This window comes from Virgibacillus sp. DJP39, from assembly GCF_049310925.1.
GTDB lineage: Bacteria > Bacillota > Bacilli > Bacillales > Amphibacillaceae > Virgibacillus_F.
In genome coordinates this window covers 1-57671 of the sequence record NZ_JBMERP010000014.1, presented here as the reverse complement: position 1 = coordinate 57671, position 57671 = coordinate 1, and the positions used below count along the sequence as shown (strand labels likewise).

Sequence of the window (57671 nt, the reverse complement as noted above, 5' to 3'; positions counted from 1 at the left end):
ACACTTATTTACTGCTAAAGAAAATTATAAGTCTAATCCTGTCTAATGGCAATAAGAAGGCACCCCTAGAAAAATATATAGACTAACTTGTCAATACTTGACCAAGCCTTGCATATACATTAAAAAGCTCGATTATTTGATAGTGTACAGGTCTTGGTTCAATGGAATACGTTAAACAATAATAGATTGGGGGTGTTAACATTGAAAATGCCGATGGGTAAGTGGGTGTGTTATACGGTTGGTTATGTTTTTATTATTACTGGTCTTGTTAAATTACTATTCGATGACTTTCTACCTATCTTTGCCAGCTTAGATATACCGTATCCGGCTACTGTATTATTAATCGTTGCAATTACTGAAATATTATGTGGTGCTATGATAGCCAGTGGTTATTATGTCAAAGAAGCTACAGTTCCACTGATTGTGATTATGATTGCAGCCATTTTATTAACAAAATTACCATTTCTTACAGATCAAGGTTTTTTTCAATTCCTGTACAAAGCACGACTTGACATTGTTATGTTAATTTTATTACTGTTACTATTTAACCATGTCAAGGGTAGAAAATTTAACTAATAGAAGCGGAACAAAAGCGTTTAATATTCATTTTCAGGCAATAACCAGAGGGTTATCCACAGACTTATACACATATGCACATGTGTTCGCTTTAATAAATCTGCTATAAGTTGATGGCTTTTCAACCTTCAACTGTACTAAATAACCCCGTTCATGGAAGATAAAAACCTCCATCCAAGATTAAGTAGTTCACTTAATCGAAGATGGAGGTTTTTTTACCGTTGTTTTCCAAGCTTTATTGTTGTTGTTTGCTTGTCGCTGCCGCGATAGTAAGTGACTTTTAAATCGTCTCCTACTTCTTTATCCTGATATAGGATTTTGCGTAAATCAATCATGTTTAAGACTTCTTTTCCATCAACTTGAGTGATAACATCCAAGCGCTCAAGACCAGCCTGATCCGCGGGTGAGAATTTCTCTACACTCCAAACGTACACGCCACCTTTAACGCCACTTGGGAGGCTTAATGTACTGTCCCATTCTGTTTGAGGCACTTCTTCAAGTGAATAAATTTCTACTCCTAAGTATGGTCTGGTTATCTTACCTTTTTTCTCAAGTTCATTGACAATCGGTCTCACGATGTCAACAGGGATTGCAAATCCAATTCCTTCAACAGCTGCTTCGTTAATTTTCATCGAATTAATACCAATTAACTGCCCTTTAATGTTAATTAAAGCACCGCCACTATTACCTGGGTTAATTGCAGCATCGGTTTGGATTACCTCTGCCTGCCAGTCTGGTCGACCATCTTGATTAAAGTCCTGAGGAACCGTTCGTTGCTTTCCACTGATTACGCCTTGTGTGACGGAACCAGAAAACCGCATACCTAATGGATTGCCAATCGCAATTGCTGGTTCCCCTACCTTAACATCATCCGATGATCCCATCTGAATAACCTGATCAATGTTTTTACCGTCTATACGGAGAACCGCTAAATCAGAAAACAAATCACTACCAATTATTTCAGCATTTATATGAGTGTCATTGGATAGCACAACTTCAACCGTATCAGCGCCATCTACAACATGATGATTGGTGATAACAAAAGCGTTGCCACCTTCTTTTTTATAGATTACTCCAGACCCTGTGCCAGCTTTACTTTCTTGCTTTTGCCAAAAATCCATCTGCTGTTGAATATTTACTACTCCAACTACAGCTGGGGCCACCTTTTCTATAACATCAGTTATTTGGGTAGAAACATCTACTTTAACAAAATTACTACTTTCACCTTGTGGCACCACATCGTTTTTGTTTATTGAACTGTTTGCCCATTCCTGTGGCACCATGTTTGACTTCATTAATGTAGGCATTGCAACAACTACAACTACGACACCTATTATTACACCTATTAGAATGGGGAAAATCCAGCCTGTCTTTTTCCTTGATGGTGGAGAGTTATTTGTATAATCGTCCATCCTATCATCCCTTTCATACAAATGGTGCCTAGCCCAGTTTATACAACTTCATACAGCTCTGTTGCTCTTTTTGGATCTGTATCCATAATCCGTATTGTCTTGTTGATGGCGACGCCACGTTCTTCTAACACACCACTAACCGACATTCGGGCTAGATCTTTCATATTGTTATCTTGACTTAAATGTGCTAAATAAATACGTTTTGTTCGATTACCAATAATATCATATAGAGCTAGACCACAGTCTTCATTCGAAACATGACCTGAGTCACCCAATATACGTCTTTTAACATTCCATGGATATCGCCCCATCCGTAACATACCAACATCATGGTTTGCTTCAAAAATGTAAGCATCTGCATCTTCTACAGTTTTTTTAATGCGTTCGGAAACATAGCCAAGATCTGTTACCAACGCAACCTTTTTATTGTCATGATGGAAGGTATAAAACATAGGTTCTGCGGCATCATGTGATACACCAAATGATTCAATTTCCATGTCACCAAATGTTTTTATCTCTTCCATACCAAAGTGGAATTTTTGATCTAATGCAATTTTACCAATAGAGCCTTCCATTGCCTTCCAGGTTTTTTCATTAGCATATATTGGTAAATTATATTTACGAGCAATGATTCCTAGACCTTTTATATGATCACTATGCTCATGCGTAACTAATATACCCGTTAGCTTCGTAGGATCTACACTTGCTTCGCCAAGAAGCTTGTCCAATTGCTTACCACTTAATCCTGCATCCACCAATAATCTCTCTTCATCCGATTCTATATAGAAAGCATTCCCAGTACTACCCGATGCTAATACACTAAAACGTAAAGTCATTACATTCACTCCGATTTCGTTGGCTCTAATCGTTTCTTTAACATGTTTACAAGATAATTCTTTAAAACCGAATCATTTTCAATCCTATCCACTTTCTCAATAATAGCCTTAATAGAATTGGTTAAAAATTCCATATCATTGTTTAAAAATATATATCCTTCAATCGCATTAACAAAATAGCTTCGTTCGCCATCAACAGATACCTTCCATGTAGGTGCAAAAACCTGCGGCCCGTCTGGATCAGCTAATCTTGTGTAAAAACCTATATCAATAGCTGTAACTTCTTCACCTGAAATTAAGGAGTTTTTTTGATACAAGACATTAATAGCTGTTAATGGTTTTACTAATGGTACTTGTTCTTTTTTATCTACGACCTCGCCTAATAATGATTGTGTATAAAAACTTATTTCATTTTTTTCATTTAAGAATACGAGGAGCATACCATTTTGGTTGAAGTAGATTGGACGAGCTTTCTTCTCCTGGAAAAAGACCAATACATTCATCTCTTCGTTCCAATTCCAAAAAACATAACTTTCTTGTGAGATAATTTCCAATTCTTTTTTTACCAACCCGACTATTTCATCATTCGATGCATCCTGATTAATTGGAAAAGGCTCATTTAACTTCGATATTATAAAATCATTATTGATTACAGCCGTCGTTTGTTTTTTAATTCCCTTTATCATACTAATATCTTCTTCACTAAATTGTTGTTGTACAACCTTTATATAAGAACCTTCTTTAGCTTCAGGAAGCTTCTCTGGTCGTATTTTGATATTTTCTGATTTAAGGTTTTCTTCAATCGTTGCTTCTTGCTGGTCTTTTAACTCATCTAAATCTTCTTTGTTTTGCTTATTTACAAACTGAACGAGTAAAAATACATTAAGAACGAAAAAGCAAAGGATAAATAGTGTTTTAATTTGACTCCATTGCATCCAATGCTCCCCCTTTCTTCGTTTCAAAATCGATTGGTTGCCATACGCCATTTATATTAAGAAACCAGGCTGGTTCTAAAACCGCATATGATGAAATTTCATTGTAAGTATACTGAAAACCTAGTTTAATGTTTTGTATTGCCTTAAAATCCTTTTCATCTGAAACTGAACGTTCCAAATAAGCAATAACCTCTGCCCCAGATCGCAGTGTTTTCACCTCACTGTCAAGCACGCTTTTCAAGTTTATTAATGGACGATAATATTCGTATAAATCACCATTCTTTCGCCATTGTTGTTCAATAATGGATGCATTTATATTACTAAAAGTAGGGTATCCTTCATAATACATTCGGTACCGAATTAAATTATCTCGTTGGTCAATATTCACCAAGCGGTATGTGTCTGTCCAACCTTTGTGATCATTAATATTCTTCAGACTAAAGCTTAAAATTTCACTGGCTTTCATACGCTCATATTCGACAAATGCCGAATTTAAAAACGAAATAGACTGACCATTATTTAAAACATTCATACCTCGTATTCCATCATTATAATAATTATCTGACTTACTGAACAAAGCAGTTTCTGGAAACAAAACTTCAACCATCTTAATTGGTTCAATAGTAGTAACTGTAAATTGCCGTTTATTCAAAGAAACTTCATTTAACGGAATATAAATTGGCTGTTTTCCTTTATCAAAAAGCACATATTCAAACAATCTATCTTTATTTGTGAAATAAGATAATAATTTCTCGTATTTGCCTGGGTTTTTTACAATTGCCGTTGCTTGATCCGCTCCGTCCTCTGATAAAAAGTGTAACTTAAGAATTGAGTTTTGATTAAAAGAAATAACGACTCGATTGAAAGACCAGACAGGGAAGGTCAGTGATTTGACCTCCTCGAAATTAAACATATTAGATAATAGTTCCATCGGGAAAGCGGCCGGAAAAACAATTTCCACTTCCTTGCCCTCAACCAATTTCATATTTTCTTGTGTTACTTGGAAGTCATATAACGACCATGACTTTATATCCTCATATAGATTTTGTAAATCTTCTGGTTCTGATAAACCATAATGATTGTCATTCGTGTGAAAAATGATTGAACTTGGCTTTATAACTTCTGGCTTTGTGATGTTTACTTCTTGACCACCAATATCTACACTCTCTTGAAAGTTCTGACCTTGATAATCATCCTTATTTGTTTGAAAAGTCCACAAACCAAATGTCAGTAACAGGCTTATTACTACCATAACAATCAATAATATTGATTTAACTAATTCTACTTTCATGATAAATTCCTCCGCTTCTGATTCATTAGCGGAAGTGTAAAGAGAATAGTAGTCCCTTTACCTTCTTTACTTTTAGCCCATATTTTTCCATGATGTGCTTCTACTAATTCCTTCGCGATGGCAAGACCTAAACCAGTACCACCCAATTTACGGTTTCTTGCTTTATCAGCACGGTAAAATCTTTCAAAGATTTTATCAAGTTTTTCATAAGCAATCCCCGGACCAACGTCTTGAATACTGATCAACAATTGATACTTTTGTTTCTCCACTTTAAAACGAATTACTCCTCCATCTGGAGAGTATTTAATAGCATTTGATATAATATTATCTAGTACCTGTGTCATCTTATCTTTATCTAAATAAACATAGTGTTGCCCATTTGGTAAATCTCTTTTTAGTTTCAATTTTTCTGCAACATTCATGTCAAAACGGTCAATAATCCGATGGAAATATGGAATGAAATCGGTTCTCTCTTTATGCAATCCATAATCTTTATGATCCATTTTTGAAAGTTGCAGGAGATCATTTACCATTCGAATCATTCGCTCTGTTTCATTTTGTGTAACGCCCAGGAACTTAGGTGCAATTTCCTTGTCTTCCCAAGCCCCGTCAGTTAGTGCTTCAATATAACTACGCATAGTTGTTAATGGCGTTCTTAATTCATGTGACACATTTGAAACAAATTCACGCCGTTCCTGTTCTGCCTTTTCCTGCTCGGTTACGTCACTTATTACAGTAATGAATCCAATAACCTCTTCTTCTTCGTCTGATATAACAGAGAAATTTGCCCGTATAAGAAAAACTTCTTCTTCTTCACTAAAATCGATAATCATAGAACCTATGTCCTGAAGCTCAGAAATATCTCTTACCTTGTCACTTAGGTGCAGGAGATCAAGCAATAAAGCACCTCTTACATCATCTGGGTCCTTTTCAATCAAAACAGCAGCTGCGTCGTTCATCAAAGTTACGGCACCCTTATGGTCCGTGGCAATCACACCATCTGACATATTGGATAAAACCGAACTAAGTTTTCTTCGCTCTTCCTCAGTAGTTGCTTGGGAGTACCTTAATCTATCATTCAAATCATTAAATGTTTCCGCGAGATTACCTATTTCATCTGAACTATAAACATTTACTTTCTGTGAAAAGTCACCTTTTGCCATAGTCTTGGCCTGCCGTCGCATTTCTTTAATTGGTTTTGTAATGGTTCTGGCAATTAAGACACCTATTAAAGCCGAGACGGTAATTGCAAGTATTGAACCTTTAAGAAATATCGCATTGATATTTCTCAACTGAGTGTAAACACTCTCCATCGATGCCTTGACGTAGATTGCACCAACCATATCACCATTATCATCTTTAAGTGCTGAGGTCCTTGCATATACCCTATTGCCATTAGAGTCCAAGGATTCTTTAGGTTGTGAAACCCCAAATCTTAACACGTTTTGGATCATTGACTCACTGGTTTTCTTCCCTATGTTTTTCATGATTTTAATATCATTCGTCCCTAACACACGACCTTGAATGTTAACTACCTGTAAGCTAGTAACATCACGCGGATCAACATCACCTACGATCTTTTGTACCTCACTCTCAAGTGTAGGACCTTCACCTTCTACCCGCTCTTTTTGAAAAGCCTGTTCCAAATTAAGACTAAGATAGTCAATCCGATCATTAACTGAGTCCTTAAAGTTTTCCTTTAAGTTTTCCTCTAAATTTCCTACAAAATAAGACCCAATTACTTGGATCGCGACCAGAAGCAGCAATATAAAAATTATGATGAACTTTAATTGTATGGACCGAAAAAATCCTACTTTCTTCATAAATAATTAATCCTGTTCAGGATTTCGTAAATAATACCCAACACCTCGGCGTGTAACAATCCAATTTGGGTTGCTTGGCGTTTCTTCAATTTTTTCACGTAAACGACGTACTGTAACATCCACGGTTCTAACATCACCAAAATAATCATATCCCCATACAGTCTCAAGTAAATGTTCACGTGTCATAACTTGACCTATATGTCTGGAAAGGTAATGAAGCAGTTCAAATTCACGATGTGTTAGTTCCACTTGGTCTCCATCACGAGTTACAGCATAGGCATCTGGATGAATGACCAATCTACCAACAACAATATCTTTTGTGGTTTTAACTGAATCATCTGGAACTACCTGCAAACGGCGTAAATTAGCCTTAACTCTTGCAATAAGCTCACGATTACTAAAAGGCTTCGTCACATAGTCATCTGCTCCAAGCTCAAGCCCGAGCACTTTATCAATTTCAGAGTCCTTGGCGGTTAACATAATAATTGGCATTGACTGCGTCTTTCGAATTTCACGACATACTTCATTTCCATCTTTATTTGGCAACATAATATCTAATAACACTAAGTCTGGCTTTTCCTGCTCTGCAAGCTCGATAGCTTCATCTCCATCATAAGCGCAAACTACTGTATATCCTTCTTTTTCTAAGTTGAATTTTAATATATCTGCAATTGGTTGCTCATCATCTACAACTAGTATTTTCTGACTCACATTAGCCACATCCTTTTATGACATTCTTACTTCTATTTTACCATACATCGAACTAAAACTCTTCCCAAACTCAGGTAGGATGAAATTACTAAATAAAATGGGGGTAATAAGCTTTTAATATCAGGAAAAGATCTTTTTATTATTAGAAAACTTGCCTTGTCTCCCAATCCTTAATGATTAAATCTTAGTTCCACTTTATACTGCAATGAACTAAAAACTTATGTTTTATTATAGTACAAAAAAGGCTGACTCAACATACAAGTCAACCTTCTCTTTATTTAATAGTATCTGGATGGACGTTTTAACGCGCCGTTTACATGAATTTCAAAGTGCAAGTGAACGCCCGTTACGTTTCCTGTAGCTCCCATAACGCCAATCTTACTGCCACCTTCTACGACTTGACCTACACGCACCCCAATTGAAGAGAGATGGGCATAAATTGTTTTCATCCCATTGTTATGGTTAATTATAACCCTATTACCAAATCCACCTTTACGACCAGCGGCAACGACCACACCGTTATCAGCCGCTAGAATAGCCCGGTTACTTGGTCTAGCAATATCAATTCCTTTATGCATACGACCCCAACGCATTCCTACGTTGCTTGATACGTACCCACCAATAGTAGGCCAATGGAGGTTTCCTGTCCCGCGCGACGAGATGACTTTAGTTCCTTTAATAACAATCTTTTTCCTTGGCTCTAACGTAATCGTTTCCTCTATAACTTTTTTCTTTGTTTGAGTCCCATTGGTAAATTCAAAAGCATAGCGAACTGATTTTTTTCCATCTGCACCCTCTTGCTTTACTTTTGTCTCACCTTTGTAAAGTTCATCTGATTCGATAATTTCTGTTTCGTGTTTAATTGTTTCCTTACGTACATCTTCTTTTTTAACAATTACACTTACAAAAGGAGCATATTCTGTTACGTTCAATTCATCTCCAATATGTAAAATAGATTCCTTTGTTAGGGATGGATTTAATTTTAAAATATCATCAGTAGATAACTCATAATTACTGGAAATCGACTCAAGTACTTCACCTTTTACTACTTTGTGCTTCCGATCTTCCAATGTTCCTTTTTCAAGCATATTAACCCCTTGTTCAGCAGTTAATATGTCTTGAGGTATAACTCTCTCAGCCTTTGTTTTAACAGCCGCAGATAGTTTTACTTCCAAAATTGTTGTGTCATCCCCGGTGGAATCTAACTCAGTTACACTTTGTGGGCCACTTCCATTAGGTTTATCTTTTAGTTCCAATTTATTAAGTATATCCTGTCCCACAAACTTGGCTTTATATGAATTAAGGATTTGTTGAACAGTTTCTTCATCGCTAAAATAACCTACCATTTTGCCGGCGATTTCGAGCTCAACCGCCTCAGCTACGATGGATAGTTCTTCTTTTAATGCAGCTATTACATTTTCATTATTGTATGTAGGATTAAACACCTTTTCAGGTATAATTGTTACACTTTTATTTGTTTTAATTGTATATTTTGGATACTTTTCTTTACCAGAATTGATGGTTTTATTTATGTATTCCTTTACTAAAGAATCATTGTCCACTTTTCCAACGTGCTTACCATCCAAGTATACGTGGTACACGGTTTCTAGTTCATTTGATGCAGCAGTGACATTGGTTGTGAAGAGCATTAAACTAACCGCTAGACATAATATAAATGCTATTTTTTTATAAAATTTTAATTCTGAAATCGTTTGCTTTTGATCTAACACGATAATGTTCCCCCTGAACTATCTATCAGTTCTAATAAATTTAGGTAGATTCCCAATATGTCCTATCTAAATCTATCATATATTAGTAGATTAGTAACAGGATATTCTGAACTGTAATATAAATGTATAATAACTTACAATTTTTTACATTTATAGTTTATTAAATTACACTTATATGGTAAATTTACTCATTTTGTTTACTATTATCTCGCTAATATTTCATTATTATTACAATCAAACCTAGGAATTTGAGTCTGATACGCAGAAATTAACTGCTTTTCAGATGAATTATAGGAAAGTTGAACAACAATTTGGTGTTTAAGGTGGTTCTTTTCTACCAAACTTTCCTTTTTTTATGAAAGTTAAACATATTTGTCAATTTAATATTGTTGTGTTGTAGTGTTTGTTATTTTCATAGTTGATATAAAATGCGACGTAACTGCTGTATTTATTTCCTTGCAAACCTTTACTAAATTGGTGCTGATCCAGCGCTTCGGAAAAACACTCGCTTTCCATGGGGAACGCTTCAGCCTCCTTGCCCCGGGAAGGGGTATGCCGATGTTGTCCGCAAAGGACGGTCTTAGTCGGCACGCGTCATCTATCGCTCACTGCGGGGTCTTCAGACTGTTCCTTCCCACTGGAGTCTCGCATTTTCCCTCCGCTTAGATAGGTTTCTGTTCAAGGGAGAAGAATCCCGAAAAAAACACAGAATTAATGAGTAGATTTCTATCTTAGTGAAGGCAGAATACGAATACTCCTGCGGGAACAGCACGAGTCCGAAGACCCCAGAAGAAGCGTTCTTTGCTTCTGAGGAGTCTGAGGCCGTGCCCGCGGAAAGCGAAGTATTCTGCCGAAACCGCGACGAATAAGTTTTCACTACGTCGCAGTCTATAGATTTTGTGTCAAACAACAATCTTTTAAGAAGAGCTATTAGAAAACTTGGCTTATCGCCAGGCCTTAATGGCGAAAGCCTTAGTTGCACTTATGCAGTAAGAAAGGATTTATACTTTCTTACCTGCAAATAAAAAGGATAACTTAACCTCTTTTAAAAGTAGGGTCTAAGTTATCCTTTTCTATTAATAAAAATTGGTACAGTAACTATTTTTAGCTATAAACGCTTCGAACTACGTTTGTTTGTGTTCTATCTGGTCCTACTGAAAATATTGATAAAGGTATTTCTGTCAATTGTGATATACGCTCGAGATAGTGACGCGCATTCTTTGGTAGATCGTGTAAACTTTTCACACCCGTAATATCCTCTGTCCAGCCCGGCATTTCTTCATAAACAGGTTCACAGTCAGCTAAAACAGACAAGCTTGCTGGAAATTCGTTCATTACCTTCCCTTTGTAATTGTAAGACACACATATCTTCAATGTTTCAATTCCTGTTAATACATCCAGGGAATTGAGAGATAAGTCTGTAATTCCACTCACTCGTTTGGCATGTCTCACAACCACACTATCGAACCAACCTACACGGCGTGGTCTTCCAGTTGTAGTTCCGTACTCACGGCCTACCTCCCGTATCTGATTACCAATTTCATCATGAAGCTCAGTAGGAAATGGGCCGTCACCCACACGGGTTGTATATGCTTTCGATACACCAACAACATGATTTATTTTTGTTGGTCCAACACCTGATCCAATCGTGACTCCACCTGCAATAGGATTAGAAGAAGTTACATAAGGATATGTACCCTGATCTATATCAAGCATTACACCCTGTGCACCTTCAAATAGCACACGGCGCCCATCATCAAGCGCATCGTTTAAAACAACGGAAGTATCTGCAACATACTTGGCAAGTTGTTGTCCGTATTCATAATACTCTTCAACAATTTCATCTACCTTTACTGGTTCAACCTCGTAAACTTTTTCAAATAAACGATTTTTTTCTTTTACATTCTGCTCTACTTTTGCCCGGAAAGTTTCTTTGTCCAATAGATCTGCTATTCGGATACCTACCCTAGCTGCTTTATCCATGTATGCTGGACCGATTCCTTTTTTCGTAGTTCCAATTTTATTAATACCCTTCTCCTCTTCTTGAAGGATATCCAACTTTAAATGATACGGTAAAATAACATGTGCTCGGTTACTGATTCGTAAGTTATCTGTTGCAACATTTCTTTCATGAAGATATGCAAGCTCCTCAACAAATGCTTTCGGGTCTATAACCATTCCGTTTCCTAACACACAGATTTTATCTGAAAAAAATATTCCAGATGGGATTAAATGTAATTTATACGTTATCCCGTCAAACTTTATTGTATGCCCTGCATTATTACCACCCTGGTATCTTGCAACTACCTCTGCATTCTGAGAAAGAAAGTCCGTAATCTTACCTTTTCCCTCGTCGCCCCATTGTGTTCCAACTACTACTACTGAGGACATAGTGCACCTCCACTGTATAATCATTTGTATTTTAGTAATTAACATACCAATTTTATCAATTTAAAATAGTTAAGTCAATCTAAAAGCGAACAATAAATATTTTTTAATCTAATAACGTTCGGTAAAATATGTGTACTATTTATTTTTATTGCTTGGTTTTATCGGCCGCTACTTTGCTCGTTGGTACCGGGCATCGTAACTCTCCCAATCAAAAAAGTGCATCTCACTAGGAGACACACTTTTACTAAGATTATACCGGTACCGGTGGAACATCACTTTCACTGTATCGATGATCCAGATCAACGAATTTATTGTATTCTTTAACAAAGGCTAATTCAACATTTCCAACCGGGCCGTTACGTTGTTTTGAGATAATGATTTCAATAATGTTTTGTTTTTCTGATTCTGCGTCATAGTAATCATCTCGGTACAAGAATCCAACTATATCGGCATCTTGCTCAATACTTCCAGACTCACGTAAGTCGGACATCATCGGACGCTTATCCTGACGTTGCTCTACTCCACGGGATAGCTGTGATAATGCAATCAAAGGAACATTTAATTCACGGGCTAGTCCTTTTAAAGAACGAGATATTTCCGATACCTCTTGCTGTCTATTATCTTTTGAGTTTGCACTACCTTGAATTAGTTGCAGGTAGTCGATTACGATCATGCCAAGTCCATGCTCTTGCTTTAAGCGGCGACACTTCGATCTAATCTCACTTACACGAATACCTGGTGAGTCATCAATATAGATACCTGCATTTGAAAGACTACCCATTGCCATAGTGAGCTTGCTCCAGTCTTCAGCCTCCAAGTTTCCCGTACGAAGCCGTTGTGCATCAATATTACCCTCAGCACAAAGCATCCTGGAAACAAGCTGATCTGCACCCATCTCAAGACTAAAAATTGCCACGTTCTCGTCCGTATTAATTGCAACGTTTTGTGCAATATTTAGGGCAAATGCAGTTTTACCAACTGAAGGTCGTGCGGCAATAATAATTAAGTCATTTTGTTGAAAACCAGAAGTGATCCGGTCTAAGTCACGGAAACCTGAAGGCACACCAGTTAAATCTGAACTTTGATGGTGCAGATTTTCAATATTATCATACACATCAATTAGTACATCTTTAATGGCTTGAAACGCTCCAGAGTTTTTCCGATGAGAAACTTCCAGAATGTTTTTTTCTGCTTCATTTAGAACGTCCTCTATCTCGTCTTCCTTAGAAAAACTTGTAGTTACAATGTCTGTAGCGGTACGGATCAACCGACGCAACACTGATTTTTCTTCTACAATTTTACTATAATAACTAATATTTGCTGCAGTCGGTACACTCCCAGCTATATCGGTTAAATAAGAGACTCCTCCTACCTCGTCTAGAGTTTTAGCATTAGATAATGAGGTAGTAACAGTTACTAAATCAATTGGCTCCCCTTTATCGGAAAGCTTAATCATTGTTTCATAGATTCGCTGATGGCTAGCTCGATAGAAATCCTCTGGCAATAACAATTCAGATGCACTTGAAAATGCTTCAGGCTCTAGAAAAATTGCTCCAATAACAGCCTGCTCTGCCTCTATATTATGTGGTGGTGTACGGTCATTCCACGTGTCACTCATATTTATTCCCCCTCTAGGCTCACACCTTATTGATATAAAAGAAGAAAAAGCCTAGAAACTTATCTATTATTTTTGTTCAGATACATGGACCTTAATAGACCCGGATACTTCTGAAGTAAACTTAACTGGTACAGTTGTATAGCCAAGTGCGCGTATCGGCTGGTCAAGTTCAATTTTCCGCTTGTCAATTTTGTATCCATGCTCTTTTTCAAGACTTTCCGCGATTTGCTTACTAGTAATGGAACCGAACAAACGACCCGCATCACCTGATTTTGCTTTCATTTCTACCGTTAATTCTGCAATCCGGTCTTTTAGGTCAATAGCCTCTTCTTTTTCCTTTTGTTCAATTTGCTCTTCTTTCTGTTGTTTTGCTTCTAAAGCTTTTATATTACCGTGGTTTGCTTCTACGGCTAAATTATTTTTCAGTAAATAGTTGCGGGCATAGCCGTCAGAGACATTTTTAACTTCACCTTTTTTACCTTTACCTTTTACTTCTTTTAGAAAAATTACTTTCATTTGACGTCTCCTCCTTCTAAATATTCCTCAAGTATATCTTTTAATAGTTCTTCTGCATCCTCTATTGTTGTATCTTCAATTTGTGTAGCAGCATTAGTTAAATGTCCTCCACCGTTCATTTTTTCCATGATAACTTGAACGTTGACGTCACCTAAAGACCTTGCACTTATTCCAATTTGGCCATCACTTCGTTCAGAGATAACAAAAGAAGCATTTATTCCGCTCATAGTTAGAAGTGTATCGGCTGCTTGTGCAATTAAAACAGGACTGTATATTTCCCCATGCTTTCCAGCTGAAATAGCAATATTATCACGGTATACATCAGCACGTTCTATCAGCTTACTTCTTTTAATAAACAAATCTAAGTCTTCTTTCATAAACTGTTGCACCAAAATAGTATCTGCACCTTTTGAACGTAAATAGGAGGCTGCATCAAATGTTCGTGAACCTGTACGCAATGTGAAACTCTTTGTATCGACGATAATTCCAGCCAAAAGAGCTGTTGCTTCAAGCATCCTCAGTTTTAAAGTTTTAGGTTGATACTCAAGTAACTCAGTAACTAACTCCGCTGTTGAAGACGCATATGGTTCCATATAAACCAATGTAGGATTTTCAATAAACTCTTCTGCACGACGGTGGTGATCTATAACCACTTTGTATTCTGTTTTATTTAACAGCTTTTCACTTGCTACCAGAGATGGCTTATGCGTGTCTACTACTACAATGAGACTACGGTTTGAAATGATGTCTTCTGCTTCTTCAGGGTCAATGAAGTGCTGCCAAAGGCTCTCTTCTTCCTTAATTGCATCAATTAAGCGATATAAACCGGTACTAACATCTTCTGGATCAAATACGATATAGCCGTTAACGCCATTTGCCTTGGCGATGTTTAGAATACCAATTGCAGCCCCAACAGAATCCATATCAGGTGCTTTATGACCCATAATAATGACATTATCACTTTCCTTAACAAGTTGTTTTAAGGCGTGTGATATAACCCTTGCTCTAACACGGGTACGTTTTTCCATTGGGTTTGTTTTCCCACCGTAAAATCGTACCTTACCTGCATCATCTTTTATTGCTACTTGATCTCCACCACGACCTAAAGCTAAATCAAGACTTGATTGCGCTAATTCCCCAAGCGCGGGAAGGTCAACATTTCCAAGTCCAATTCCAATACTAAGTGTGACAGGAATATTCTGATCGGCATTTAGCTCTCGAACTTCATCAAGAATATCGAACTTTGACTTTTCCAGTTGATGCAGTATTTCTTTCGTTCCAACGGCAACAAAACGTTCCTGTGAAGTGCGTTTTAGGTACATTCCGTTTTCATGCGCCCAATTATTTAATAAGGACGTTACTTTTGAATTCAACTGGCTTTTAATTGTATCGTCCATATTTTGAGTGATTTCTTCATAGTTATCTAAAAAAATTATAGACAATGTCGTTTGTTCATTATGATACAGCTGCTGAATTTCTGTTTGTGTTGTTCGGTCAAAAAGATACAATAATCGTTCCTCTTTTTTAATCGAGGTTTGAAATTCATAGCCTTCAAGCTGAAACCAAATTTCATTTTTATTCTCTTTGATCATTGGGATAAATTGTTCTGACAATAAATTTAATGACTTCCCGACCAGTGTATCATCTTCTGCAAATCGGTTCATATAAGGATTTGCCCATTCAATATAGTACTCTTCATTGAATAATACGATCCCTATTGGCATTTCCAACAATGCCTCTTCCCCAACTTTACGCACTCGATGAGAAAGTGTTGATATATATTCTTCCGTCTCATTAATTAACATTTTTTCTGTTTGAATACTGTAATAAAAAGAACCAAACAAAACAACAGTCATTACAAGACCTATAATCCAGTGAAAGTACCAAATAAAACCGAGCAATATAACGGATATAATATAGATAATCCACAAATGTCTACTCAGTGTTGGCTTGTTTTGTATATCCTGCATGGAATTCAACTCCTACACCTTATTCCTGTTCTATTTATTATCTTTTGTAATGCGATCACGTAGTCGAAATCCTATGTCTATTATACCTAAGATTCTTACAAGATAAAGTAAAAGAAATGGAAAGAGTAATGTTACGATTACACAAATCACCGGCAAAGCTTTCGACTTATTTTTTTGAAATGCATAGAAAAAGATAAATGAAAACCCTTGAACAGTCATTAACAATCCGGCCAGAACCAATGCATTATTTACTGCATGATAAAATATGCTCGATGGGTCAAATCCGATTAAGGTTAAAATTAATGCAAAAAAGTAAACCCAAACAAGTGATACCGGCATCCTTAATTCCCGAAAAGGTGGAAAAGAGAGTTGTTTCTTATCTAACCGATTAATTATTTTATAACCAAACCATTGACTAATAAAAGCCAGAATTATTGCTAAGGATACCACCCCTACAGGGATCAAGTCCATTAACATATTTGCTTGTTGCTGCAGCAATTCAAATTGATCTTCCTGCCCACCTAAACCAAGCTGTTCCATAAAGCTTTTACTCATTTGAAGTGATTGCTCAGTCATTTGATCTATTTCTTCCACCAGATTGACATCGAAAGCAAACTGACTAATAGAAAATAAGCACAATAAGCCGACTATAAAACCCAATGTCCCTCTTGCCATTGTCTCATATGGAGATAGCTTTTTACGCATGGCACTCCCGAGCATTATTCCACCTAAGCCCATTAGTATAGTCACTGGTATAGAGAAAATAGTTGCAAAAAGTGATGACAATATAACAGATGCTATAAACATTGTTATCGATTGCTTCCACCCAAACCTATACGAGAAAACAATAAAAGGTATCGGTAATAAAAATACTGCAACAAGTGAAATTATTGGTACGAATGAGGCTATTAGCAATAGTACAATGTATATTGCTGTAAGTAGTGCCCCGTTTGTAAGTGATTTTGATTTATCCATCTATTTATTGCACCTCATTACATCTTAAAAAGCATAATTCATTTGAACTCATTATAATATGATAACACGATTTAGGCTCAAATTGTTAGATGAGGTAGTGTTTTATCTGTTATTTCCCAGGAAATAATTGTTGATTATTGTTAAATTTTTCTTAATGCCATCATTTGTTCATTCGCAACCAGCGACTTTATTGTTCATTTTTACTATAATGGGTAAGTAGCAAATATAATTTATAGGATGATGTCCATGATATTTCTAAAAGCGTTTTTAAACAGCATAAAATTACCAAACAAGAAAGCTGTGTTTCAATTAAACCGAATTGGAATGGATGTAACAGTTGTTTATATGTTCATTATCATGGCAATCGTTGCAGTACCAGCACTCTTAGATCGAATCACAGCATCAAATGACCCAGGCTCAGAAATAGGGGTTTTCTTTCTACTTATTTACTTCTTTATGTTTTACTATCTCCCTCTGACAATAATTGTATTTGTTGTTCTTTCTGGGGTAGCTTACTTTTTTTCTTGGGTAGCAAAGGGCTTAAACAGAAAAATGCTTTTCCCTTTATTGTGGAAAATGAGCGCGTATACGACAACAATCCCATTTCTTATTTACGCTGCCATTGCACTGTTATTTTCTATCGATGATAGCATGTTATGGTTATTCTTTATCTACTCTTTATTTATTTTATTAAAAATAGTTTTCGTTTATCCGAAACGAAAAAAGCGAATTATTTAAAGGAGGATAATGGTCGTGAATCGATTGATAACACTATGTCTCCTGCTAGCGCTGTTAGTAGCTTGTTCTGATTCCGAGTCAACAAACGATGGCAATAAAAAGGAAATATTTATTGCTGCTGCCGCAAGCCTTTCGGGTGCACTTGAAAAAATAAGTACCAATTACGAGGAAGAACACCCAAACGTTGATATAGTGCTTAATTTTAGTGGGTCCGGAAAGTTGGCTCAACAAATACAACAGGGCGCTCCTGTTGATATTTTCTTGTCGGCTGATCAACATTGGATGAATGTCTTAGAGGATGATAACTTAGTAATTCCTGAGACTCGGTCAAATTTTGCACAAAACAAGCTAGTTTTAATTACTCAGCAGGAAAATACTATAAAAGTGAATAAGTTGATGAACCTAGAACCAACTACTATCGGTCAAATTGCAATCGGAAACCCTAAAAGTGTCCCTGCTGGCAATTATGCTAAAAAGGCTCTTACTAATGTAAAAATGTGGGACAAGCTCACACCTGAATTTGTCTATGCGAAAGATGTCCGGCAGGTGCTGACATACGTGGAGTCAGGTAACGCCGAGATTGGATTTGTATATGGAAGTGATCTTTATCGTGCGAAAAATGTAAGGGTGTTAGAGGGTATTGATTCTACTCTCTATCCACCAATTGTTTATCCTGGAGCAGTACTATCTACAAGTAAACATTTAGATTCAGCAAAAAATCTCTTAGCATTTCTTCAGTCTGATTCAAGCCAGGATATTCTTAGAAATTATGGATTTAGCAATTAATTAAACTTAAGGGGGCAATGTCTTATGAACTATACACCATTAATTCTTTCATTAAAAATAGCAGGCATTGCCACATGTATTGTTCTGATATTCGGGATACTTTTTGCCAGGATGTTAGCAAGAAACCATTTTCCTGGAAAGAGAATAATTGAATCAATCCTACTACTGCCACTGGTATTACCACCTACTGTCGTTGGATTTGGGCTCTTATATTTATTTGGAAAGAACGGACCCGTTGGCAGCATATTACTTCAACTTTTTGATTTTCAGGTGGTCTTTACTTGGGTGGGTGCAGTTATCGCTGCAACGGTAGTTTCTTTTCCGCTAATGTATCAGAGTGCGTCTGCAGCATTTCAAACCTATGATCCAAATATTGAAAACGCTGCATACACAATGGGGGCTTCTAAGTGGCGGGTATTCTGGACCATCTCCTTTCCGCTAGCATGGCCTGGCCTATTAGCTGGACTTGTGCTTACTTTTGCGAGAGCTTTAGGGGAGTTTGGTGCAACTTTGATGATCGCCGGGTATATTCCAAACAAGACCGATACCATTCCGCTTGCAATATATTTTGCTGTTGAATCTGGAGAGACGGATAAAGCTGTTTTTTGGGTGATCAGTATGCTCGTCATTGGTTTCAGTGCTATTCTTTGGCTTAACTGGTGGAGCGCGCGTAATATTTTAAAATTTACTAGTATTAAATAATGGAGGAGTTCTATGTTTACTGTATCTATTATAAAAAGGTTAAAAGAATTTGCAGTGGATATTGAAATCAATATGGGTAACGAAATCGTAGTATTATTTGGCCCTTCTGGCTCAGGTAAAACAACACTGTTAAATTGTATTGCGGGATTAAGTAACCCGGATTCGGGAGTAATAAAACTGAATGATAGAACCCTTTTTCAAGAAAATTTAAAGCCTGTACCAGTCCAAAAGCGTAATATTGGATACGTATTTCAAGACTATGCTTTATTTCCCCATATGACTGTTAAAAAAAACGTTCTTTATGGAATGACTGATACCGAATTAGTTGAGCAACTAATTGATGTTGTGCAAATTAGATCTCTACTGGATAGCTATCCAAGACAAATATCTGGAGGGGAAAAACAACGTGTAGCACTTGTAAGGGCTTTGGCTATGAAACCTAGCGCATTGTTACTTGATGAGCCTTTCTCATCATTAGATGAAAAAACACGCATGGATTGCCAAGAGGAATTGGTCCGTTTACATAAGACGTGGAATATACCCGTTATAATGGTGACACATGATCTCGAAGAAGCAAACAAGGTTGGAGATCGGATTGTGAAAATAGATAAAGGAAGAACAATATAATTATCGATGATCCGTAATCTTTTCCTTTCGTTCGTACCTGCAGAATTAATAATTTTTACAAAAACTCGGCTTATCGACAAGCCCTTAGCGATAGCCTTAGTTGCACTTATGCAGTAAGAAAGGATTTATACTTTCTTACCTGCTAAAAAACAAAAAAACCTTATTTCCATAAATTATGGAAGTAAGGTTTTTAATTTACTCTGTTACGAACGGCAATAAAGCCATTGTACGAGCACGTTTAATAGATCTCGTAAGTTTACGCTGATACTTTGCAGAAGTTCCAGTTACACGGCGAGGAAGAATTTTTCCACGCTCAGAAATAAAACGTCTTAGAAGATCAACATCTTTGTAATCGATGTGTGTAATTCCGTTTGCTGTGAAATAGCACACCTTACGACGCTTTGCGCGTCCACGACGAGCTGCCATCTAAAGCCCTCCTTTTTATTCTAAAATGGTAAATCATCATCTGATATATCGATAGGTTGACCGTTATTTTTAAACGGATCCTCTTCACTTTGGTTTTGATCTTGATTACTTTGGTTTTGATTTTGGCCTTGATTCTGATTACGATTCTGTTGATTGCCTGATGAACCTTGACCACTACCTTGTGTAGCGCCCTTAGTTTCCAAAAATTGTACACTATCTGCTACAATCTCTGTCATGTAAACCATTTTTCCATCCTGACCTTCAAAGTTACGTGTTTGAACTCGTCCATCAACACCAACTAAACTACCTTTTTTCATATAGTTAGCTAGGTTTTCTGCAGGCCTGCGCCATACAACACAATTAATAAAGTCCGCTTCACGGTTTCCTTGTTGATTGGAAAAAGGTCGGTTAACAGCTAAAGTAAAATTGGCTACAGCCACTCCGCTTGGTGTATAACGTAAATCAGGATCCTTCGTTAATCTGCCAACAAGTACGACACGATTTAACATCAGAACCACCCCTTATTATTGATCTTCTTCTCGAATTGCCATATGGCGAATAATATCATCTGAGAACTTTGCTAAACGATCAAACTCATTAACTGCAGCTACATCACTAGCAAATTTCACAACAACGTAATATCCGTCACGGTAATCATTGATTTCATATGCAAGGCGTTTTTTGCCTTTTTCATCAACTTTTTCAATCTCCGCCCCATTATCGGTTAGAATTTTGTGGAAACGCTCCTTAAGTGCGGTTAGCGCATCCTCTTCCATGTCTGGGCGAATGATATACATGATCTCGTATTTTGTCATTCGTTACACCTCCTTTTGGTCTTAGCGGCCTCTGTTTGGAACAGAAGCAAGGAGTAATTTAAAGTTAATTACTCACAATAGTGTATTATACCAAAACACTATTCAAAATACAAGTTTTCGAGGGATCCTTTGTTATACGTTAAAACGGAAGTGGATGACATCGCCATCTTTTACCAAATACTCTTTACCTTCTAATCGAACATTTCCTTTTTCTTTTGCCTGTGCCATAGCACCTGCTTCAACTAAATCATTATAGGAAACTGTCTCTGCACGAATAAATCCACGCTCAAAGTCGGTATGAATTATACCTGCTGCCTGTGGTGCTTTAATTCCCTTTTGGAATGTCCATGCCCGAACCTCTTGTTCTCCTGCGGTGAAATATGTTGCCAGGCCAAGCATCTGATACGCAGCTTTAATTAATTGGTCCAAACCAGATTCCTTTATTCCAAGATCTTCTAAGAACATCTCTTTTTCATCCTGGTCAAGCTCTGCAATTTCAGATTCAATTTTGGCACAAATCACAATAACTTCTGCATTCTCATTTGCAGCAAATTCTTTTACTCGCTGAACATATTCATTTGCATCTGGATCTGTTATTTCCTCTTCTGATACATTTGCGACATAAAGAAACGGCTTACTAGTTAATAAATGAAGCTGTTTTACAATTTTCCATTGATCTTCATCAAAATCCAATGCACGTGCTGGTTGATCGTTCTCAAATCCATCCTTAAGCTTTTCTAAAACATCGTATTCTGCTACCGCTGCTTTATCTTTTTGACGGACCAGTTTTTCAACACGCTGGATTCGTTTTGTTACTGATTCTAAATCAGCCAGAATAAGTTCCAGATTGATGATCTCGATGTCATCAATTGGGTCAATTGTTCCAGACACATGTGTAATGTTTTCATCTACAAAACAACGAACTACATGACAAATAGCATCTACTTGGCGAATATGAGAAAGAAATTGGTTGCCAAGACCTTCCCCTTTACTCGCACCTTTTACAATACCTGCAATATCGGTAAATTCAAATGCTGTTGGTATTGTTTTTTTCGGTTTTACTAATTCAGTTAATTTATTCAAACGATCATCCGGAACTTCTACTATACCAACATTCGGATCAATCGTGCAAAACGGGTAATTTGCGGATTCTGCCCCTGCCTGAGTAATCGCATTAAATAAAGTTGATTTACCCACGTTAGGAAGTCCAACAATTCCTGCTGTTAAAGCCATGAAACTTTCACTCCTTAAGGATATCATTCATATGAACGTGCTAGTCTTCCCAATTATAATACAAGGAGAGAATTTAACAAGCAAAGAAAAAGCAAAAACACGTATTTTAACTCGCGTATTTTTGCAGTTCTGTTCATAATAATATGATTTTTAGATTTTGTTTCTATATAAAACGCCGGTATTGCCGAGTAATAAAGAAATTTACTAGTTTTTCTCTTCACCTTTTTCAAGTACTTTTTTCATTTTTTTACTAAATTCTCTACGTGGAATTAGTACACTATGTTCACAACCCTGGCATTTAATTCGTACGTCCATACCCATACGGATTATCTTCCACCTGTTTTCTCCACACGGATGGGGTTTCTTCATTTGAACAATATCATTTAAAGCAAATTCTTTATCTACCATAACATGATACCTTCTTTCTTATCTTAGTCTTCATTTCTCTCCTGAAGTTTTTTCTTTTCACCATCTACTTCCAATGCCGTTGGGCTTTCATTCCTTGTATACATGACAAGACGTGGAGAAGGAATTTGAATGCCTTCTCTATAAAGCCGCTCTTTTACCTCTCTTCGGACAATTCTAGCACCTGCCCACTGATCAGCAGGTAGTGTCTCTGTTATTACGCGCATTACAAAATGCGATAGTTCCAATGTTTGTACTCCGATTACCTCTGGCGTTCCGATAATTTCGTTATATTTATCAGGTAATTCTATTGCCATTTTTTCAATAATCTTTTCAGCCGATTCAAAATCGCTTTCATACGGTATATTAATATCTACGACAGCTAATCCATTATGAATAGAGTAATTCGTTACCTGTGTTACATTTCCGTTTGGCAGGATATGCTGTTCACCAGTCCAACTTTTAATTTTAGTTGTCCGTATCCCAATTTCTTCTACTGTTCCTTCAACATTAGAAGTGAATATATAGTCACCAACTGAAAATTGGTCTTCAAAGATAATAAAAAAACCAGATATGATGTCACGAACAAGATTCTGTGCTCCAAAACCGATCGCAAGCCCTGCAACACCAGCGCCAGCTAATAATGGACCGATTGCCAGACCCAGGCCTTCATCTAAAATCATTATAAATGCAGTAAAATACACCGTGTATGTCAAGACATTATGAAGTAATTTTTTCAGTGTATTCTCTCTGCGCTCTGTAATGCGAAATGGACCCCGTTGTCTGCTCATAAATACTTTATCAATTACTTTCTTTCCAACTTTAATTGCTACAGCTGCTATTATGATAATTAGTATTATTTTTAAAAAGCCTTTACCGATTAAAGTCCAAATTTCTGGCCCTGATAATTGATCCCAAAAATTATTAATGTCTTTATTAAATTGGTCCACTATTACGCTCCTCCAAAACTAGTACTATACTCATTCTATCAGATTGTTTCTATTATGTTGATATTACACCATTTGTCCCCACAGTTAAAGGATCAAGCAATGTTCTTATTATTCCATAGTGGATAAAGTATTAATCTCATTAATACATACAAATTCAACACGCCATATATCGGATATATGTAACTGATTAGAGTCGAAAAACCGAATATTGTGAACGGAACCATAACTGTGACACAACACAACGCTATTACCCATAAAGGTGACTTCCAATAACTCTGTATCCGTGTAGTTAATCCTAAAATCCCTGATGCTGCTGTAGTAAATATTGCAAACCACAACATGATTGACATAAACACTAATACTCCAAAATTATAATGTTTAAGTATTGCAAAAAGAGGAATTTCGTAAACCAATATCTCTTCGGCTATTTGGATCAAACTATTATTATAAATATATGAAACAATACCCAACGTTAACCCGCTCCCGATACCAGCAACTAATATTTCCTTTTGTGATTGAATTTTGTTACCAATCGCACCTAGAACAGCTATTAGTGGCAATATATTTAATGCCGTAAATGGAAATGCAGCTTTCCAGTTTTCTTGGTGTTTCAAATTGGAAAAAAGCGCTAGCTTATGATCAAATGTAAACAACACAAGTACGGAAAGAAGTCCTACTAATAATATCGGCAAAATAAATTGATTTATTGTTAAAAGACTATTTACACCTCTTACAAATAAAAGCACTAGTAAGACAGCTATAAATCCAACTCCCCACCAATAGGAAAAGTAAAAGGCCTGCCCTGTTGCTCCACTTCCAGCAAGCATTACAACTGTGGTGGTAAACAGGTAGACAAAAACCATTACATCATATAACTTTGTAAGTTTCTTACCCACAATTACCTCCAGCACTGGTAAATAGTCGGTAGACTTTTTTTGGTAACCCACCTTCATAATTACAACACATGACACCGAAAATAATATGGAAAATATTGCTATAGCCAGTCCACTTTCAAGCCCAAAAAATTGCCATAATTCCCTACCAGATGCATACCCTGCCCCTATTGTTGTTCCAATTATTAAAAACATCCATTTAAAGCCTGAACTCAACATTAGCTTTCCTCCAATTAATATCAAAATAGACGTATAGTTATCCTTTTTAAGTCGTATACTACTATTAATATGTTTGTGGAGGATAAGCTATGAATCTAAAAAAACAATACGTGATAGAAAAGGATCCGGAAAACATGCGCTTTTGCTATACAGATTCACGCTTGACGAAACTTATGAGCAAGCAAATTATTTCCTGGCTACCAAATTTGCCAAAAGAATATGTGGTAATTTGTATCGGAACTGATCGATCAACCGGTGATTCCCTCGGTCCATTAACTGGTGCATATTTACAAGATTATCATCCAAAACATATAACTGTTTATGGGTCACTTCATGAACCAGTACACGCAACCAACCTTGAATCATATATTCAGTTAATTCATAACAAACACCGAAATCCGTTTATTATTGGGGTTGATGCATGTTTAGGAAAATCTACTTCTGTTGGAAATATCATATTAGGGAAAGGCGCATTAAAACCTGGAGCCGCTTTAAATAAATCACTCCCTCCAATTGGTGATATTCATCTAACCGGAGTCGTTAATATTAGTGGATTTATGGAGTTTTCTATTTTACAGAATACTAGACTATCTCTTGTAGTAGACATGGCAAAACAATTAGCTAGCCTATTAATGATGATAGACGAACGCCTCCAGCATTGTATCACTCCCCCTTCTGTTGTCGCTCATGCTATTGATGGTGAAAAGAAAATACATTAGGAAAGAATACTTTTATTAATTCTTTTAATAGATGGCTTTTCTAATACATTGTTGTTATTAATAGAAAGTTTATAGAGTGCGACGTTGTTTACCGTTAAATTTACGACCATTATGTAAAAAAAATATATACGATTGATTGAAGCGTTGGGCAGTCGACTCAAGCGGGAACAGCATGGAGGCCGCTGAAAAAGCGGTAGATTTTAAAAATTTAACTTTTCACTTCAATTAGCATCTTGAATATACGTAGACTCCTGCGGGAAGTAAGAGATCGACGAGACCCCGCAGGACGGTAGTCCGAGGAGGCTCGGCACTCTCCCGCGGAAAGCGAAGTATATTCGAAGATGCGATGGTAGATCGACACATTTTGTACCATATTTAAGTTTTTCAGCAGCCTCGAACAGCATGAGTCTGAAGACCCCGCAGCTGAAATCAACACAACATTTATGTCGCAGTTTTCATCAAGCTGCGAAGATAAAAAGCAATAAAACTTACGAAAAAAAACTAATAGAAAAAGGCTTCTACTATTTTATCTAGTAGAAGCCTTTGTGATATCTTTTTGCGAATCTATAACAATTGGTAGACATAGTAGATGAAAATAACGGTAGCGAGTGATGGTAGTAAATTACCAATTCGTATTTGTGTTATTTTTAATAAATTCAACCCAATCGCCACGATCAGTAACCCACCGACTGCTGTTAATTCTACTATAAATCCATCCAAAAAGGATTCCGGTAGCCATTTGGTGATTTGTGTAGCTAAAAGGGCAATGGAGCCTTGATACAATATAACTGGCACCACAGAAAATATTACGCCAAATCCTAGTGTTGTGGTTAATACAAGCGCAACAAAACCATCAATAATCCCTTTTGTTACTAGTATTTCATGATCCCCTCGTATGCCACTATCCAAAGCACCTATTACAGACATTGCACCTATTACAAATATTAACGAGGCAGTAACGAATCCCTGTGCAACACTAAAGCTTTCATTTTTCGTTGTGAATTTACTTCCAATCCAGGCACCCAGTCGGTTTAAACCTTCTTCTAAATGAATGAATTCCCCAACAATCGCACCAGTTAATAAGCTTAACAATACAACAACTATTGTTTCGGTAGAAAAAGCCATTTGTAAGCCTATTAATACTACCGCTAACCCTATTCCATGCATGACTGTCTCTTTATAACGTTCTGGAATTTTAGTGAAAAATAAACCAAGTAAACTACCGGCAATTATACATGCCCCATTGAACAACGTCCCGTACAACACCATACCCTTCACTCCAATATTAACTAATTATATTTCTTTGTATGACTCTGCAATTTCTTGTATAGCTGAAATAAATTCATTTACTTCATCCTCGGTATTATAAATTCCTAAACTCGCTCTTACCATCCCTTGATCAGTTGTTTTTAATGCCTCATGCGTTAGCGGACTACAATGCACACCTGCACGAACTGCTATATTATAGTGAGAATCAAGAATCATACTTACCTCTTGTGAATTGATGTTTTCAATGTTGAAGGCTACTATTGGTATGCGATATGTTACGGAACTTGTTCCGTAACATGTAACCCCTTCTATCGCAGAAAGCCCTTTAAATAGAGCGTTTGATAAAATTGTTTCACGTGGAACAATTTCCTTTTTTCTTTTTTCATATTCAACTAGAGCTGCATGAAGTCCTGCTATTCCAGGGGTATTTAATGTTCCACTTTCTAAGTATTCCGGCCACTTTTCAGGTTGTTTAGGTGAGTTAGAAAAAGTGCCAGTACCCCCATGATGGATAGGTAACAAGTTTACATTTCCCTCGACTAATAACGCCCCGATCCCTTGCGGTCCTAATATCCCTTTATGTCCTGGAAAAACTAACATATCTATTCTTTGTTTTTTCATATCTATTGGAATATGTCCAGCTGTTTGGGACGCATCTATAAGTGTAAGGATATCATTTTTTTGTGCAACTTTTGTTACTTCGTTAATTGGAAATATGCGTCCTGTTACATTAGACGCATGCGTCATTGCTATAAGCCGAGTGTTCGGTTCTATAGCATTCTGCACGGCATCTATGAACAAATCACTGCCTGCCTCTTCAGGAGTATCAATATACGTAACAGATACGCCCAATTGTTCTTTAATATATTCTAAGGGCCTTCGTATGGAGTTATGTTCGTACGCTGTAGTAATAACGTGATCACCATCTTTCCAGGTTAACCCTTTAATTGCTTGATTCAGTCCAATCGTAGCATTCTGGTAAAATAAGACTTTGTTCGGATCGGAACAACCAAAGATTTCAGCGGTTTTCTCACGTGTGTTATTAATAATATCAGATGCCTGTCTTGCAAGAGCGTGACCTCCCCTTCCCGGATTAGCCCCAACAAAATTAACTGCATGTATCATTGCTTCTGCGACACTTGGCGGCTTAGGAAAAGAAGAAGCTGCCTGGTCAAAATAGATCACTTAATCACCAACCTCTTGACTAATATATTATATAACCCAAAAAGAGACCAACGTAGCTTTGATACGCTAATGTTAGTCTCTCACATCTACTTACTATGATTCTAAAGCTTCAATTATTCTATCTAAATCTTCATTTGAGAAAAATTCAATTTCAATCTTACCTTTTCTTTTACCTCGTTGAATAGAAACTGATGTTCCAAGCCGGTCTCTTAGAATAGATTCCCTCTCTTGCAGGAAAATATCTGCTTTCGGTTTTGCTTTCTTTTTTATTGGCTGTTTGTTCATTTCAATTATCATTTGTTCAACCTGGCGAACGTTCAGCTTCTCTTTTCGCACTCTATTTACAAAAGGAAGAAGCTTTTCATTATCTTTAATACCTAATAATGCACGTCCATGACCCATGGAAAGTTCACCATTATTAATATATGCGATAATTTGATCAGGTAGTGATAATAGACGAACTAAGTTAGCAATATGTGATCTGCTTTTACCCAACCTTTTGGATAGTTCATCCTGTGTTATCTTAAGTTCCCGAATAAGGTTAGCATAAGCTTGAGCTTCTTCTATTGGTGTTAAGTCTTCTCTTTGAAGGTTTTCCAGCAGAGCTATTTCCATCATTTTTTCATCCGTTAACTCTTTTATAACTACTGGAATTGTTTCTAATCCCGCCTCTTTCGCAGCACGATAGCGGCGTTCTCCCACTACAATTTCAAATCCTTTAATACTCTTACGTGCGATTAGAGGTTGTATAATTCCGTATTCGAGGATAGAATCTTTTAATTCCTCAATAGCGTCTGCATGAAATGTCTTTCTAGGCTGATATGGATTTGGTCTACACTCATTTATCGGTATTTCTTTGACAGTTTCTTCTTTTTCATCAACTTCTGGAAAAAGTGCATTAATGCCTTTACCTAACCCTCTCACCACTATTCATCACTTCCTTCGCTAATTCAAGATAAACTTCAGCACCTCGTGACTTTGGATCATACGTAATTATGGGCTGTCCGTGACTCGGCGCCTCGCTTAAACGGATGTTTCTCGGGATAATAGAGTTGTATACTTTATCCTGAAAATACTTTTTAACTTCTTCAATCACCTGTAAACCAAGGTTTGTTCGAGCATCAAGCATGGTTAGTAACACGCCTTCAATCATTAAATCTTTGTTTAAATGCTTTTGAACTAATCTGATTGTATTTAATAATTGACTTAACCCTTCTAATGCATAATACTCACATTGAACTGGAATTAACACTGTGTCAGAAGAGGTCAAGGCATTGATTGTCAATAAACCCAATGAAGGTGGACAGTCAATTATAATGTAATCATATTCTTCTCTAACCTCTTCCAAAGACTTTTTCAAACGGATTTCTCTTGAAATAGTTGGTACTAATTCTATTTCCGCACCAGCTAACTGAATAGTTGCTGGAATTATATCTAAATTTGGAACTCCCGATTGTGTTATCACTTCTTTTGCTGGTACGTCTTCTACCAACACATTATAAATGCACTGGTTTACATCAGCTTTATTAACCCCAGACCCACTTGTTGCATTGCCTTGGGGATCTATATCTACCAATAATACTTTTTTGTCTAAGTATGCAAGGCATGCACTTAGATTGACGGCTGAAGTGGTTTTTCCTACGCCACCTTTTTGATTTGCCATGGCGATTATTTTACCCATACTGTCACCTACCTATCATTCTATACTATTTATTCTATCATTTATTAACAATAAAAGTGGGAAAAGTTATCTAAACTATATAAACCATCGTTTAACCATATTGCAGAAAAAACCCATCTGCAAAAGATGGGTAAATATAGATGTATAATATCAATAATATTTATTGCTTCTTTTTTGGAATCTTAATAGTGAATTGATAATAATCCTCTAAGTCTTCCTCATTGGTTTCTACGTCAATTCCCGTATCAGTTACCATCGTTAACGATTGTCTAATGGTGTTAACCGCAATTCTCATGTCTTTATTTACACCTTTAAGTTTAGGCTTTTTCTTTTTTACTTCTTCATTTTTGTTCTCTATCTTATCTATTCGTTCTTCAGTTTGTTTCACATTAAGATCATGTTCAATGATCTCATTTAATAGTTTTAACTGTTTCTCATTGTCTTTAACTTTTATTAATGCTCTAGCATGTCTCTCAGTTATATCTTTATTTAGTAAGGCCTGTTGGACAGAGTCATCTAATTTCAACAATCTAAGCTTATTGGCAATAGTTGATTGATTCTTCCCTAACCTCTGCGCTAAAGCTTCTTGTGTTATTCCGTGCAATTCCAAGAGTCTTGCATACGCACGCGCTTCTTCTATAACCGTAAGTTCTTCCCTTTGAAGATTCTCAATTAACGCTACTGAGGCGGTTTGAGTATCAGTCATTTCCTGTACAATTACAGGAGTGCTATCCCATCCTAACATTTGGACCGCTCGCCATCTTCGTTCCCCAGCAATTAATTCATATTGATCCTCTTCTATTTTACGGACTACAATGGGTTGAATCATACCATGAGTTTTAATTGTCTGTGCAAGTTCGGAAATTTTTTCTTCATTGAATATGGACCTCGGTTGAAAACGATTCGGTTTTATTTTCATGATATCAAGCTGTATTACTTCATTAGGTTGATAGACTTCTTCTTCTGGCTCAGAATCCGGTTTATCACCTATCCCGAAAATTCGATTGAAAGAACGTACCATATTATCAGACACCACCTTTTTTACAAAACTAGTTCGTTAATTACTACCTACCAAATAGTAAATTGTTTCACGTGGAACAATTTACTATTTTCATAGATTCTGTTTTGTAGCTGACCATAGTTACTAGCGTTATTCTTTATGTAAAACACTCAAACAAAACTATATCAAAACCGCCACGAACAACATATCTGTTCTTATTTTACCATATTTAAGCTAAAAATATATCTATTAGGAAAAATATATTTATCCATATACTATGTTATAGGTGTTTTGTTTGGAACCCCTGCTTTTCTAGGGAAATTATTAGGAGTTTTTCTTTTCTTTTCAATCATGATAATTGATCGCTCGCTTTCTTCCTTGGGTAAAGTGAAAGTGTGAACATTCATTAACTCTCCTCCAAGAATTCCAATAGCAGCTTCCGCATCTTTTAATTCCTCTGCAGTTTGTGCAGCTTTCATCGCAATAAATACTCCATTTTTCTTCGCAAGAGGTAAACACAATTCAGATAAAACACTCATACGGGCAACAGCACGAGCTGTAACAATATCAAATTTTTCCCTGAACTTGCTGTTTTTTCCAAAATCTTCTGCTCTACTATGATAGAATGCAACATTTTCAATGTCTAAATTTGTCGCTAATTGATTTAAGAAGGAAATTCTTTTCTGTAATGAATCGACAATTGTTACATTAATATGGGGAAAACATATTTTAAGTGGGATGCTTGGGAACCCAGCACCAGCTCCCACATCACAAATATGAACTTCGCTTGAAAAGTCGTAATGAAAAGCAGCAGTTATTGAATCATAAAAATGTTTTAAATAGACATCGGTTTGTTCTGTTAAAGCAGTTAGGTTCATTTTTTCGTTCCACTCAACTAGTGTATGGAAATAAATGTCAAACTGTTTTATTTGTCTATCATCTAACTTTATTCCTTTTAGTTCAAGTTCCTTAACAAATAATTCTGGGTTCATGGTTTGATCTCCTCAACAATTAATTAGCTATACGCGCAATTTTTCCCTGTTCAATATAAACCAGTAAAATGGATACATCTGATGGATTGACGCCTGATATTCTTGATGCTTGACCAACCGAAAGTGGTCTTATATTCTTTAATTTCTCTCTAGCTTCGGTTGCAATACCATTAATATCACTGTAATCAATGTTATCAGGAATCTTTTTGTCTTCCATTTTAAGCATTCGATCAACCTGGTCAATAGCTTTCTTGATATAGCCTTCATACTGAATCTGTATCTCCACTTGTTCTTTCACTTCACTTGGTAATTCTTTTTCAAAAGGTACCATTTGTTCAATCAGATGATAGGAAACTTCTGGTCGCTTCAGTAAATCCAATGCTTTTAAAGGTTCTTTTAAAGGCGTTGCATTAACTGTTTCCAGAAGTGCTTGCACATTTGCTTCTGGCTTAATTGTAATTTTAGACAAACGGCTTTTTTCTTCCTCAACCAATGCTTTTTTCTCTAGGAATTTATTGTATCTCTCTTCGGTAATTAGCCCAAGACCATAAGCTACTTCCGTTAAACGAAAATCAGCATTGTCATGACGTAACAATAGGCGGTATTCTGCTCTTGATGTCAACAACCTATACGGCTCATTTGTACCTTTTGTAACTAAGTCATCAATTAATACACCAATATATGCCTGAGACCGATCTAGAATCAATGGATCACGACCTAATACCTTGGCAGCTGCATTAATTCCAGCCATAATACCTTGAGCTGCAGCCTCTTCATAACCTGATGTTCCATTAATCTGTCCTGCAGTAAAAAGACCAGGAATATTCTTTGTTTCAAGAGTTGGCCATAACTGAGTCGGAACTACCGCATCATACTCAATGGCATAACCTGCACGCATGATTTCAGCCTTTTCTAACCCTGGAACAGTTTTAAGCAATTCGTGTTGTACGGATTCAGGTAATGAAGTAGATAATCCCTGCACATATACCTCTTCTGTATTACGACCTTCAGGCTCTAAAAAGACCTGATGACGTGGTTTATCATTAAACCGAACGATTTTGTCTTCTATTGAAGGACAGTAACGTGGTCCAGTTCCTCGTTTCATACCGGAGTACATTGCAGATAAATTTAAGTTATCGCTAATTATTTGATGTGTAAATTCATTTGTATATGTCAACCAGCATGGTATTTGATCAGTAATATACTCAGTTGTTTCATATGAGAAAGCTTGTGGCTTATCGTCTCCAGGTTGAATCTCAGTTTTTGAGTAATCAATTGTATGGCTATTAACCCGTGGTGGTGTACCCGTTTTAAAACGAGTTAATTCAAAACCAAGTTCTTCGAGATGCTCAGACAACTTAACTGAGACGCGTTGATTATTTGGACCACTTTCATATTCTAAATCTCCTATTAATACTTTTCCGCGCATAAAAGTTCCTGTAGTAATAATAACTGTTTCTGCGTGATAAGCTGCCTTTGTCTCGGTTAGGACACCTTTACAAATACCATCTTCAACAATAAGCTTTTCAACCATACCTTGTCTTAAAGTAAGGTTTTCTTGATTCTCAATCATACTTTTCATTTCTCTAATATATAAAGGTTTGTCTGCCTGAGCCCTAAGAGCCTGAACTGCAGGACCTTTTCCAGTGTTCAGCATACGCATTTGGATATGCGTTTTATCTATTACCTTTGCCATTGCTCCACCTAGTGCATCTATTTCACGAACAACAATTCCTTTAGCCGGTCCACCTAGTGATGGATTACAAGGCATAAAAGCAACCATATCTAAATTAAGTGTGAGCATTAACGTTTTCGCTCCCATTTTAGCTGCAGAAATACCTGCTTCTACACCAGCATGACCTGCTCCTATTACAATCACATCATAACGGCCTGCATCGTATACCATATTCTTTCACCCTTTCTTATTTATACCGATTTACTATTTATTTATTTTTGTCCATAACGTATTTTCATGGCTGTCGCTACCTATTGCTTATACGTTTCACCCCTTACAGGAGCCTACGCTTTTCTTATTGTCTAGCTTTGGCTCCCAGGGGTTCGCGTCATAAGCAATTGACACTTCGAGCACGTAACCCTTGTGCTCTTCGGTCTCTTGCTTATGCGTTTCAGCCCTAACGGGAGCCTACGCTTTTCTTATTTCCCTAGGCAGAATTGTGAGAATAACTGGTCGATTAAGCTGTCACTTGCTGTATCTCCAATTATTTCACCTAGCAACTCCCAGGTTCGAGTAACATCAATTTGTATTATATCAAGTGGCATAGCTATTTCTAAGCTTGCTACTGCATCTTCTAAAGCCTGTTTTGCCTGTTTTAAAAGCTGAATGTGTCTAACGTTAGACACATAAGTTAAATCCCCGCTATCAATTTCACCCGTAAAGAAGGTTTGAGCAATTGCCTTTTCTAATTCATCAATTCCTTTTTCTTCTACTAAGGATGTAGTAAGAATAGGCTTTCCCTCAGAGAGTGTTCTAACACTATCGATATCCAATTTCGCAGGCAAATCTGTTTTATTAATAATTACTATATATTCTAAGCCCGATACTGCTTCAAATAGTTTTTCATCTTCTGTGGTTAGTTCTTCATTGTTATTTAAAACAAATAAGATAAGATCTGATTCTTTCAATACTTTCCTTGAGCGTTCGACACCTATCTTCTCGACGATATCTTCTGTCTCTCTGATTCCAGCAGTATCTACAAGACGTAGAGGTACGCCACGAACATTTACATATTCCTCAATAATGTCGCGTGTAGTTCCAGGAACCTCTGTAACAATTGCTTTGTTTTCCTGAACAAGAGTATTCATTAAAGAAGATTTACCTACATTTGGCCGTCCGATTATAGCTGTCGCAAGTCCTTCACGTAAAATTTTACCTTGTTTAGCTACTTCTAACAATTTTTCAATTTCATCGTGAACTTCTTTTGTCTTAACCCGCATCATTTCATGAGACATTTCTTCAACATCGTCATACTCTGGGTAATCGATGTTAACTTCGACATGTGCCACCGTTTGAAGCAGTTCTTGTCTAAGGCGTTGGATTAAAGCCGACAACCTACCATCCATTTGTTTCAGAGCAACCGACATAGCTTTATCAGTTTTTGCTCTGATTAAATCCATAACACCCTCGGCCTGTGATAAATCTATTCGACCATTAAGAAATGCGCGTTTTGTAAATTCACCTGGCTCTGCTAAACGTGCACCTCTGCTCAGCAAAATTTCCAAAATGCGATTAATGGAAACTAATCCACCATGGCAATTGATTTCCACTACATCTTCTCTTGTGAAGGTTTTTGGAGCTCGCATAACTGTAACCATCACTTCTTCTGCAACCTCATTTGTTTCAGGATCAATTATTTTACCATAATGAATCGTATGCGAATCAACCTGCTCCAAATTTTTCCCTTGAAACAAGTTATTGGCAATAACTATTGCAGATGGTCCACTTAACCTAACAATCGCAATCGCACCTTCACCAATTGGTGTTGAAATTGCTGTAATTGTTTCTGTCTCCACGTCTTTCACCTACTTTTACTACATCTATTTATATCTATTACTAGCGTAATTTTGTTTATCGTCACTAACTAAATAGAATATCACATTTTAACCCAAAAATAAACTTATCCACAAAGATAAAAGTTTACCATAAAAAAAGATGTTTATCCACATGTGAATAAACATCTTTTTCTTTTACATTTAATTATCAACAGTCTTAAAGATTCGGTTCCTCATAATAATAATCCACAGGAACTGGTGCCACAGTCGACTTTTCAAGTGCTGGCGTATCTTTTCTAGCTACTTGGAATATTGCTGCCCCAACAATATTTGCTACATCTTTTAATTTTTCTTTACTAACTATGTTCAATTATATCATTTTCTGTATGATACCAGGGTTTCAAAGGTGTATGGTTGAACCCTCTCGCCACTTAACGACCTTGCGGTCTGTTTGAAGTGGGAGATTCCTAAGAACACCAACCTAACAGTCGGTTTTAATTAGGCTAACCCCGTAGGACCTACGGTTAGCAGTCTTATTGCTTCATTCTTAATATTTATACTTGCGTTAAAATCCCTGTCGTGATGTGTACCACAAGATGGGCAATCCCACTCACGTAGTGCGAGATTCTTAACGGCTTTGTTTTGATAGCCACAACAGGAACAGAGTTGGCTAGAAGGGAAATTTTTAGCGACAACTACAACTTGTTTCCCACAACCCTTTGCTTTGTATTCTAGCATTGTTCGAAATTGTGACCAACTTACCTCGCTAATCGCCTTTGCTAACTTATAATTTTTCAATAGATTGGATACTTGCAAATCCTCGATACCAATTATGTCGTGGTTTTTAACAATATTGTATGAGATTTTATGCAAGTAATCTTTTCTTCTATTGGTTATATTTTCGTGAAGTCGTGCAATTTTAATTCGTTGTTTATTCCAGTTGGAAGAACCTTTCTTTCGTCTTGCAAGTGACGCCTGTGCTTTACCCAATTTCTTTTCTACGGCTCGAAAAAATTTTGGATTTGCGTATTTTGTTCCGTTGGAAAGAACGGCAAATTCTTTCAGTCCAACATCGATGCCAACAGACATGTTTGTTTTAGGTAATTCGTGTATTACTGTTTCAACAAGAATGGATACAAAGTATTTACCACTTGGATTACGTCTAATAGTAGCGTTTAAAATGCGACCTTCGACTTCTCGACTTTTAGCAAATTTAACAAGTCCGAGTTTAGGCAGTTTCATTTTGTTACCTACAATTGCAATATTATCGTTCGTGTATTTAGTTGTGTAGGATTGCACCTTGTTGTTTTTAGACTTAAAACGTGGAGTATTCGTTTGTCTTTTGAAGAACCTGGAATAAGAATCGGCAAGGTTTTTAACTGAGGACTGAATAGCGATGCTATCCACTTCTTTTAGCCAATCCAATTCTTTCTTTAGTTGTGGTAATTGAGAAGAACAAATGGTGTAGGTCAAACCTTTTCCCGTTTCCCTATACGTTGCATTCCATTTTGTCAAAAAATGATTGAACACAAAACGAGAACATCCTATGGTTTTATTTATCAAGATAGCTTGATTCTGGTTAGGATAGATTCTGAATTTATAAGCCCTATGGCCAAGCAAAACGGTCACCTCCCTTTCTCTTTTATTATATATGATAACTTAAAAAACGCAAACATTTGTTCGGTAACAATGATAAGTTGAGCTATGAAAAACGCTTTAGACTTTTGGGCTAGTGCTTAATTAGCCGGACAATTGAGATAGCTAAAGCTATCCCTTGTCCGAAGGCGATTCATCTTGCTAACGCCCTTCTCATTCCTTGAGGATGGAGTCTTCTCGCCTGGAATGATAAACACCTTTGTTATTAGAAAAAATGAGAAGATAGATATAGTTAAATCTCTTATCTCCATACATTTGTACTACCTACATCTACCTACAAATCCTTCATAAGTTGTTTTGCCTTTTCCCTCACAGTTGATATAAACTGCTGCGACATAGTGAATACTTTTTTGACGCCCTGCGCTGCGGAAAAATCACTACGCGCACCTTAGGGCTTGCGCTAAGCCTCCTCGATTGCAAAGATCGCTCACTGCGGGGTCTCAACACTTCGCTTTCGAGGCTGCTGAAAAAGCCTCCTATTTTAAGAACTCCAAAAAAAGAAGAAAAAAAGGGGCATTTTTCCAAATACTGAGGGAAAATACTCTACTTTTTATAAATAGGAGGCTATTTTCCTCCTATTTTTCATTTATTAGTTTGATAATTCTTTTCATATTGGTCACGAATATGGTGGCTGCACCTTTGATTTTCATGCCGAATAGACCCGAGGTAATTTATGCTCCTTCACTATTACGATAGTTGATAGGAGCGGAGGACCGTTGACTCCTGCGGGAACAGCACGAGTCTGAAGACCCCGCAGAGTGGTTTTCTCGAGGAGGCTGAGGCCGTGCCCGCGGAAAGCAACGGTCCGTAGCGGAAAACAACTCAGCGCTTACGTCGCAGTTTATAGATTTTGTGTTTGAATACGACAATTTTTTAGAAAACAGAAAAATAAAAAAACCCTGATTCAACAGGGTTTTAAAAAATATAACTATGGCTTTATTACAATATGCCGATGTGGTTCGACACCATCAGAATACGTAGAGATGTTCTTTTCACCTTGTAAAGCGCTATGAATGATTTTGCGTTCATATGCTGGCATAGGTTCAAGGGCAACTTTTTTATTTAATCGTTTAGCTTTATCAGCCATTTTTAATGCTAATGACTCAAGTGTTTGCTTACGGCGACCTCGATAACCTTCAGCATCAACGGTCACTGTGTAAAATTGCTTACCATCCTTATTCAACACCAAATGCACCAGATATTGCAGTGCATTTAATGTCTGACCACGTTTACCAATCAATAAAGCAATTCTTTCTCCACTTAACTCAAATGTTACATGGTTTCCGACAACAGTAGTGGTAGTTTCAACCTCTACACCCATGTTTTGCGTTAAATCCCTAATATACTTTTCTGTTTGTTGAACTTGGTCTTTACCAAAACTTACCTTGACAATTGACCTCTTTGAGCCAAATAAGCCAAAAATCCCTTTTTTCCCTTCGTCGATAACCGTAATATCGACTTGGTCCTTCGTTGTGTTTAACTGCTCTAACGCTGATTGGACCGCTTCTTCGACAGTTTGACCAGTAGCAGTTATTTCTCTCACTTTTTGTCTCCTCCAGTACTAGCATCTTCCTTATCTTTCATCATTGGCTTACGAATAAAAACAGTTTGTGCAACCATGAAGATATTACCTACAACCCAATATAGGGCAAGTGCTGCTGGGAAGAACATTGCAAAGACAGTGATCATAATCGGCATTACATACAACATCACCATCATTTGCGGATTCTGACCTGCTGGACTACCGGCCATCATTAACTTCTGTTGTAAAAATGTAGCTGCACCTGCAACGATAGGAAGAATAAAATAAGGATCTGATTCCCCTAGTTCGAACCATAAAAAACTATGTGTTTGTATTTCAGCATTTCGCATAATTGCATGATAAATCGCAATCAACACAGGCATTTGTACAAAAATTGGTAAACAACCTGCAAGTGGATTTACGCCATGTTTCTGGAATAACGCCATTGTTTCTTTTTGCAGTTTCTGTTGAGTATTAGCATCCTTGGAGCTATATTTCTTTTGAAGTTCCTTTAGCTCTGGTTGCACATCCTGCATTGCCCTTGAGCTTTTCAATTGCTTTACGTTTAACGGTAAAAGCACGAATCGAACAATAATTGTTACAATAACGATTCCTAAACCATAACTTCCACCAAAAAGTTCAGCAAAGTATTCAATTAACCACGACATTGGGAAAACAAAATATTGATCCCAAATTCCTTCACTTTCTGATGTAATAGGTTTATCAATATTCATACATCCGGAAAGTAATACGACTAACCCTAGCATGCTTACTAGTAAAAAAAACTTTTTTGACACTAGATTTCCTCCTTACGTAACGACAACTATGTATTACTTGTTATTAACGATTTTATCATAAACCAACAAATTGGGAATATTATTTTTTCAAGATTTTTTCTCTCGATAGCAGATGAGTTAAACTCTTTTTAAATTGATCATAAGTCATTTCTTTTGTAGGCTGTCTAGCAATTATCACAATATCAGTTGATTTTGAGATATATTCATCCAAATCCTGAAATGCGTGACGTAAATGACGCTTAATTCGATTTCGTGTAACAGCGTTTCCAATTTTTTTTCCTACAGATATACCAACTCGAAAGTGGGTTTGTCCAACCTTATCCATATAATAGAGAACCAATTGGCGGTTGGCAAAAGACTTTCCCTTTTTAAAAACATCCTGAAATTCTTCATTATCCTTTATACGATATGCCTTTTTCATTTAATCACCTTTACTGATCCAATTAACCTCTATCTATATATAATAAGCAGTGACCCCTATAGCTCCTCCATTACAAGAAGGAACAGGAATCACTGCTTCTCTTCTATTAGAAAAACTGCCAAATGATTAAGCACCTGTTTTTCTTATACTTTCTTAATAAGTGGAAAAAAGACCACTGACATTCAGCGGTCTATGCAGATAATACCTTTCTTCCTTTTAGACGACGGCGTGCTAGAACTTTACGTCCGTTCTTAGTGCTCATACGCGCGCGAAATCCGTGTACCTTTTTATGCTTACGGTTATTTGGCTGATACGTTCTTTTCATTTATCTTACACCTCCCTGAGGAATTAAAAATTAAAACTTAACATATCCAGTAGACAGTCTAAATAATTATACGTAAAACATGTACCATCTGTCAACATCCCTATAAAAAATAGTTACCCACAGGCAATTGTTTATCTTTTTTTTATCACTTTTTTTATCCACACCACATATCGACAGGATAATCACAAAATATAGTGGTGTGGATAAATCTTGTCTACAAGGGGTGGTTTTTGTGGATAACTGTCGAAAAACCGTTGCATTAACCTCTTTTTTTTGGTATTATATTTGTGCTTTACGATGTGGAAAATTGTAAGTCATAAAAAAGATATCCACATTGTGTTAATAACCTGTGGATACTTGTTCACACGTCTGTTTATCAACTTATCAACAACTATGTGGAAAAGGTACATAACGTTACTAAAACACTTATGTAAAAGAATTTATTATCCACATGCTTAAAAAATTTGTTATACTAGCTTTCACTGATTACTAAAGCTAGTTTTTATTAGAAAACTTGGCTTATCGCCAAGCACTAATGGCGAAAGCCTTAGTTACACTTATGCAGTAAGAAAGGATTTATACTTTCTTACCTGCTAAAGAAATTGCCTTTCCATCTTTCTGGACCGTTTATTCATCGAAAGATTGAGAGAGGCTTTTTCTATCATATTTTTTACCGAAAGGAGTGAACCCAACTTGGAAAACATTGAAGAATTATGGGCTGCTGCGCTTGAAAAAGTTGAAGAAAAAGTTAGCAAGCCTAGTTTTGATACATGGTTGAAAAATACAAAGGCAGAAAAACTTCAGGATGATACATTAATCGTTTCTGCTCCAAATGAATTTGCACGAGATTGGTTGGAAGGTCGATATACTACATTAATCTCAGAAATATTAGTTGAAATTACAGGCGCTTCATTAAAAACCAAATTTATCATTCCGGAAACAAATATCGAACCAGACTCTGTTAATTCCACGCCCAGGTCTATTCCAACTATTTCAAATAACCAGGATCCAGATGCGCCAAAAACCGCATTAAACGCTAACTATACATTTGATACTTTTGTAATCGGATCCGGAAATCGTTTCGCACATGCTGCTTCACTCGCGGTAGCCGAGGCACCAGCAAAAGCTTATAATCCTCTATTTATTTATGGAGGTGTAGGACTTGGTAAAACGCATCTGATGCATGCAATTGGACATTACGTTCGAGATCATAACCCTGATGCACGAGTAGTCTATCTTTCATCTGAAAAATTTACGAATGAATTTATTAATGCCATCATGGATAATAAAACAATAAATTTCCGTAATAAATATCGTAATGTAGATGTCCTACTAATAGATGATATTCAATTCATTGCTGGAAAAGAATCAACACAGGAAGAATTTTTTCATACGTTTAATACATTACATGAAGAAAATAAACAAATTATCATCTCAAGCGACCGACCACCAAAGGAAATTCCAACACTGGAAGACCGACTTCGTTCTCGGTTTGAATGGGGCTTGATTACAGATATAACACCCCCTGATTTAGAAACACGTAGTGCAATTTTAAGTAAAAAGGCAAAGGCTGAGGGCTTGGACATTCCTAACGAAGTAATGATGTATATAGCTAATCAGGTTGATACAAATGTTCGTGAACTCGAAGGTGCTCTGATACGAGTTGTAGCTTATTCATCATTGGTTAATCGAGATATAGATGCTTCACTTGCAGCTGATGCATTAAAGGATATTATTCCAAATCGGAAGCCAAAGGTTGTTACCATTAAGAAAATTCAGCAGGTTGTTGGGGAGAAATACAATATAAAACAAGACGACTTTATTGCGAAGAAACGAACTAAATCTATTGCATTTCCTAGACAAATAGCGATGTATCTATCAAGAGAGATGACAGATTTTTCATTACCTAAAATAGGTGAAGAATTTGGTGGCCGTGACCATACTACTGTTATCCATGCTCACGACAAAATATCTCGCATGCTTGAAAATGATACTGTTATTAATCAGGATATAGAAGAAATCAAAGAACAATTGAAAAATTTATAAGTTACTAACATGTGAATAGTGTGCATAAAGGGACCATGTTTATCAACATATTGTCCACAGGGGTCCAATCTTAGTAATTACCGGGAAAATCCAGTTATCCACATAATCACAGGCCCTATTACTATTACTACTATTTTTTTAATACAAAATATATATATAAAGAACTTCCATTAGGAGGATTTAAATGAAATTTACTATTCAACGTGAAAAACTAATCGCAAGTGTTCAGGATGTAATGAAAGCTATATCTTCTCGTACGGCAATTCCAATCTTAACCGGTATGAAAATCGAGGCAACAACAAGTGGAATAACTCTTACTGGTAGTGACTCAGACATTTCCATCCAATCCTTTATTCCTGCTGAAGAGGAAGGAATCGTTAATGTTGAAGCAATTGAAACTGGTAGTATTGTTTTGCAGGCACGTTATTTTCCAGATATCGTTCGTAAACTTCCAGAAAAAACAGTAGAAATTACAGCGGATGAAAACCTAAAGGTTACAATCAGATCTGGTAAAGCAGAGTTTAATTTAAATGGACAGGATGCTGAGGAATATCCACAACTTCCAAAACTCCAAACAGATGAAAGCTTTGAAATACCAACTGATTTATTGAAAAGCCTAATAAAACAAACAGTATTTGCTGTTTCTACAATGGAAACACGACCAATACTAACCGGTGTTAAACTGAATTTTACAGATGAACAACTAAGTTTTACCGCAACTGACAGCCATCGACTTGCTTCACGTGAAATACCTATTAAGCAATCACCATTTAAATTCCCTAGTGTTGTAGTACCGGGAAAAAGTTTGAATGAACTTAATAAAATTTTATCTGACACGGAAGATCCAGTAGAAATTAGCGTAACCAATAATCAAATACTGTTCCGAACCAAACATGTTTACTTTCTTTCAAGATTACTAGATGGAAATTACCCAGAAACATCAAGGTTAATACCAGAAGAAAGTAAAACAGTAATTCATGCAAAAACAAAGGACTTATTAAATACAATTGATCGTGCATCACTGTTGGCTAAGGAAGATCGTAACAACGTTGTTAGGTTAGCAACAAAAGATAGTAAATTAATTGAGATTACCAGCAATTCTCCAGAAGTAGGAAGAGTCGTAGAGGAAATGACTGTTCAATCAATTGAGGGAGAAGATTTAAAAATATCTTTTAGTTCAAAATATATGATGGATGCTTTAAAAGCGATTGAGAATGATGAAGTAAAGATTGAATTTACAGGTGCAATGCGACCTTTTATTATTCGTCCAGAAAATAACGATCCAATTTTACAATTGATTTTGCCAGTCCGCACATACTAAAAAAATGACAAATCGGTGATAAACAGCCTCCTTTATTGAAAAACGAGGCTGTTTATTTTCGTTATTTTACAAAATTTAATAGTTTTTAAGCGTTTTTAAACAATTTTAGCCTAGTTCCTTCCCTTAACACCAAAACTTTAGTAAAATAGATTGAAGGCATATGTATTTGATTATTTGAAGGTATATAAAGTTGATTAATGCTTATGATTGTTAGAAAAACAAAGCATCATCAAAATTTATATATCCAGCCTTAAGGATAATCATTATGTGAATTCTAAAAAAAAGAGACTGGTGAAAAAAATGCATGAAAAAATAGAAATCACGACGGAGTATATTACCTTGGGACAGTTTTTAAAGCTCGCAAACATTCTGGAATCAGGTGGAATAATAAAAGCTTTTCTACAGGATAAAGGAGTCATTGTTAACGGTGAAGTAGAAAAACGCAGAGGCAGAAAGCTTTATGTAAATGATGTGGTAGAGGTTGAACAAGCAGGTTCGTTTGAGGTAGTAAAAAACGATTAATATTGGTAAAAAAATGAGGAATTGTCATGCATATTGAAAAACTACAATTAAGGAATTACCGTAACTATGATGTGTTAGATCTTTCATTTGATGACAAAGTAAATGTGATAATTGGTGAAAATGCTCAGGGAAAGACAAATCTGATGGAGGCTATTTACGTTTTAGCTTTTACAAAATCACACCGCACTCCGCGAGAGAAAGAGCTTATTCAATGGGATAAAGAATATGCTAAAATTGAAGGTACCATAACGAAAAGAAACCGATCTTTCCCTCTCGAAATAATTATGTCCACAAAAGGAAAAAAAGCGAAATTAAATCATCTGGAACAAAAGCGGTTAAGTGACTATATAGGAGCCTTAAATGTGGTAATGTTTGCCCCGGAAGATTTAACTTTAGTAAAGGGTCCTCCACAAATTAGGAGGAGATTTATTGATATGGAGCTAGGCCAAATCCAGCCTCGCTATATTTATCATCTTGGACAATATCAAAAAGTGCTTAAACAACGTAACCATTTACTAAAACAGATGCAGCGGAATCAAAAAAAAGATCCAGCTTTACTTCATGTCTTGACTGAACAACTAGTTGAACATGCGACAACGCTACTGGAAAGAAGGTTTGCCTTCCTCGAATTATTACGCAAGTGGGCTAGCCCAATTCATCATGAAATCAGTCGTAAACTTGAGAATCTCGAAATTCATTATCAAGCTACAATTGAAGTATCAGAAGGTGCAAATAAGGCGACAATAGAAACTAACTACTTAACTAAATTTGAAGAAATAGAAGCAAAAGAAATTGAAAGAGGAACAACGTTAATTGGTCCACATCGTGATGATTTACTTTTTAAGGTGAATGAAAAGGATGTACAGACTTATGGTTCACAAGGACAGCAGCGTACAACTGCTCTTTCTATGAAGCTTGCTGAGATAGAGTTAATCTATAACGAGGTTGGCGAGTACCCAATACTATTACTAGATGATGTATTAAGTGAATTAGATGATTATAGACAGTCACATCTCCTTAATACGATTCAGGGTAAAGTTCAAACATTTGTTTCTACTACGAGTGTAAATGGGATCAATCATGAGACACTGAGAAAAGCAGAGCTATTTAGAGTGACAAATGGACAGATTGATACATAAAGGTGGTTCAGTTAATGTTTATTCATATTGGAAATGATAATGTGATTCGATCAAAGGATGTAATTTCTATTATTGATCGTAATATTATTTCTTCTTCCTCGATCATGGAAGAGATGATTGAGCGGGCAACGAAAGAGAAGTCCATAGTTGCACCGACTGAAGAGGCTAAATCTGTAGTAATCACCAATGATTTAATTTATTTCAGCTCTCTTTCCGTAGCAACACTTAAAAAAAGAGCAAGTATGATTTCTACAATAAGTAAACTGGATAACTTTTCAGATGAAATAGAATAGAAAAGCGGAGGCGACTGTCCTCTAGAAATGTAGGTGAAAAGATGTCAACAGAAAATAATATTAAAAATGAAGATGCATATGGTGCTGATCAAATTCAGGTGCTTGAAGGACTAGAAGCTGTACGGAAAAGGCCAGGTATGTATATAGGTTCTACCAGTGAAAAAGGTTTACATCACCTTGTTTGGGAGATTGTGGACAATAGTATTGATGAAGCACTGGCAGGTCACTGTGATCAAATTCAAATCATTATAGAAAAAGATAATAGTATTACAGTTAAGGATAATGGGCGTGGTATTCCGGTTGGAATTCAAAAGAAAACTGGTCGCCCAGCAGTAGAAGTTATTATGACTGTTCTCCATGCAGGCGGTAAATTTGGTGGTGGTGGTTATAAGGTTTCGGGTGGATTGCACGGAGTAGGGGCATCTGTTGTAAATGCTCTATCAAGTAATCTTGAAGTTTATGTTCACTTAGATGGCAATGTTCACTTTTTAGGTTTTGAAAGAGGCGTTCCACAAGAAGAAATAAAAATTATTGGTGATACAGATATAACCGGAACAATTGTCCATTTTAAACCAGACACTCAAATATTCACAGAAACTATTGAGTATGATTTCGAAACGCTTGCTCTACGCGTACGTGAATTAGCCTTTTTAAATAAAGGCCTTAGTATTTCACTTGAAGACAAAAGAAACGATAGTGAACCAGTTAATTATTATTACGAAGGCGGGATTAGCTCGTATGTTGAGTATATTAACCGTACACGCGAGGTTCTTCACGAGCCGTTCTATATAGAGGCTGAAGATCAAGGTATAACAATTGAAGTCGCAATTCAATATAATGATGGCTTTGCTAGTAACATTTACTCGTTTGCAAACAATATCCATACACATGAGGGTGGAACACATGAGTCAGGGTTTAAAACAGGGTTAACACGTGTTATCAATGATTATGCTAGAAAAAATGGCTTGTTCAAAGAAAATGACCCTAACCTTACTGGAGACGATGTACGAGAAGGAATGGCAGCAATTATCTCTATCAAACATCCTGATCCGCAGTTTGAAGGCCAGACGAAAACAAAACTTGGAAGCAGTGAAGTTCGTACTGTTACAGACTCAATGTTTAGTGAATCATTTTCAAAGTTTTTGTTTGAAAACCCATCAGTTGCAAAAATTGTAGTTGAAAAGGGACTAATGGCCTCTAGAGCTCGTGCAGCTGCAAAGAAGGCACGTGAATTAACAAGACGCAAAAGCGCACTTGAGATATCAAATCTGCCTGGTAAACTTGCAGATTGTTCATCAAAAGATGCCAAAATAAGTGAGCTATATATCGTAGAGGGTGACTCTGCGGGTGGATCAGCTAAACAGGGAAGAGACCGGCATTTCCAGGCAATTCTTCCGTTACGTGGTAAAATTTTAAATGTAGAAAAGGCAAGGCTTGATAAAATACTATCAAATAATGAAGTTAGAGCAATGATTACAGCACTTGGGACAAGTATTGCTGAAGATTTTGATATAACAAAAGCGCGTTACCATAAGGTAATTATTATGACTGATGCGGATGTTGATGGTGCTCACATTCGTACACTATTATTAACGTTTCTCTACCGTTACATGCGTCCTCTTTTAGAAAAAGGTTATATTTATATTGCCCAGCCGCCACTGTATAAAATACAGCAAGGTAAGGCCGCTTACTATGCATACAATGACAAAGAAAAAGAGCGCATTCTTTCAGAGATATCAAATAGTCCGAAACCAGGTATTCAACGCTATAAAGGACTTGGAGAAATGGATGCTACCCAGCTTTGGGAAACAACTATGGATCCGGAAACACGAACTTTATTGCAGGTTGATTTATCCGATGCAATTGAAGCTGATCAAGTCTTTGATATGTTAATGGGAGATAAAGTAGAACCAAGACGAAATTTTATTGAAGACAATGCGCAATACGTACAAAACTTAGATGTGTAAACATATTGGATAATGATTTTATTGTTAGTCACAGTTTTTAGTGTGATGAGGAGGTAGCAGGATGGCAGATCAAGAGCGATCAAATGTTCAAGAAATAAATATTAGTCAGGAAATGCGTACATCATTTCTTGACTATGCAATGAGTGTAATTGTCTCCCGGGCATTACCCGACGTACGGGATGGCTTAAAGCCTGTACATCGTAGAATATTATATGCGATGAACGATTTGGGAATGCATTCAGACAAAGCACACAAAAAATCGGCACGTATTGTTGGTGAAGTAATTGGTAAGTATCATCCACATGGTGATTCGGCAGTTTATGAAACAATGGTGCGTATGGCTCAAGACTTTAGCTACCGCTATATGTTAGTGGATGGACATGGTAACTTCGGTTCTGTCGATGGTGATTCTGCAGCAGCTATGCGTTATACAGAGGCACGTATGTCAAAAATTTCGATGGAGCTTGTACGTGATATAAACAAAGATACGATTGATTATCGAGACAACTATGATGGTTCAGAACGCGAACCTGTTGTGTTTCCGTCGCGTTTTCCTAACTTAATTGTGAACGGAACGTCAGGAATAGCAGTGGGAATGGCTACTAATATCCCGCCACATAATTTAGGGGAAACCATCGACGCTGTCCTTGCAATCAGTCGTGATCCAGAAATAACCATTGATGATTTAATGGAAAATCATATATATGGACCAGACTTTCCTACTCATGGTCAAATTCTTGGACGTAGTGGGATAAGAAAAGCGTTTGAGACAGGTAAAGGCTCTGTTACCATTCGTGCAAAAGTACATATTGAGGAACAGAAAAACGGCAAGACTACAATCATTGTTAATGAACTTCCCTACCAGGTAAATAAGGCAAAACTGATTGAGAAAATTGCTGATTTAGTTAGAGACAAGCGAATTGATGGCATTACGGATTTACGTGATGAATCAGATCGTAATGGTCTTCGAGTTGTGATGGAATTACGTCGAGATGTAAACGCAAATGTATTATTAAATAATTTATACAAGCAAACATCATTACAAACGACTTTTGGTATTAATATGCTGGCACTGGTAAATGGTCATCCTAAGGTATTAAATATCAAACAATGTCTGGTACATTACCTCGATCATCAAAAGGTAATTATCAAAAGACGTACTGCTTTTGAATTGAGAAAAGCAGAAGCGCGTGCACACATTCTTGAAGGATTGAGAATTGCTTTAGATCACCTTGATGAGGTCATAGCTTTAATTCGTAAATCAAACAATGGTGATATTGCACGAGATGCTTTAATGGAGCGCTTTGGCCTTTCAGAAAAACAGGCTCAAGCTATACTCGATATGCGTTTGCAACGATTAACTGGTTTAGAAAGAGAAAAAATTGAAAATGAATACAATGAGCTTGTTAAATTAATAGATGAGTTGAAAGCAATATTGGCTAATGAAGAAAAAGTATTAGAAATTATTCGCGAAGAATTAACGGAAATCAGAGAACGTTTTAGTGACCCACGAAGAACGGAAATAATGGTTGGTGGAATGGATTTCATAGAAGATGAAGATCTAATTCCAGAAGAGAATATTGTAATTACACTTACCCATCAAGGCTATATCAAGCGTCTTCCTGCATCGACTTACCGTACACAAAAACGTAACGGTCGAGGCATACAGGGAATGGGTACGAATGATGAAGACTTTGTTGAAGAACTGGTTTCTACATCTACACACGATACCGTATTGTTTTTCACTAATAAAGGAAAAGTCTATCGTGCAAAAGGATATGAAATCCCAGAATTCAGTAGAACTGCAAAAGGTATTCCTGTAATTAATTTACTGCAAATTGAGAAAGGTGAATCGATTAATGCAGTTATAACAGTTAGTGAGTTTACTGAGGATTCTTACCTGTTCTTTACTACACAAAAAGGTGTTTCCAAGCGAACCACCCTGTCACAGTTTGCAAACATTAGAAAAGGTGGCTTAATTGCAGTCAATATACGCGAAGATGATGAACTTATCTCCGTTCGATTAACGGATGGAACGAAGGACATTATGATTGCGACACAAAATGGCTATTTGATTCGATTCCCTGAGGAACAAATTCGTTCAATGGGCCGTACTGCAGCAGGTGTACGTGGTATATCCCTAAGGGGTGATGATAAGGTCGTATCGATGGAAATTTTAGAAGAAGGCCTTCAAATCTTACATGTTACCAACAAAGGTGTTGGAAAACGGACACCTGAAGACCAGTATCGAATTACTAAACGTGGTGGTAAAGGTATATTCACCTGTAAGTTAAACGAGGATACTGGGCATGTTGTAGCAGTTAAAGCTGTTACAGGGGAAGAAGACATTATGTTAATTACGGTTGCAGGTATCTTAATCCGAATCCCAGTCACTGGCATTTCACAAACAGGACGTAATACACGTGGTGTTGGCTTGATTCGTTTGCAGGAAGAGGAAGAGGTTGCAACAGTAGCAAAGGTTGATCCAGTAGAAGAGGAAGATATTATCGAAGTAGATGGTGATGATGTTTCATCTGAAGTTGTAGAGGAATTGCCAACGACTGAAGAAGTTAATAATCAAGAAGAAGATACACCAAACCATGATCAAGAAGATGACAATACTAACGAAGAGTAACTAATAAATCATGAAGAAGACGACTCAAACAGGGATTTATAAAGAAATTTATCTCTCTTTGAGTTGTCTTTTTTCACTATAAAAAGGCACTAGTTTTGGTATCATTTATGGTGCAATTAAAATTTTCTAATAAACAACTGCTTACCTGGAGAATGGGCTGGACTTACTAGAATATGTAGGATAATAAAAGTACTTACGATTTCCATTAGTTTTCTTTTAGAAGTAAAGAAAATATAAATACTTTCATTCTGCAAAATTGTACCTAAGGCTTTACGATAAGCCGAGTTTTCTAAAGGGGGGAATAGCATGCGAGTGGAACCATCGCAATTAGTTCCAGGCTGTATGTTGTTAAAAGATGTAAAAGGAAAGTCAAATCGAGCTATCATTCCTAAAAACACCATTCTTACAGATGAGCACATTATGGTGTTAGAAAAGTTTTTAGTTAGCTATGTGGATGTAGGTTCTAAGCTTTCAGACGGAAATGAGTTCAAACCCAAAGTGATCCAAAAGGAGAAAGAGCCTGAAAAACAAATAGAGCTATCAGGTAATGTGAAAAAACTTCCATTTCATGAACACTATCAGTATGTCGTACAAAACTATAAGAAGTTATTTAAATCCTGGCAAAATAGTATACAGATTGATATGCCAGAAGTTCGTAAGTTGGTAATCCCTTTGTTTGAACGGATTGACCAGGGTGAAGTTGATGTTTTTAATTTACATTTATATAATATAAAAAAAGACTATATGTATCATCATAGTGTTGCTGTAAGTATACTGTCTGCATTTTTAGGAAAGAAGATGGGTTATTCAAGTGGTGACTTTGTACAAATAGGTTTAGCTGGTTTTTTGAGTGATTGTGGTATGGCAAAGGTTTCACCTATCATTTTGAACAAAACAGTGGATTTGTCTGAGAATGAATTAATTGAAATGAAAAATCACCCTACATACTCTTATCGTATGGTTCAGCATATCCCAACAATTACCCAAGTCGTTAAATTAGCTATCCTGCAACATCATGAACGATTGGATGGAAGCGGATATCCATTAGGTGTTCAAAAAGATAAAATACACGCTTATGCTAAGATTGTAGCAGTAAGTGATATGTATCATGCTATGACATGTGAAAGATTGTACCAAGCAAAGAAATCACCGTTTCAGGCAATTGAAGAACTATCACGTTTTAAATACACTCATTATGACTATGAAGTAGTGGAATTGTTCATGAAGAACATAGCGAATTTTACTGTAGGGACGAAAGTGAGACTATCAAACGGAAAGACGGGACAAATTGTATTTATTGAAAATAATTTTCCGACCCGCCCGATGGTACAGGTTAATAATTCAAATGAAATAGTAACTCTAAAAAACAATAGCGCAATTTCTATTGATGAAATAGTATAAAGTGGAATAAAGACCTTCTGGATTACCAGAAGGTCTTTATTTTTCTTTTAAATAAGTTTAGTTGCTCAGTAGACGTTGCAGTTGATGAAAAAATCGACTTCACTAAAGATCATGTTCGATGCCCTACAATCGCTGTGGAAAAATCACTTCGCTTTCCGCGAGCTTGCGCTGAGCCTCCTCAATCGCAAAGACCGCTCACTGCGGGGTCTCAACACTTCGCTTTCCCGCAGGAGTCTTCGTGTTTTCCCTCCGCTAACACGATGTTTCAACAGTACTGTATGGCTCACTGACTATTACGATAGTGACTTACGCTGCGGACCGTTGACTCCTGCGGGAACAGCACGAGTCTGAAGACCCCAGAGAGTGGTTAAATAATGAGGGCCGACTAAGACCGTCCTTTGCGGACAACATCGGCATACCCCTTGTCGGGGCAAGGGGGCTGAGGCCGTGCCCGCGGAAAGCAACGGTCCGCAGTGGAAAACAACTCAGCGCATACTTCGCAGCGTATAGCTTTTGTATCAAAAACAACAATTTTTAAAACAGCCTTTTCCAAATCAATTGATTAATTCGTTCTATTTTTTAACCATTCACCGAGCAGTATTTCTATTTTATCAGCTGCAATTGTTAAGTAATGAACAATTATTGAATAATCTATTCCATACTTTGTCGCATTGAGTTCACCCCAATACTCTGTCTCGTATCGACTTATCATACTTAAATTATAAAGCAATAAGTAATGTATTAAAATCTCCGGTAGAGTAATAAAGTACTGTCTATCGAAAGGAAAATAAATTTCCTGTTTTTCCTGATGAAAGTAAAAAGGGCCATTTAAAGTTTTAATTGGCTTTTCTAGCTTCACGAGTAGTTGTTTTTTTGTGCTTTCCACCTTTTTGATTTCAGGCAAACACGGGCGAATACGTTGTATAAATGCACGCTCCGTTAAGTTATAATTATCAATTATTGAAATTGGAAAACATAGTGAGGTTGAATTGATCCTACCTACAGAAATACTTTTATCTTCATTCCGATAAGCCAAAAAGTCGTTCATTTCAGGTACTAGTTTTAGTAAATAATCCATTTTAAATTTGTTCAGTGAAGTCGTTTTTGTTGAAAATAGATGCGTACATGCATATGTGAATAATCCATTTTGTTGTATTTTTACTTCATCCTGTATAAAAGTATAATCCTTCTTCTTCCTTTTTCTTGCTGAGACACCATGTGCGAGAATAGAGGTAGACTCTGGATAGTTAGGACGATTTGTCAGTATACAAGCTTTTAAAATATGTACCATACCGTAGAAATATAAAAGTGGTTTGAGTCGAGTGTCGCCTTTGCGGCCTTCCGTTAGAAACAATTGTCCCTGATCAAGGTAATACATGAATGTTCCACTGTTTTCGTAGCTTTTTGCTTCGACATCTAATCCATCAATAGTTCGATAACAATTCGCTAAAAAATATTGACTAGATTGGAGGTTTTGCAGGGAGGTATAAAAGCTTGGTATATCCTGTCTTCTCATACAATTCCTCCTGTTTAAATTAATTATTTGTTTAGTGTTTCCCAAAGTTTAGAAAGTAAGCGTAAAAATGAAGGCACTGGCTATCAAACTGAAATACATGAAATTAAAATATTTTGAATGCATTATCTTTTTTAACTTTTTACTATCTAGTTGAAAAAGCTTTCCTAATACAGTATTGTTAGAAACAATATAATTTTCTATCTATATTGACTGAAGGAAATTCATGGTAAGCCAAATAACAATAGTAGGAGGATTAAAATGCGCGAGGATAAATTTGTTAAAGAAGGATTAACCTTTGATGATGTATTACTTTTACCTGCAAAGTCGGACATACTTCCAAAGGACGTTGAAGTTAAGACAATACTGTCGGATAATTTAAAGCTCAACGCACCGTTCATTAGTGCAGGAATGGACACGGTAACTGAAGCGGAAATGGCAATTGCTATGGCTCGCCAAGGTGGGTTTGGTGTTATTCACAAGAACATGTCGATTGAAGATCAAGCAGAACAGGTTGATCGTGTAAAACGTTCTGAGAGTGGCGTAATTACTAATCCCTTCTTTCTAACACCTGAACATCAAGTTTTTGATGCTGAGCATTTGATGGGTAAATTTCGAATTTCTGGTGTTCCAATTGTTAATAACCCAGAGGATCAAAAGTTAGTGGGTATTTTAACGAATCGTGATTTGCGCTTTATTCAGGATTATTCTATTTTAATTCATGAGGTTATGACAAGTGAGAACCTTGTTACAGCTCCGGTTGGTACAACGCTGGGCGAAGCTGAGAAAATTCTTCAGCAATATAAGATTGAAAAATTACCGCTCGTTGATAAAGCAGGTGTCTTAAAAGGTTTAATTACAATTAAAGACATTGAAAAGGTAATTGAGTTTCCAAACGCTGCTAAGGATAATCAAGGCCGATTAGTTGTGGGGGCAGCCGTTGGTGTGACAATTGATGCAATGAAGAGGATTGAACACCTTGTTGCAAGTGGCGTTGATGTAGTCGTAATTGATACAGCACACGGTCATTCCAAAGGTGTTTTGGAACAAGTGAAGCGTGTGAGACAAGCATATCCAAAGTTGGACATTATTGCAGGGAATGTCGCAACTGCTACAGCGACTAAAGAATTAATTGAAGCTGGTGTAACCATTATAAAAGTAGGAATTGGTCCAGGATCTATCTGTACGACTAGGGTAGTAGCGGGTGTGGGTGTTCCACAAATAACCGCTGTAAATGATTGTGCCCTGGCCGCCTCAGAATATGGTGTTCCGGTTATTGCAGATGGCGGGATAAAGTATTCCGGAGACGTTGTAAAAGCATTAGCAGCGGGGGCACATGCAGTGATGCTTGGTAGCATGTTTGCTGGTGTGTTAGAAAGTCCGGGAGAAACTGAAATTTTCCAAGGCAGACAATATAAAGTCTACCGTGGAATGGGATCTGTTGGAGCAATGAAAGCTGGATCTAAGGACCGTTATTTTCAGGAATCTTCAGAAGCAAAAAAACTCGTTCCAGAAGGTATAGAAGGTCGAGTTGCCTACAAAGGACCGCTTGCAGATACTGTTCACCAATTAATCGGGGGACTGCGCGCAGGAATGGGTTATTGTGGGACAGCCACTATCACCTCTTTACGTAATGATTCTCAGTTTATTAAAATAACTAATGCTGGATTACGTGAAAGTCACCCACATGATGTACAGATTACAAAGGAAGCACCGAATTATTCGGTATAATAGTAAAATACATTAGGTTTACAAGTTACTATAAAAAGTAGATAGGGATTATTACCTGTCTATTTTTTTGTAGTTTTCTATGGTAAACTATCAAAGATGTATATTAAAAATATGCAAAAAAATATAGATTTTAACATAGATAATAGCCTTGCAATAAACTCGGTGTTAAAGTCTGATTTTACTATGGTGGAGGTAGAGAAAGTGAAACACAATCTAAAGAGAAATTTGTCACTATTGCTACTAGCATTTCTAATGGTGACAACGGTATTCATACAACCTTTGGCAACACAGGCAGCAGAAACACTTGAACTTGAGGCACAATCAGCAATATTAGTAGATGCAGAAACAGGTAAGGTATTATTTGCTAAAGAAGCTGATACGGCACTACCACCAGCTAGTATGACAAAAATGATGACTGAATACTTAGTATGGGAAGCAATCGAAAGTGGTCAAATCAGCTGGGATACAACCACAAAGATTAGTGACTATGCATTTGATGTATCTGCAAATCCATTACTATCAGGTATTGGGCTACGTCAGAATAAGGAATACACAGTAAAAGAATTATATGATGCAATGGCCATTATTTCTGATAATGGAACTACAATTGCACTAGCAGAACTTATTTCGGGTTCTGAAGGTGAATTTGTTAAACTAATGAACAAAACAGCGAAGGAAATGGGATTGCCAGACTATAAATTTGTAAATTCTACAGGGCTGCCTAATTCATTATTAGGTGAAAACGTTCCAGAGGGTACAAAGGCTGATGAAAATAATTTATTGTCTGCTAGGTCCGCAGCATTACTTGCATATAACCTTGTTAAGGACCATCCACAGGTTTTAGAGGTATCCAGTCAAACAGAGTTAGAATTTGAAGGGTACACAGTCGAGAATCTAAACTGGATGCTGCCACATACAGCAACTTTTTTAAAGCAATTTAATTATAAAGGTGTTGATGGCCTCAAGACCGGTCATACGGAATTAGCTGGGTATTGTTTTACTGCGACCGGAGAACGCAATGGTCGACGTTTCATCACAGTTGTGATGAAAGCAGACAGTAAAGCTGAACGCTTTAACCAAACAGCTAAACTTTTAGACTATGGATTTTCAAATTTTGAAACTAAAAAACTATTTGAAAAAGGCTATCAAATAAAAGATAAGAAAAAATTAGCTGTAGCTAAAGGTAAGGAAGAAACGGTCCAAATTGCAACCGACAAAGCGATTAAGTTGCCAGTGCAGAATGGGCAAGAAGAAAAGTATACGATTAAGTATGAACTTGATAAGGATAAGCTAAACAAAAATGGTGAACTAACTGCTCCAATTAAAAAGGGTGAAAAAATTGGTGTTGCAAAGTTAATTTTTGAAGGCGAAAACGACTATGGGTATATTCATAATGCAGAAAAGAATCAAACAGTTAACGTTGTTGCACTAGATTCAGTTGAGAAAGATAACTTGTTCATGTTAATTCTAGGATCAATTGGCGATTTTTTTGGCAATTTATTTTCTTCAATCGTTGATACTGTAAAAGGCTGGTTTTAAGTAGTATAATTATCTTGGCTAAAAGATTTAAGATTACAGGAGGAATAACGAATGACAAATACAGGTACAGATCGTGTAAAACGTGGAATGGCAGAAATGCAAAAAGGCGGCGTAATCATGGATGTTGTGAACGCTGAGCAAGCAAAAATCGCAGAAGAGGCTGGGGCAGTTGCTGTAATGGCATTAGAACGTGTTCCTTCAGATATCCGTGCAGCAGGAGGAGTAGCTCGTATGGCTGGGCCTGAAATTACAGAAGATGTAATGAATGCAGTATCGATTCCTGTTATGGCAAAAGCACGTATTGGTCATATCGTTGAAGCACGTGTATTAGAAGCAATGGGTGTCGATTATATTGACGAAAGTGAAGTATTGACGCCAGCTGATGATGTTTTTCATTTAAATAAATCAGAATACACTGTTCCTTTTGTTTGTGGATGTCGTAACCTTGGAGAAGCTGCACGTCGCATTGGTGAAGGTGCTTCCATGCTACGTACAAAAGGTGAACCTGGAACAGGAAATATTGTAGAGGCAGTTCGTCATATGCGCCAAATACAATCAGAGATCCGCCAGCTTTCTGCAATGTCTAAGGATGAAGTAATGACATTTGCTAAAAACATTGGTGCTCCATATGAGCTATTATTACAAATTCGTGAAGAAGGTCGCTTGCCGGTCGTGAACTTTGCTGCAGGTGGAATTGCAACACCAGCTGATGCTGCATTAATGATGCAGCTGGGAGCTGATGGCGTGTTTGTTGGTTCTGGTATTTTTAAATCGGATAACCCAGCTAAATTTGCAAAAGCTATTGTTGAAGCTACAACACACTATACTGATTACAAGCTGATTGCTGAGCTTTCAAAAGGTCTAGGTACTGCTATGAAAGGTATCGAAATGAGCACAATCTCTGGATCTGACCGTATGCAAGATCGCAGCGAATAGAAAGAAGGATAAGGCATGACAACAATAGGTGTACTTGCACTTCAAGGTGCAGTTCGCGAACATATTCGTTCGATTGAAGAATCTGGTGCAAAAGCGGTAGAGATAAAACGTACAGAGCAACTTAATGACATAGATGGATTAATATTCCCTGGTGGCGAGAGTACAACGATGCGTCGCTTAATTAACAGCTATGGTTTTTTCGAGGCTCTTAAAGAATTTGGTGGAAAAGGCAAGCCTATTTTCGGTACTTGTGCAGGACTGATTCTAATGGCCACTGAAATAGAGGGCCAGGAAACTGGTCATTTAGGTTTGATGAATATGAAGGTTGCACGTAATGCCTTTGGTCGTCAGGTTGCAAGCTTTGAACAAGAACTTGTGATTAAGCATGTGGCTGAAGATTTTAATGCAGTGTTTATTCGTGCACCATACATCTTAGAAGCTGGACCGGAAGTTGAAGTTCTGGCAACCTATCAGGATCGAATGGTTGCTGCAAAACAAGGTCATTATTTGTGTACTGCTTTTCATCCGGAGTTAACCGACGATAATCGTTTTGTTGAGTATTTTGTCAAGATGGTTGAAGAATCATTAAAAACACTTGCTTCTTAACAAAAAATTATGTATGCTATATCATAATAATTTAAACAGTATTGCAAGGAAATAGTAACAGGTAAGCTTTCTAAAGAGAGTCGATGGTTGGTGTGAATCGATGCTGGTTGCCTACGAATCCATCCTGAAACTGGTTTACTGAAATCTTTAAGTAGGTAAACCCGGTTTAACACCGTTAACATTTATGAGCCGGAAGAATTTTTATTTCTTCAATCAGGGTGGTATCGCGGGTAAAAACTCTCGTCCCTATTTTTATTAGGGACGGGAGTTTTTTGTATTATTTTACTTATCTAAATGATTGTTTGTTTTTGACACAAAATCTATAAACTGCGACGTATGCGCTATTCTCGGATAACGGAAGATTCCC

At 36.8% G+C, this 57671-nt stretch carries 52 protein-coding genes and 1 other annotated feature; of the genes, 18 read left to right on the top strand and 34 right to left on the bottom strand.

Annotated features, from left to right (window positions below; genetic code table 11):
* Positions 1-207: 207 nt before the first annotated feature.
* Complete coding sequence (locus ACOI1D_RS07075; RefSeq protein ID WP_422500398.1) at positions 208-576, top strand: DoxX family protein; 369 nt, start codon at positions 208-210, stop codon at positions 574-576.
* Positions 577-791: 215 nt separating this feature from the next.
* Here the strand turns inward: ACOI1D_RS07075 and ACOI1D_RS07070 are convergent, their stop codons facing one another.
* The 12 genes from ACOI1D_RS07070 to ACOI1D_RS07015 form a co-directional block, all read right to left on the bottom strand.
* A complete protein-coding gene (locus ACOI1D_RS07070) occupies positions 792-1988 on the bottom strand; it encodes a S1C family serine protease (RefSeq protein WP_422500386.1) in 1197 nt (398 codons plus the stop codon).
* A 38-nt stretch (positions 1989-2026) separates the two neighbouring features.
* On the bottom strand, positions 2027-2824 hold the full coding sequence (locus tag ACOI1D_RS07065) for an MBL fold metallo-hydrolase (protein ID WP_422500384.1): 798 nt from the start codon (positions 2822-2824) through the stop codon (positions 2027-2029).
* A gap of 5 nt (positions 2825-2829) precedes the next feature.
* Positions 2830-3759 (bottom strand): two-component system regulatory protein YycI, encoded by a 930-nt coding sequence (locus ACOI1D_RS07060; protein ID WP_422500382.1) that lies wholly within the window; start codon positions 3757-3759, stop codon positions 2830-2832.
* Positions 3740-5050, bottom strand: a complete 1311-nt coding sequence (locus tag ACOI1D_RS07055) for a YycH family regulatory protein (RefSeq protein WP_422500380.1) — start codon at positions 5048-5050, stop codon at positions 3740-3742. Before ACOI1D_RS07055 ends, ACOI1D_RS07060 begins: the two co-directional genes overlap by 20 nt.
* Positions 5047-6873 carry a cell wall metabolism sensor histidine kinase WalK gene (gene walK, locus ACOI1D_RS07050; protein WP_422500378.1) on the bottom strand — a complete coding sequence of 609 codons (1827 nt, stop codon included), beginning with the start codon at positions 6871-6873 and terminating at the stop codon, positions 5047-5049. Before walK ends, ACOI1D_RS07055 begins: the two co-directional genes overlap by 4 nt.
* A 6-nt stretch (positions 6874-6879) precedes the next feature.
* Positions 6880-7584: a response regulator YycF gene (gene yycF, locus ACOI1D_RS07045; RefSeq protein ID WP_422500377.1), complete on the bottom strand. Its 705-nt coding sequence runs from the start codon at positions 7582-7584 to the stop codon at positions 6880-6882.
* A gap of 278 nt (positions 7585-7862) precedes the next feature.
* Positions 7863-9314 carry a peptidoglycan DD-metalloendopeptidase family protein gene (locus ACOI1D_RS07040; protein WP_422500376.1) on the bottom strand — a complete coding sequence of 484 codons (1452 nt, stop codon included), beginning with the start codon at positions 9312-9314 and terminating at the stop codon, positions 7863-7865.
* A gap of 1104 nt (positions 9315-10418) precedes the next feature.
* Entirely contained in the window at positions 10419-11705 is a 1287-nt protein-coding gene (locus ACOI1D_RS07035) for an adenylosuccinate synthase (protein WP_422500374.1), read from the bottom strand.
* A 250-nt stretch (positions 11706-11955) separates the two neighbouring features.
* Complete coding sequence (gene dnaB, locus ACOI1D_RS07030; RefSeq protein WP_422500372.1) at positions 11956-13323, bottom strand: replicative DNA helicase; 1368 nt, start codon at positions 13321-13323, stop codon at positions 11956-11958.
* Between the two features lie 66 nt (positions 13324-13389).
* Positions 13390-13839, bottom strand: coding sequence for a 50S ribosomal protein L9 (gene rplI, locus ACOI1D_RS07025; RefSeq protein WP_422500370.1), 450 nt, complete (start codon positions 13837-13839; stop codon positions 13390-13392).
* Positions 13836-15809 (bottom strand): DHH family phosphoesterase, encoded by a 1974-nt coding sequence (locus ACOI1D_RS07020; protein WP_422500368.1) that lies wholly within the window; start codon positions 15807-15809, stop codon positions 13836-13838. The genes rplI and ACOI1D_RS07020 overlap by 4 nt, the downstream gene beginning before the upstream one ends.
* A 30-nt stretch (positions 15810-15839) precedes the next feature.
* Positions 15840-16784 carry a YybS family protein gene (locus tag ACOI1D_RS07015; RefSeq protein ID WP_422500366.1) on the bottom strand — a complete coding sequence of 315 codons (945 nt, stop codon included), beginning with the start codon at positions 16782-16784 and terminating at the stop codon, positions 15840-15842.
* 246 nt (positions 16785-17030) lie between these two features.
* On the opposite strand from ACOI1D_RS07015, the gene ACOI1D_RS07010 reads away from it, so the two are divergent.
* The 4 genes from ACOI1D_RS07010 to ACOI1D_RS06995 are packed head-to-tail and all read left to right on the top strand — an operon-like array spanning position 17031 to position 19637.
* Entirely contained in the window at positions 17031-17522 is a 492-nt protein-coding gene (locus ACOI1D_RS07010) for a hypothetical protein (RefSeq protein WP_422500364.1), read from the top strand.
* Positions 17523-17537: 15 nt separating this feature from the next.
* On the top strand, positions 17538-18308 hold the full coding sequence (modA, locus tag ACOI1D_RS07005; protein ID WP_422500362.1) for a molybdate ABC transporter substrate-binding protein: 771 nt from the start codon (positions 17538-17540) through the stop codon (positions 18306-18308).
* A gap of 24 nt (positions 18309-18332) precedes the next feature.
* Entirely contained in the window at positions 18333-19010 is a 678-nt protein-coding gene (modB, locus tag ACOI1D_RS07000; protein ID WP_422500360.1) for a molybdate ABC transporter permease subunit, read from the top strand.
* 12 nt (positions 19011-19022) lie between these two features.
* Positions 19023-19637: a sulfate/molybdate ABC transporter ATP-binding protein gene (locus ACOI1D_RS06995; protein ID WP_422500358.1), complete on the top strand. Its 615-nt coding sequence runs from the start codon at positions 19023-19025 to the stop codon at positions 19635-19637.
* Positions 19638-19832: 195 nt separating this feature from the next.
* On the opposite strand, the gene rpsR is transcribed toward ACOI1D_RS06995, so the two are convergent.
* The 7 genes from rpsR to ACOI1D_RS06960 all read right to left on the bottom strand — a co-directional run bounded on the left by rpsR (position 19833) and on the right by ACOI1D_RS06960 (position 24578).
* Positions 19833-20063: a 30S ribosomal protein S18 gene (gene rpsR, locus ACOI1D_RS06990; protein ID WP_422500356.1), complete on the bottom strand. Its 231-nt coding sequence runs from the start codon at positions 20061-20063 to the stop codon at positions 19833-19835.
* Positions 20064-20083: 20 nt separating this feature from the next.
* Positions 20084-20572, bottom strand: coding sequence for a single-stranded DNA-binding protein (ssb, locus tag ACOI1D_RS06985; protein WP_422500354.1), 489 nt, complete (start codon positions 20570-20572; stop codon positions 20084-20086).
* A 15-nt stretch (positions 20573-20587) separates the two neighbouring features.
* Positions 20588-20878 carry a 30S ribosomal protein S6 gene (gene rpsF, locus ACOI1D_RS06980; RefSeq protein ID WP_422500352.1) on the bottom strand — a complete coding sequence of 97 codons (291 nt, stop codon included), beginning with the start codon at positions 20876-20878 and terminating at the stop codon, positions 20588-20590.
* Positions 20879-21010: 132 nt separating this feature from the next.
* The gene (ychF, locus tag ACOI1D_RS06975) at positions 21011-22111 is read right to left on the bottom strand and encodes a redox-regulated ATPase YchF (protein ID WP_422500350.1); all 1101 of its coding nucleotides are present in this window, start codon (positions 22109-22111) and stop codon (positions 21011-21013) included.
* A 204-nt stretch (positions 22112-22315) separates the two neighbouring features.
* Positions 22316-22519: a DUF951 domain-containing protein gene (locus ACOI1D_RS06970; protein WP_422500348.1), complete on the bottom strand. Its 204-nt coding sequence runs from the start codon at positions 22517-22519 to the stop codon at positions 22316-22318.
* Between the two features lie 23 nt (positions 22520-22542).
* Complete coding sequence (locus ACOI1D_RS06965) at positions 22543-23466, bottom strand: mechanosensitive ion channel family protein (RefSeq protein ID WP_422500346.1); 924 nt, start codon at positions 23464-23466, stop codon at positions 22543-22545.
* A gap of 92 nt (positions 23467-23558) precedes the next feature.
* Positions 23559-24578 (bottom strand): hypothetical protein, encoded by a 1020-nt coding sequence (locus ACOI1D_RS06960; protein WP_422500344.1) that lies wholly within the window; start codon positions 24576-24578, stop codon positions 23559-23561.
* Positions 24579-24667: 89 nt separating this feature from the next.
* On the opposite strand from ACOI1D_RS06960, the gene yyaC reads away from it, so the two are divergent.
* Entirely contained in the window at positions 24668-25297 is a 630-nt protein-coding gene (gene yyaC / locus ACOI1D_RS06955; protein WP_422500342.1) for a spore protease YyaC, read from the top strand.
* A 564-nt stretch (positions 25298-25861) separates the two neighbouring features.
* Here the strand turns inward: yyaC and ACOI1D_RS06950 are convergent.
* The 14 genes from ACOI1D_RS06950 to rpmH all read right to left on the bottom strand — a co-directional run bounded on the left by ACOI1D_RS06950 (position 25862) and on the right by rpmH (position 39655).
* Positions 25862-26566, bottom strand: coding sequence for a DUF554 domain-containing protein (locus ACOI1D_RS06950; protein WP_422500340.1), 705 nt, complete (start codon positions 26564-26566; stop codon positions 25862-25864).
* Positions 26567-26590: 24 nt separating this feature from the next.
* Complete coding sequence (locus ACOI1D_RS06945; protein ID WP_422500338.1) at positions 26591-27751, bottom strand: aminotransferase class V-fold PLP-dependent enzyme; 1161 nt, start codon at positions 27749-27751, stop codon at positions 26591-26593.
* A gap of 93 nt (positions 27752-27844) precedes the next feature.
* Positions 27845-28678, bottom strand: a complete 834-nt coding sequence (locus tag ACOI1D_RS06940) for a ParB/RepB/Spo0J family partition protein (RefSeq protein ID WP_422500336.1) — start codon at positions 28676-28678, stop codon at positions 27845-27847.
* On the bottom strand, positions 28659-29432 hold the full coding sequence (locus ACOI1D_RS06935; RefSeq protein WP_422500334.1) for a ParA family protein: 774 nt from the start codon (positions 29430-29432) through the stop codon (positions 28659-28661). The genes ACOI1D_RS06940 and ACOI1D_RS06935 overlap by 20 nt, the downstream gene beginning before the upstream one ends.
* 160 nt (positions 29433-29592) lie before the next feature.
* The gene (gene noc, locus ACOI1D_RS06930; RefSeq protein ID WP_422500332.1) at positions 29593-30453 is read right to left on the bottom strand and encodes a nucleoid occlusion protein; all 861 of its coding nucleotides are present in this window, start codon (positions 30451-30453) and stop codon (positions 29593-29595) included.
* Positions 30454-30707: 254 nt separating this feature from the next.
* Positions 30708-31424, bottom strand: coding sequence for a 16S rRNA (guanine(527)-N(7))-methyltransferase RsmG (gene rsmG / locus ACOI1D_RS06925; protein WP_422500330.1), 717 nt, complete (start codon positions 31422-31424; stop codon positions 30708-30710).
* A 19-nt stretch (positions 31425-31443) separates the two neighbouring features.
* The gene (gene mnmG, locus ACOI1D_RS06920; protein ID WP_422500329.1) at positions 31444-33330 is read right to left on the bottom strand and encodes a tRNA uridine-5-carboxymethylaminomethyl(34) synthesis enzyme MnmG; all 1887 of its coding nucleotides are present in this window, start codon (positions 33328-33330) and stop codon (positions 31444-31446) included.
* Positions 33331-33578: 248 nt separating this feature from the next.
* Complete coding sequence (gene mnmE / locus ACOI1D_RS06915; RefSeq protein WP_422500328.1) at positions 33579-34955, bottom strand: tRNA uridine-5-carboxymethylaminomethyl(34) synthesis GTPase MnmE; 1377 nt, start codon at positions 34953-34955, stop codon at positions 33579-33581.
* Between the two features lie 196 nt (positions 34956-35151).
* Positions 35152-35304, bottom strand: a complete 153-nt coding sequence (locus ACOI1D_RS06910) for a hypothetical protein (RefSeq protein WP_422500326.1) — start codon at positions 35302-35304, stop codon at positions 35152-35154.
* A 128-nt stretch (positions 35305-35432) separates the two neighbouring features.
* On the bottom strand, positions 35433-36554 hold the full coding sequence (gene tnpB, locus ACOI1D_RS06905) for an IS200/IS605 family element RNA-guided endonuclease TnpB (RefSeq protein WP_422500325.1): 1122 nt from the start codon (positions 36552-36554) through the stop codon (positions 35433-35435).
* A 964-nt stretch (positions 36555-37518) separates the two neighbouring features.
* Positions 37519-38133: an RNA-binding cell elongation regulator Jag/EloR gene (jag, locus tag ACOI1D_RS06900; RefSeq protein ID WP_422500324.1), complete on the bottom strand. Its 615-nt coding sequence runs from the start codon at positions 38131-38133 to the stop codon at positions 37519-37521.
* Entirely contained in the window at positions 38130-38909 is a 780-nt protein-coding gene (spoIIIJ, locus tag ACOI1D_RS06895) for a YidC family membrane integrase SpoIIIJ (RefSeq protein ID WP_422500323.1), read from the bottom strand. Before spoIIIJ ends, jag begins: the two co-directional genes overlap by 4 nt.
* 79 nt (positions 38910-38988) lie before the next feature.
* Positions 38989-39330: a ribonuclease P protein component gene (rnpA, locus tag ACOI1D_RS06890; RefSeq protein ID WP_422500322.1), complete on the bottom strand. Its 342-nt coding sequence runs from the start codon at positions 39328-39330 to the stop codon at positions 38989-38991.
* 190 nt (positions 39331-39520) lie between these two features.
* Positions 39521-39655: a 50S ribosomal protein L34 gene (gene rpmH / locus ACOI1D_RS06885; RefSeq protein ID WP_089061024.1), complete on the bottom strand. Its 135-nt coding sequence runs from the start codon at positions 39653-39655 to the stop codon at positions 39521-39523.
* A 693-nt stretch (positions 39656-40348) separates the two neighbouring features.
* Here rpmH and dnaA point away from each other — a divergent pair.
* The 8 genes from dnaA to ACOI1D_RS06845 all read left to right on the top strand — a co-directional run bounded on the left by dnaA (position 40349) and on the right by ACOI1D_RS06845 (position 50979).
* On the top strand, positions 40349-41701 hold the full coding sequence (gene dnaA / locus ACOI1D_RS06880; protein WP_422500320.1) for a chromosomal replication initiator protein DnaA: 1353 nt from the start codon (positions 40349-40351) through the stop codon (positions 41699-41701).
* A 184-nt stretch (positions 41702-41885) separates the two neighbouring features.
* Positions 41886-43022, top strand: a complete 1137-nt coding sequence (gene dnaN, locus ACOI1D_RS06875; RefSeq protein WP_422500319.1) for a DNA polymerase III subunit beta — start codon at positions 41886-41888, stop codon at positions 43020-43022.
* A 300-nt stretch (positions 43023-43322) separates the two neighbouring features.
* Complete coding sequence (gene yaaA, locus ACOI1D_RS06870) at positions 43323-43544, top strand: S4 domain-containing protein YaaA (RefSeq protein WP_422500396.1); 222 nt, start codon at positions 43323-43325, stop codon at positions 43542-43544.
* Between the two features lie 26 nt (positions 43545-43570).
* Positions 43571-44683, top strand: coding sequence for a DNA replication/repair protein RecF (gene recF, locus ACOI1D_RS06865; protein ID WP_422500318.1), 1113 nt, complete (start codon positions 43571-43573; stop codon positions 44681-44683).
* A gap of 14 nt (positions 44684-44697) precedes the next feature.
* Complete coding sequence (gene remB, locus ACOI1D_RS06860) at positions 44698-44976, top strand: extracellular matrix regulator RemB (protein ID WP_422500317.1); 279 nt, start codon at positions 44698-44700, stop codon at positions 44974-44976.
* Between the two features lie 41 nt (positions 44977-45017).
* Positions 45018-46943, top strand: coding sequence for a DNA topoisomerase (ATP-hydrolyzing) subunit B (gyrB, locus tag ACOI1D_RS06855; protein ID WP_422500315.1), 1926 nt, complete (start codon positions 45018-45020; stop codon positions 46941-46943).
* Between the two features lie 61 nt (positions 46944-47004).
* Positions 47005-49578: a DNA gyrase subunit A gene (gene gyrA / locus ACOI1D_RS06850; protein ID WP_422500314.1), complete on the top strand. Its 2574-nt coding sequence runs from the start codon at positions 47005-47007 to the stop codon at positions 49576-49578.
* Positions 49579-49884: 306 nt separating this feature from the next.
* Positions 49885-50979 carry an HD domain-containing phosphohydrolase gene (locus ACOI1D_RS06845; RefSeq protein WP_422500312.1) on the top strand — a complete coding sequence of 365 codons (1095 nt, stop codon included), beginning with the start codon at positions 49885-49887 and terminating at the stop codon, positions 50977-50979.
* Positions 50980-51541: 562 nt separating this feature from the next.
* On the opposite strand, the gene ACOI1D_RS06840 is transcribed toward ACOI1D_RS06845, so the two are convergent.
* Positions 51542-52495 carry a YaaC family protein gene (locus ACOI1D_RS06840; RefSeq protein WP_422500311.1) on the bottom strand — a complete coding sequence of 318 codons (954 nt, stop codon included), beginning with the start codon at positions 52493-52495 and terminating at the stop codon, positions 51542-51544.
* Positions 52496-52753: 258 nt separating this feature from the next.
* Here ACOI1D_RS06840 and guaB point away from each other — a divergent pair, with 258 nt between their 5' ends.
* The 4 genes from guaB to pdxT all read left to right on the top strand — a co-directional run bounded on the left by guaB (position 52754) and on the right by pdxT (position 57304).
* Positions 52754-54223, top strand: coding sequence for an IMP dehydrogenase (gene guaB / locus ACOI1D_RS06835; RefSeq protein WP_422500309.1), 1470 nt, complete (start codon positions 52754-52756; stop codon positions 54221-54223).
* A 201-nt stretch (positions 54224-54424) separates the two neighbouring features.
* Positions 54425-55762 carry a serine hydrolase gene (locus tag ACOI1D_RS06830; RefSeq protein ID WP_422500307.1) on the top strand — a complete coding sequence of 446 codons (1338 nt, stop codon included), beginning with the start codon at positions 54425-54427 and terminating at the stop codon, positions 55760-55762.
* 51 nt (positions 55763-55813) lie between these two features.
* The gene (gene pdxS / locus ACOI1D_RS06825) at positions 55814-56698 is read left to right on the top strand and encodes a pyridoxal 5'-phosphate synthase lyase subunit PdxS (RefSeq protein WP_422500306.1); all 885 of its coding nucleotides are present in this window, start codon (positions 55814-55816) and stop codon (positions 56696-56698) included.
* 15 nt (positions 56699-56713) lie between these two features.
* Positions 56714-57304, top strand: coding sequence for a pyridoxal 5'-phosphate synthase glutaminase subunit PdxT (gene pdxT / locus ACOI1D_RS06820; protein WP_422500304.1), 591 nt, complete (start codon positions 56714-56716; stop codon positions 57302-57304).
* Positions 57305-57336: 32 nt separating this feature from the next.
* Positions 57337-57555, top strand: a binding site (T-box leader).
* The last annotated feature ends 116 nt before the right edge of the window (positions 57556-57671 follow it).

Excerpts from the sequence above, each read along its gene's own strand:
- ACOI1D_RS06995 (WP_422500358.1), top strand. The coding sequence starts at position 19,023 with ATGTTTACTGTATCTATTATAAAAAGGTTAAAAGAATTTGCAGTGGAT.
- guaB (WP_422500309.1), top strand. The coding sequence starts at position 52,754 with ATGCGCGAGGATAAATTTGTTAAAGAAGGATTAACCTTTGATGATGTA.
- rpsR (WP_422500356.1), bottom strand. The coding sequence starts at position 20,063 with ATGGCAGCTCGTCGTGGACGCGCAAAGCGTCGTAAGGTGTGCTATTTC.
- mnmG (WP_422500329.1), bottom strand. The coding sequence starts at position 33,330 with ATGGTATACGATGCAGGCCGTTATGATGTGATTGTAATAGGAGCAGGT.
- ACOI1D_RS07065 (WP_422500384.1), bottom strand. The coding sequence starts at position 2,824 with ATGACTTTACGTTTTAGTGTATTAGCATCGGGTAGTACTGGGAATGCT.
- ACOI1D_RS06950 (WP_422500340.1), bottom strand. The coding sequence starts at position 26,566 with ATGGTGTTGTACGGGACGTTGTTCAATGGGGCATGTATAATTGCCGGT.
- ACOI1D_RS07035 (WP_422500374.1), bottom strand. The coding sequence starts at position 11,705 with ATGTCCTCAGTAGTAGTAGTTGGAACACAATGGGGCGACGAGGGAAAA.
- ychF (WP_422500350.1), bottom strand. The coding sequence starts at position 22,111 with ATGGCTTTAACAGCAGGAATTGTTGGACTTCCTAACGTGGGTAAATCA.
- dnaB (WP_422500372.1), bottom strand. The coding sequence starts at position 13,323 with ATGAGTGACACGTGGAATGACCGTACACCACCACATAATATAGAGGCA.
- pdxS (WP_422500306.1), top strand. The coding sequence starts at position 55,814 with ATGACAAATACAGGTACAGATCGTGTAAAACGTGGAATGGCAGAAATG.
- ACOI1D_RS07015 (WP_422500366.1), bottom strand. The coding sequence starts at position 16,784 with ATGGATAAATCAAAATCACTTACAAACGGGGCACTACTTACAGCAATA.
- noc (WP_422500332.1), bottom strand. The coding sequence starts at position 30,453 with ATGGTACGTTCTTTCAATCGAATTTTCGGGATAGGTGATAAACCGGAT.
- ACOI1D_RS06960 (WP_422500344.1), bottom strand. The coding sequence starts at position 24,578 with ATGTTGAGTTCAGGCTTTAAATGGATGTTTTTAATAATTGGAACAACA.
- ACOI1D_RS06845 (WP_422500312.1), top strand. The coding sequence starts at position 49,885 with ATGCGAGTGGAACCATCGCAATTAGTTCCAGGCTGTATGTTGTTAAAA.
- ACOI1D_RS06935 (WP_422500334.1), bottom strand. The coding sequence starts at position 29,432 with ATGGGTAAAATAATCGCCATGGCAAATCAAAAAGGTGGCGTAGGAAAA.
- gyrA (WP_422500314.1), top strand. The coding sequence starts at position 47,005 with ATGGCAGATCAAGAGCGATCAAATGTTCAAGAAATAAATATTAGTCAG.
- ACOI1D_RS07010 (WP_422500364.1), top strand. The coding sequence starts at position 17,031 with ATGATATTTCTAAAAGCGTTTTTAAACAGCATAAAATTACCAAACAAG.
- rsmG (WP_422500330.1), bottom strand. The coding sequence starts at position 31,424 with ATGAACCCAGAATTATTTGTTAAGGAACTTGAACTAAAAGGAATAAAG.
- yaaA (WP_422500396.1), top strand. The coding sequence starts at position 43,323 with ATGCATGAAAAAATAGAAATCACGACGGAGTATATTACCTTGGGACAG.
- yyaC (WP_422500342.1), top strand. The coding sequence starts at position 24,668 with ATGAATCTAAAAAAACAATACGTGATAGAAAAGGATCCGGAAAACATG.
- rpsF (WP_422500352.1), bottom strand. The coding sequence starts at position 20,878 with ATGACAAAATACGAGATCATGTATATCATTCGCCCAGACATGGAAGAG.
- ACOI1D_RS07060 (WP_422500382.1), bottom strand. The coding sequence starts at position 3,759 with ATGCAATGGAGTCAAATTAAAACACTATTTATCCTTTGCTTTTTCGTT.
- rplI (WP_422500370.1), bottom strand. The coding sequence starts at position 13,839 with ATGAAAGTAATTTTTCTAAAAGAAGTAAAAGGTAAAGGTAAAAAAGGT.
- rnpA (WP_422500322.1), bottom strand. The coding sequence starts at position 39,330 with ATGAAAAAGGCATATCGTATAAAGGATAATGAAGAATTTCAGGATGTT.
- ACOI1D_RS07070 (WP_422500386.1), bottom strand. The coding sequence starts at position 1,988 with ATGGACGATTATACAAATAACTCTCCACCATCAAGGAAAAAGACAGGC.
- ACOI1D_RS06840 (WP_422500311.1), bottom strand. The coding sequence starts at position 52,495 with ATGAGAAGACAGGATATACCAAGCTTTTATACCTCCCTGCAAAACCTC.
- ACOI1D_RS07055 (WP_422500380.1), bottom strand. The coding sequence starts at position 5,050 with ATGAAAGTAGAATTAGTTAAATCAATATTATTGATTGTTATGGTAGTA.
- gyrB (WP_422500315.1), top strand. The coding sequence starts at position 45,018 with ATGTCAACAGAAAATAATATTAAAAATGAAGATGCATATGGTGCTGAT.
- ssb (WP_422500354.1), bottom strand. The coding sequence starts at position 20,572 with ATGTTAAATCGTGTCGTACTTGTTGGCAGATTAACGAAGGATCCTGAT.
- modB (WP_422500360.1), top strand. The coding sequence starts at position 18,333 with ATGAACTATACACCATTAATTCTTTCATTAAAAATAGCAGGCATTGCC.
- ACOI1D_RS07020 (WP_422500368.1), bottom strand. The coding sequence starts at position 15,809 with ATGCAGGATATACAAAACAAGCCAACACTGAGTAGACATTTGTGGATT.
- ACOI1D_RS06970 (WP_422500348.1), bottom strand. The coding sequence starts at position 22,519 with ATGGTAGATAAAGAATTTGCTTTAAATGATATTGTTCAAATGAAGAAA.
- recF (WP_422500318.1), top strand. The coding sequence starts at position 43,571 with ATGCATATTGAAAAACTACAATTAAGGAATTACCGTAACTATGATGTG.
- rpmH (WP_089061024.1), bottom strand. The coding sequence starts at position 39,655 with ATGAAAAGAACGTATCAGCCAAATAACCGTAAGCATAAAAAGGTACAC.
- walK (WP_422500378.1), bottom strand. The coding sequence starts at position 6,873 with ATGAAGAAAGTAGGATTTTTTCGGTCCATACAATTAAAGTTCATCATA.
- remB (WP_422500317.1), top strand. The coding sequence starts at position 44,698 with ATGTTTATTCATATTGGAAATGATAATGTGATTCGATCAAAGGATGTA.
- dnaN (WP_422500319.1), top strand. The coding sequence starts at position 41,886 with ATGAAATTTACTATTCAACGTGAAAAACTAATCGCAAGTGTTCAGGAT.
- ACOI1D_RS07075 (WP_422500398.1), top strand. The coding sequence starts at position 208 with ATGCCGATGGGTAAGTGGGTGTGTTATACGGTTGGTTATGTTTTTATT.
- pdxT (WP_422500304.1), top strand. The coding sequence starts at position 56,714 with ATGACAACAATAGGTGTACTTGCACTTCAAGGTGCAGTTCGCGAACAT.